This window comes from Halobacteriovorax sp. RT-1-1, from assembly GCF_047085455.1.
Lineage (GTDB): Bacteria > Bdellovibrionota > Bacteriovoracia > Bacteriovoracales > Bacteriovoracaceae > Halobacteriovorax_A.
The window spans coordinates 1-57,671 of record NZ_JBKIXZ010000002.1; the positions used below are offsets into that span (position 1 = coordinate 1).

Consider the following 57,671-nt stretch of genomic DNA (forward strand, 5'->3'; position numbering starts at 1 on the left):
CGCTTGCGCCGAAGGTAGTGCCAGGGTCACTTGGTGTGAGACTAGGAAGATGCACCTTCTATATAAAAAGCCAGATCTTAGGATCTGGCTTTTTTTATTTGTGGCCATAAAATTCTTAATTCACTAATTCATGCTTAAATAAGGCTTTTCGGCCTTTTCTTTTGCCTTTACTATCATTTCATATACAATAGTAATATGAAGAAAAATATCCTTAAAACTCAACTAGTTACCCTGTTTATCTTAACATTATTTTCATTTGTTTCTTTTTACTTTGGAAATGATCTACCGGATAACTACTTTACGATTACATCTAATAATTCAGGAAATATTCTTAGCTATTATTTTTTCTCATTGGTTAAGTTTGGCTCTTACTTTAGTGGGCCTTGGATTTTGATTCCTTTCTTCGTTTTTGCTCTATGCCATACATTTATATATGACAGAAGAGAGTATATGGTGGATATCCTCAATTTTTTCCCATTACTTTTCTTTGCTGGAAGTATTTCATTTTTTCTATTTCAAGATGCTCTTGGAATTGGACTACAGTATATTTTCAAAAATTCATTTACTTCGCTTTGGTTAGGTATTTATAGCGGTGTCGCTTTTGGATTATTTCTTTTGGGTACTTTTAGAGGTGGATTTAAAGAGAGTATCATTAAAGTATTTAATTTTACTAAGGCCGCTCCTAAGAAAGTGGTTCAGGCCAAACAATCTCTCATTGCTCCATTTGAGAAGAAGAAACCTGTTGCGCAAATTGAGCATGATAATAGTCTACGAAAAAGAATGGATAGCATTCTAAAAGACGATAATAAAGATAAGGATGAGACTAAGAAAGAGGGATCTTTATTTGCTTCTCTCAATAAAATTAAACCACAAAATATCTTAAAGTCTAAGACTGTTGTTGAAGATAAAACTGACAATATTGAACAAGATGATGAGGATATTGAAGAAGCAGTAATTAAGCCACAAATTATGAGACCTTCATTTGATGAATCAAATACAGTCGTTCGTACAGCTCCTGATGTTGAAGAAGAAGATCCTAGTGAGGATGTTGATAGTAATACTCCTAGAGAGCCGCAAGTTAAGAAGGTTCTTGTAACTGCTCCGCTTAATCGTATGGCAGATACTTCTAGTGATAACCAATATTTTAATATTGTTGATACTGCTACAGAGGCTACGATTGAGAAGGTTTCGAATGAGCCTGATAAGGCATATTTTGAGCAAATTATTACACTTCTTGAATCTAAGCTTACTGAGTTTAAGATTGAGGGTGAAATTGTTAACGTTTTAAAAGGTCCTGTTGTTGATACTTTTGAATTTAGACCAGGGGCCGGTGTTAAGGTTTCTAAGATTGCAGGACTAGCTGATGATTTATCCTTAGCACTCTATGGAGCACCTATTCGTGTTGTTCCTGCAATGATGGGGAAAGATACTGTCGGTGTTGAAGTCCCAAGAAATCCTCGTGATATCATATATTTAGATGAAGTTTTAAGTTCTAAAGAGTTCCAAAATGCTAAATATTCTCTGCCTATTGCGATGGGGAAGAATGCTTTTGGTGAATCTTTTGTTATCGATTTAGCTACTTGTCCACACATGCTTGTAGCAGGTGCTACAGGTGCAGGTAAGTCGGTATTTATTAATTCACTTCTTGTATCACTTCTTGTTAAGAAGTCTCCTAAGAAGATGAAATTAATTCTTATTGACCCTAAACAACTTGAAATGGCCCTGTATGCTAAACTTCCACACTTATTAATGCCTGTTGTAACTGATGCAAAAACTGCTTCAATTGCGCTTTTATGGGCATGTCAGGAAATGGATCGTCGTTACGGAATTCTTGCTGAATTTGGTGTTAGAAATATTTCTGGATTCAATGAAAAACTCAAGAGAGCAACTCCAGAAATGCTTGCTAAGATTCACCATCACTATGAAGATACAACGGCCGAAGATTACGAATTACCATATATCGTTATTATTGTAGACGAGTTTGCTGACCTGGTACTTACTAAGGCCGGTAAAGAAATTGAAAATAATATCGCACGTATTGCAGCTAAAGCACGTGCCGCAGGAATTCACTTAGTTCTAGCAACTCAAAGACCTTCTGTTGATGTTATTACTGGTGTTATCAAGTCTAACTTCCCAACTCGTGTTGCCTTTAGAGTATCTTCAAGAACTGACTCAAGTACTATTCTTGATAAAATTGGGGCTGAGAGACTTCTTGGGAAAGGGGATATGCTTTACAAACACGGTATTAATACTCAGCGTGTTCACTCTTCATATGTAGATGAAGTAGAAATCGAAGCCTTAACTCAAAAACTTGAAGCGCTTGAATCAGGATTCGATGAAAAAGCAATGGAATTTCTTGAGAATGGTGGTGAAGTTGAAACAGATGAATACTCTTATGGTTCACATATCACACCTGCATCTTCATCAAGTTCAGGTGATTCTCTTTATGATGAAGCTGTTAAAGTCGTAATGGAATCTCGCTCGGCGTCAGCTTCTATGCTGCAAAGAAGATTGAGAATTGGTTACAATAGAGCAGCAAATCTTATTGAAGAACTTGAAAAGCGAGGGGTAGTAGGACCTGCTCAGGGTGCTAAGCCGCGTCGCGTTCTTGTTGATGGAAGTTCACCAACTCTATAATTCAAAAGGCCCTTTCTTTCGGTAAGTTAGGGCCAATAATTCCTCTAAAAATATTACAAAAAAATATTGAATCCATAGTGTCATCGTGTTAAAAATGCACCATCGCAATATCGCGAAATAAACTACTGCTCGAAGGTTGGTCCGTTCGGTTCGAGTTAGTGTAATTAACCAACTTAGGAGTTCGTATGTCAGAATTAAACATTAATGATCTTTTAAAAGCAGGTGCACACTTTGGTCACCAGACTCACAAGTGGAACCCAAAAATGAAGCCATATGTATTTGGTGAGAGAAACGGTATCTACATTGTTGACCTTGCTAAAACAATTCCATTAGCAAAAAAAGCTTATGACTTCCTTAAGAAAACTTCTTCTGAAGGTAAGCCAATTCTTTTCGTAGCTACAAAAAGACAAGCTTCAGAAACTGTTAAGAATGCTGCTGCATCTTGTGGTGCATACTACGTAACTAACAGATGGCTAGGTGGGATGCTTACAAACTACAAAACAATCAACCTTTCAATCGATAAACTAAGAAAAGTTGAAAAGATGAAAGAAACAGGTGACTTCGAGTTACTAACTAAGAAAGAAAGAATCAAAGTTGGTAAAGAAGTTGAAAAGCTAGAGAAAAACCTTGGTGGTATCAAGGATATGAGAAAGCTTCCAGGTGCTCTTGTTGTTGTTGATCCAAACAATGAAAGAATTGCTGTAAAAGAAGCTAACAAGCTAGGTATTCCTGTTGTTGCAATCGTTGATACTAACTGTGATCCAGAAGGTGTTGACTACGTTGTTCCAGGTAACGACGATGCAATCAAATCGATCACTCTATTCTCTGATTACTTTGCAGGTGCAATTGCATCAAATGCAGGTAAATCTAAGTCTGCTGGTAACCAAGTTACTGATAAGGCACTAGAAGAAGAAATTCTTTCTAAGTATGAGAACGACATCGATTTAGCTGGTGAAGAAGAATAATTAATAAATAATTAGCGAGGTAAAAAATGGCTATTACGGCAAGTGCTGTTAAGGAATTAAGAGAAAAAACTGGTGCAGGAATGATGGACTGTAAAAAAGCTCTATCAGAGACTAACGGTGATGTGGAAGCGGCAATCGATTTCCTAAGAACTAAAGGTCTTGCAACTGCTGCTAAGAAAGCAAGCCGTGTTGCTGCTGAAGGTACTGTAGTATCTCTAGTAGAAGGGAACGCAGGTGTTATTCTTGAAGTTAACTGTGAAACTGACTTTGTTGCTAAAGGTGATGATTTCCAAGGTTTCGCTAATACAGTTGCTGCATGGACTCTTTCAAATAAGCCAGCTTCTATTGAAGAACTTAAAGAAGCTAAGAACTCTGAATCAACTGAACTTACTATGAAATGTGGTGAGAAAATCGACCTAAGAAGATTTGCTGCAGTTGAAACTACAGGTGTTCTTGGATCGTATAACCACGGTGGAAAAATCGGTGTTCTAGTTGATCTAGCTACTGATAAAGCTGATGCTCCAGAAGTTGCGGAACTTGCAAAAGATATCGCAATGCACGTTGCAGCTGCTGCACCTTCTTTCTTAACTGCTGATGATATCGATGAAGATTACAAAAAGCGTGAAGAAGAAGTTTACCGTGCTCAACTTAAAGAAGAAGGTAAACCTGAAAACATGATCGATCAGATCGTTAAAGGTAAACTTGGTAAGCTAGCAAAAGAAGTATGTCTTCTTGAGCAAGTTTTCATCAAGAACCCAGACTTTACTATCAAGAAGCTTGTTGCTGATGTAGCTGGTAAAGTTGGTGGTGACATTACTGTAACTGCTTTCCACAAAATCAATCTTGGAGAAGGGATTGAGAAGAAAGAAGACAACTTAGCGGAAGAAGTTGCTAAGATGACTCAACAGTAAAATTAATTACTAAATACGAGAAAGGGCTTTTTTAAGCCCTTTTTTTTTGCAATTACAGTGTAGTGTTATTGGGGATTTATGAAATATAAAAGAATTTTATTAAAACTTTCTGGTGAGGCCTTAGCTGGTGAAGCTGGTTATGGTGTAACTCACGATGTTCTTAACCAAATTTCAGAAGAGGTTAAAGAGCTAGTCGCAATGGGTGTTGAAGTTGCGATCGTTGTTGGTGGTGGTAATATTCACCGTGGTGTAGCAGGTGCTACAAGAGGTATGGACCGTACTTCTTCAGATCATATGGGTATGTTGGCGACTGTCATAAATGCGCTTGCTATGCAGGATTCTCTTGAGCAAAAAGGTGTATTTACGAGAGTAATGTCGGCTATTAATATGCAAGAAGTTTGTGAACCTTATATCAGACGTCGCGCAGAGAGACACCTTGAGAAGAAACGTGTTGTTATCTTTGCAGCAGGTACTGGTAATCCTTACTTCACAACAGATACAGCGGCAGCTTTAAGAGCAAATGAAATTGACGCACAGGTAATTTTTAAAGCAACAAAAGTTGACGGAATCTATGATAAAGATCCAATGAAATATGATGACGCAGTTAAGTTTGATCAATTAAAATATATCGACGTATTAAATAAAGGAATTAAAGTAATGGATTCTGCAGCTATCTCACTTTGTATGGATAATGAGATGGAAATTGTGGTATTTAATATGTTTGAAAAAGGTAATATTGCTAAGGCCGTAGCTGGTGAAAGCATTGGAACTAAAGTTATTAAATAATTTATAAGAGGTATATTATGATTAATGAAATTAAATCATCATTAGAAACTGGTATGTCAAAATCAATTGATTCTTTAAAGCATCAATTAACAAAAATCAGAACTGGTCGTGCATCAGCTTCTGTTTTAGATGGTATAACTGTTGATTACTATGGTTCTCCAACTCCTGTTAATCAAGTTGGACAAATTTCAACTCCAGAAGCAAGACTTCTTCAGATTCAACCATTTGATAAAACACTTATCAGTGAAATTGAAAAATCAATTATCAATGCTAACTTAGGTCTAAACCCATCAAACGATGGTAATCTAATTAGAATTGCTTTCCCTGCACTAACTGAGCAAACAAGAAAAGAGCAGGTAAAAGAAATTAAAAAAATTGGTGAAGATAGTAAGATTGCAATTCGTAACGTACGTCGTGATGGAAATGAACTTGTGAAAAAAGCTGAAAAAGCAAAAGAAATTTCTGAAGATGATTCTAAGAAATTTCAAACTGAAATTCAGACTGTAACTGATAAGTATACTAAACAAGTTGATGAAATCATTGCTGCTAAAGAGAAAGAGCTTCTTACTCTTTAATCTTTATTTGAATTAATGATGAACTTTCAAACTTCTAAATTAAAACATGTTGCAATTATAATGGATGGCAATGGGCGCTGGGCACAGAACCGCGCCCATCGTCGTGTATGGGGACATGTGCGTGGAAGTTCTGTTGTTAGTGATGTCGTAGAAAAAGCTGACGACATGGGGATTAAGGCCCTAACACTTTATGCATTCTCTACTGAGAATTGGGGCCGCCCACCTTCTGAAATTAGAACTCTTTTTCTTCTTTTAAAGAAGTTCCTTATTAAAGAAAGAACGAGAGTTTTAAAAAATAATATTAAATTTAATATTATTGGTGATATTTCAAAACTTCCTAAAGATACAATTGAAATTATTAATCGACTAAAAGAAGAGTCGAAAGATAATACAGGATTAAAATTAACTTTTGCTTTTGGCTATGGTGGACGTGCAGAAATTATAAGTGCGGTAAATAAGCTAATTGCTGAAGATATTGAAGTGACTGAGGAGAATATCTCTCAAGCTCTTCATGCCCCTGAGTTAGGTGATGTCGACCTAATGATTAGAACTGGGGGAGATCAAAGAATCTCAAACTTTCTATTATGGCAGATTGCATATGGTGAGCTGTATTTTACAGAAACAATGTGGCCAAATTTCACAAGTAAAGAATTTGAAAATATTATTTATGAAGTTGAAAAACGTGAAAGACGTTTTGGACAAGTTTCTGAGACTGAATCGCTTGCTGCTTCTAAAAATAAGATTAGAAAGAATATTAGATTAATAAATTAAATGGATTTAAAATGACAAATACTCAAAAAAGAGTCCTATCTGCCATTGTAATGATAGGTATCGTCGCATTAGCATATTCTATTGGAGTCATTGGTATTGAAGCATTACTTATCGTTGTAAGTGCTGCTTGCTTTTATGAATTTGCTAAAAACTTTCTGTCCCTTAAAGTTACAGGGATTTTCACACTGATTAATTTTGTTTTCTTACTTGGAATCCAATTCTGGGCGATGAACAATCCTCATGTTTTTGAAGGTTTTTTAATTCCTTCTATTGGCTGTCTTTTAAATCTTGTTCTAATTGGTTACTTGTTCGTTTCTCCTATGGAGTCGATGAATTTTGTTAATTTACTTAAACGAGTTACTATCTTGAGTATGGTGATGTTTTTGATCCCATTTCTTAATCTTCATTCACTTCTTAATCGAAGCAACTGGCAAGCTCTTGTAATTATTCTATTAGTTTTTAACTTTGGGATGGATACGGGCGCATGGTTCTTTGGTAAGAACTTTGGAAAAACGAAATTGTGGGCGGCCGTAAGCCCTAATAAAACAGTTGAGGGCCTAATTGGAGGTGCTGCAACATCAGGATTATTAGGAACTTTAGTTTGGTATTATTTAATAGGCGATTTTGCGGTAAAATATATACTGATCTTTTTTATTTTAGGTATTTTGAGTCAGGTCGGGGATTTGATTCAGTCTAAATTGAAAAGACAAATAGGTGTAAAGGATAGCTCGAATTTAATTCCTGGACACGGAGGAGTTTACGATCGAATCGATAGTCTTCTTTTTGTCATTCCGTTTTACACACTATTGTTGAGTTATAAAATTTTATAAGGGTTAGTATGTTAGAGAAAATAGTTATATTTATTTTATTTTTAGGGCCACTAGTATTTTTTCATGAATTAGGACACTTCTTATTTGCCAGACTTTTTGGAGTAAGAGTTGAAGTTTTTTCAATTGGCTTTGGTCCAAAATTATTTAGATGGAAAAAAGGTGATACAGAGTACGCAATCTCACTAATTCCACTTGGTGGTTACGTTAAGATGTTTGGGGATGACCCATTCAATAAAGATGGTATCTCTGAAGAAGAAAAGAAGTTCTCTTTTATTCATAAGAAGAAATGGCAAAGATTTTGGATCGTATTCGGTGGTCCACTTGCTAACTTCATCCTTGCTTTCTTTATTTTCTTTGCCCTTTTCCTGACAGGTGAAAAAGTTCCAGAAATTAAAATTGGAAATGTAGCGAAAGAAACTCGCTTTTATAAATTAGGTTTTAGAAGTGGTGATATTGTAAATAAAGTAAACGAGCATCTAGTTACTTCTCCTAGCGATATCGTTCTGGAGAGTGATGGGCATATTAGCTCACTAACAGTTGTTCGCCTTGGGAAGAAAGAAGTTGTGAAGGTTGATATGAAACCTGAGCAATTTTTTGAAGAGATGGTTAATTATCCACCTTTCTTACTACTTCCTATCGTCAAATCAGCAGATGGAAATCTGTTTATTGTTTCAAAAGGGAAGGGGCCAAATATTGATTACAGCCTAGAGGAATTAGCAGTTGAGGGTGGTCACTTAGATATTTATCCGATTAAGTCTATTGATAATGAAACTAGTCAGCCAATTTTCGATAAAGATGCTAAACCTGTTACTCACTTAGATGTAACAAATGGTCTTAAGCATGCCCTATTTACTAATAACTATTTCCCAATGGACTTAGTTGTTAAAAGTGTTCAAATGAAGTCTCCTGCAGATAAGGCAGGTCTTTTGGCCGGCGATATTATCACTACGGTCAATGGAAAAGAGGTTAATTCATTTGATGAACTTAGAGGTGAGATTCAGGAAAACGAAGGTCAAGCTTCACTGAAAGTTATCAGAAAAGGTGAGATTAAAGAATTTAATATCACACCTGATGTTAGAACTGAAAATGGAGTGACTGTTAAGCTAATCGGTGTTTACAGCAACGGTATTTATGCTGCCGGGAAGTATGTTACAACTGAACCGATGAATTTCTTTAAGGCAATTCCAAGAAGCTTTTATCGTACTTGGGATGGAGTTGTTAAAACATTTGAAGGCTTTAAAAAGCTAATCACGGCAGAGGTTTCTCTAAAGAATATTGGTGGGCCACTTACAATTGGAAAAGTTGCTTCTGATTCTTTTAATACTTCAATCTCTTATTTTTTCCAGTTGATGGCGCTGATCTCTATCAACCTTGGTGTTATTAATCTTTTCCCAATTCCAGTATTAGATGGTGGGCATATTGTTTTTCTTATTTTAGAAGCGATTAACGGTGGACCACTTTCAAGAAGAAAGTTAGAAATTGCTCAGCAATTTGGACTCTCGATCTTATTACTATTAATGATTGGTGCATTATTTAACGATTTTACGCGATTCTTCTAATGATTTACTTATTTATAGATACATCACATCTTCTGCACTTTGGAATTCTTGATGAGAACTTCTCTTGGATAGAAGATGTTGTTGTTGAAACTAAGAAGACCTCTGAGGTTCTTCATGAAAATATTCACGCTCTACTTTCAAAGAACGGTTTTGATATAAGTCATATTAAAGGTCTTATCTCAATTGCTGGCCCAGGATCTTATACTGGAATGAGGGTCGGGGAAGGCCTTGCTCAAATTTTTGAGTTAGATGATATTGAAGTTTACTCTTTTTACAGTTCAGATATTCCAAGTATTCTTGGAGAGAATTCAACTCATTGGATGTTCCCTGCTTTTAAAAAAGAGTATTATATTCGTACAAATGATAATGAAAAGCTTCTGACACAAGAAGAATTTGAAGCGTTTTGCTCGGGTATTGTGGATAAGTCGCTTTTATATACTCATGGAGAAAATGAGCTTTCTGATCGCTGCGAAGGGGATACAAGAGAAGTTCTTCGTAAGAATCCTGCCTCAATCTTTGCTAAAGTTGTAAGTGAGAAAATGAGACAGAGGCCATACTATTTTCGACCTCTTCACGTCGAATTTAAAAAGTCTTAGTATGACATGTCAGTTGAATATTGATAAATTATTAAAGTGAAAATATTTTATCTATCAAAGTCCACAATCAACTTTATTATAGTAGTAGCATTTCTATTATTACTATTATTCGGCTTTTATTTATTCTTATTTTTCTTTGTTATTGTAGGATTATTTCTTTTCTTATTTAGAAGAAAATTGAGCTCATTCAAAGAAGACCAAGTTACAACTCGTGGCTCTATCTATGCGCCTGTAACAGGAAAGGTTATTGGTATTGATAAAATTTCTAATGACGTTTCAGAGTTATCAATAAGAATGGGACTATTGAGTGGATATGGGATATATTTACCAATTTCAGCGAGAGTAAATAACGTGATCTTCAAAGATAAAGACTTTGGAACAAAAGTTACGTTAGAAGACTCTAATGAGAGAAAGATTAGATTGTATTTTATAAATTCATTTTTTAAACGTGACCCAGAGTTAATTGTACTACCGGGAGACCTAGGAAGAAGGCAAGTTGATATTGGCTTTTATCCATTTGGTGCTACCGTCAAGATGCAAGTTGAAAACTCTGAACTCCTCGTGGCCGTTAATGAAAAGGTTAGGGGTGGAGAAACGATAGTAGGTCGCTACTTAGAAGAATAAAAGGAATTCAAATGACTAGATATGACGGACAACCACATAAACTAACTTTTTTCTTACCTAATATATTTACTGCTTTAAATATGGGCTGCGGTTTCGCATCAATTATTATGGCCATGAAGGGAATGTTTTATCCTGCATGTATGATTCTACTATTAGGTGCAATTTTTGATAGTGTTGATGGGAGAGTTGCACGTTTGACTGGTACTCAGTCTCAATTTGGTGAACAATTTGATTCAATTAGTGATGTCATCTCTTTTGGGATGGCGCCGGCTTTAATTATCTATTTTAAGTTCTTTCAAAACTTAGGTCGTCCGGGAATGGTGATTTCATTCTTATATCTACTTTGTGGTGCTCTAAGACTTGCAAGATTTAATGCTAATATTAATAAGGTTCCATCTAATTATTTCCAAGGTCTTCCAATTCCAGGAGGAGCGCTTGCGATTATTGGATTTATAATGGTAACGCTGGAGTTTAACTTTGGTGAGTATCAAAGTTATTACGCTGCTGCATATGTAATTTTCTATTCCCTACTAATGATCTCAAATATTCCGTTTAATTCGTTTAAAAACTCGGATTACGTAAGAAAAAATCGCCGCAAGGTCCTTGCATTAATTCTTCTCATTCTAGTATTAATCCTTATTTACGAGCAACTAATGATTTTTGTGCTGATTACTGCCTATGTTGTTGGATGTTTAGTGTATAATATTTTTAATAAGGATACTAAAGTTGAACTATTCGACTGGGAAGAAAAAGATGAAGAAAGCGAGTCTTAAAAAACTCTTAATTTGTACATTATTAGTTGTTAGTGGGAAGAGTTTCTCTGTTGATTTTAATCAACCTCTACCTGGTGAGTTAGACTCATCAACTTCTCCTTATGAAAATGATAACGGTACAAGTGAAGAAGAAGATAAGAACTCATTTCCAAATGTATTTGGTTCAACACCTCAGCAGTATACTGAAGAAGAGCTAAAAAATGCAGTAATGAACTCGCAAGATAAAGAGTGGCTAAAAACAGCTACTGATGAAGGTTCAATTCTGATAGACCCAAGTCCGAATTCATATGTTGAGTATAAAACAGAAGACTTATTAAGAGATATGTATCAGAAAGCTGATACTCAAATTGGCTTTACGTATATCTACGATACTTTTGACTACGCTGATAGCACGGGAACTTTTGAGTCGACTTTCCAAAGTGATGACTCAGCGGCTGACTCTGTTCAAGCAGGTTACTTAACATTTAACTATAGAAAATATTTTCAACGAAATATTGTCTCTACTTTCTTTCAAGGAAATCTTGGAGTTTCATTCAACTCTGGAAAAGGAAAGTTTGGAGACGGCTCTCTTTCTCGTACAACGTTTAACCTATGGCTATTTCCAATTGATTTAAACCTTGGGGCAAAATTAAATTTTGGAAAGAAAGTATCAATAACAGCACAAGGTGGAGCTGTGGTTGCTCCAATATGGCAAAACAGAGATGACCGTGAGCAAGGCGATGATGATAAAGATATTCGCCAAGTAGGTTATGGTTATAATGCTTCTGCTTCAATTGATTTTTCAATTTATAATATCTTCCCAAACTTTGGAATGGATCTTAAAAAGTTCAGTGATGTTAGTGATATGAGCATTAGCCTCATGGCCAAAACCATGGATATTTCAGGATTTAAAAGAGAAGACTTTAGCGTAAGTGGAATGTCTTTTGGGATAGGTTTCAACTTTGAGTATCTATAAAGTTACTTTTTCATACGATGGAACTAATTACTTTGGTTGGCAAAAACAAATTGGCCAACAAAGTATTCAAGGTGAGATCGAAAGAGTTTTAAAGCAAATTTCAAAATCGGATGAGTTACAAGTTGTAGGTTGCGGAAGAACAGATACAGGTGTTCACGCTGTCTATCAAGTTACTCGTATAACTCTTGCTATTGATATTGATCCAAAAGCTTTAATGCGTGCATTAAATAGTCAGTTACCAGAGGAAATTAGAGTTATTGACTCCGAGTTTGCCCCTGAAGATTTTCAACCAGTATTCAATTCAAAGAGTAAGACATATCGCTATGTATTTTCTCTTAAAAGAGAATCAAATCCGTTTTTGAAAAACTATGTGACCTATCTAGGAAAGCAACTGAGCCTCGATAAGTTAAATGAAGCTTGCCAGCTTTTTATTGGTGAGCATAACTTCGAAGGCTTTTCCACAAAAGGTACTCCCGTAAAGTCGACAGTTAGAAGAGTGACTAGTTGCGCAATACGAGAGAGTCAAATGAGCTATGGTCCAGGCTTACAAGAAGATGTCTTGATCTTAGAAATCACAGGTAATGGGTTTCTAAAGCAGATGGTTCGTCTGATCGTTTCAAGTATTTGGTCGTACGCTCAAGGCAAGATTTCAAAAGAAGTTATTGTGAAACAATTGACTGAGCCAAGTACTGAAAAGGTCGCTCCGACCGCACCGCCACAGGGCCTATTTTTGGTTAAGGTTGAGTATTAGGCCAATTGAAACCCCTTATATTCATTGACTTTTTGCCATATTCTAGCTAATTTCGGCTATTCATAATGTTAATATTGTCGCATAGCGAAGTGAGGATTTATTCATGACTTATAAAGTAGAACAAGTTAATGACTGCACAAAAAAATTATCTTTTTCATTCGAAAACTTAGATCTAACTGAACAAATTACTGTTGCTCTTAAAGAGAAACAAAAATCAGTTTCAATCAAAGGTTTCAGAAAAGGTAAAGCGCCAATCGCTATGGTTGAGAAACTATACCGTCCACAGGTTGAAGGTGATGCTCTAAATCGTTTCGTTCAAAAGGAATTATTTGAAGCAATTAATAAAGAAGATCTTAAAGTAGTTGGATACCCTAACTTTGAAAATATGGATTACAAAGATGGAAAGTCTGTATCATTTGATGCAGTAGTTGAAATCTTCCCAACTGTTGAGCTTAAAGATTACTCAAAGCTTTCTTTCACAAAAGATGCTGTTGAAGTAACTGAAGAAGATGTTGAAAAAGTACGTAAGAACTACCTAGCTCCAAGAGCAGAAATGGTAGAAGCTGCTGAAGGTACAGCACTAGCTAATGGACTATTCGCAGTTATGAACTTCGAAGGTGAAAAAGCTGATGGTGAAAAACCAGAAAATATGAAAGGTGAAGAGTACCTTCTAGAGATCGGTTCTGGACAATTTATTCCAGGTTTCGAAGATCAAATGGTTGGTATGAAAGCAGGTGAAAAGAAAACTTTAGAAGTTACTTTTCCATCTGAGTACCACGTAGAAGAGCTTAAAGAAGCAAATGTTAAGTTCCACGTTGAACTTCTAGAAATTAAAGAAAGAAAACTTCCAGATTTTACTGACGAAGTAGCTAAAGAATTAGGATTTGAATCAGTTGAAGATTTCAAAGTAAAAACAAAAGAAAACCTAACTAAGCAAAATGAAAGACAAGCAGCTGAAAAGTTAAACCAAGAAATTCTTGAAAAACTAATCTCTGAAAATAGCTTTGATGTTCCAACTACTATGGTTGCTCAACAAAAAGAACACCTAAAGAACGACCTTGCTAACAACCTTAAGCAACAAGGTTTCACTGAAGATATGCTAGGTGAGTACTTTGAGAAGTGGGCAGGTGACTTAGATGAAAAAGCTCTTTTCCAAGTTAAGTCTGGTCTAATCCTTGATCACCTTGCAAGCAAGTTTGAAGTTGAATCAACAGATGCTGACTTTGATGCAAAAATCGAAGAAAGTGCAAGCCTTTCAGGTCTAACTGCTGACCAAGTAAAAGAATTCTACACAAGAGATGAGCGTATGAAAGCAAACCTTATGTATGCTATCCGTGAAGAAAAAACTTTTGCAAAACTTCACTCAGAATTAAAAATTAAATAATACCTTTGGGCCCGCTTTTAGCGGGCCTTTTAGTTCCGTCTTCAAATTTTTATAAATTCTAATATAATTAATCATATTTATTATAGGAGAGTTTATGAAATATCTTAGTTTCTTATTTGTTTTATCTACCTTAGTAAGTTGTGCTCAACTTGATTACAATATTCCAACTTCTCGTATGGATGGACCTGAGACAACAGGTGGACTAGGACAATTTGATGTCGCAATAGGGGTCGCTAGTGGTTATGATGTTGATCTAGCAGAAGGCTATGATTTTATAATTAGCGGAACAACAACTGATGAGTCTGTAAGTGGACCTGAGCCATTACTTACCTTCAAAGGGAATGTTGGACTCTTGCCAAGACTAGATATTGGCCTACAAACTTATCCTGATACTTCTGACCTATTAAAAGTAAAATATCAATTTATTGGTGGAGATAGAAAGACAGTTGGTTTAAAGATGTCTGTGCAAGGAGAGTTTGGTTTTGGTTATCATGAAGATGGATCTTTAAATACTGATTCAACGGTATATACAACAGATCTAAAGGCCAAGTCTCTAGGAGCTTCGTTAAATATTGGTTACCGTGTGAATCCATCGATGCTATTTTACTTAAATACAGTATTTATGGAATATAAAGTTGATGGAGTTCTTAAAGATGGTGCGACGGTTTCTTATGATGGACAACAGTCTCCAGAAGTTATCTTAGTTCTCCCTGGAATACGATTTGATTTCGATAGTGCGTATGTTCAAGTGGAGACAGGCTATTCATTTTTAAACTCTTCTTATGAAGATAGAAATTCTGATGATTTCACATATGGTCTAAGTTTAGGTTATACGTTTTAAATAAAGAAAAAGCCGCTGAGAGCGGCTTTTTTTATTCTTGAATTTCATTCATTTCATATATTAGGTCGTATTTCTTACCAGTAAAATCTGTCTTCACAATATTTTCACCTTCACAGAAAAAATTTGATGCAGATGCCTTGTATCTTTTCTTTGTATTTGCATCCATTGCATTTAAAGCTAGGTCTACTTTACGACATTCCTTATTTCCTACAATTACTTTTGATACACTTTCAATGTCCATATAGCTTGAACAATAGTAATCAAGGTGAGGAGCGTCTTTTTCAGAAGTTGTGCTGTTAAATCTAATACTATCTAAGTTAGATACTCCTCTCATAAGAGTGCGACCAAACTTACTAATATCTTCATTTTTATCGTGGAACTGTTTATAGTCACCTTCAATAACATTAGAATAGAATTTTCCAGTAGCATAACCAGCTTTAATAAACTTTTTACCACTTTTGATTTGCTCTTGTTTTGCAACTCTTAGCATTTCAAAACATTTGTTAAAACTATATCTTTCAGCTTCTTTTACAGAGCCACTCCCTCCACCGCTTAAGATAGACGCCAGTCCATTTCTTAAGTTATTTGACTGAGATGGTGATAGGTTTAAATTCGCAGTTAGGTTATCAAATAGATCTGCTTGGGCCGTAGCGCTTGTCAGTAAAATAGCTGTAAGTAGTAGTCGTTTCATAGGTATTCCTCTTCTCATTTAAAGTGTGATCACAGGAATATTAACGAAAAATGCTGCTCAAATGGTCAAATTTGGAAAATTTACTAGGGGTGTATAGATAATACTCAAGCCCCTAAGGGCTTGAAATTATTAATTATTTTTGAATTTGTGCCTTCATTAGGCGCTCGATTTGTACTCTGTGATCACAGACGATCCAGTCATTTCCAGCACCTCTACCCATTGGAGCATACTTGTCTTGGTCTATACGGCCTTGATCTAGAAGTTCGTCTTCAACATGAACTCTAACGACTTCACCTGTTACAAATGTTCCAGTTCCTGGCACATCACCGTAGCTTAAAGTATCTCTGAGTTTACATTCAAAATGGATTGGAGATTCTTTCATTCTCTTTGGTGTAACAACTTCAGAATCTAACTCTGTCAGCTTTGCGAAATCAAATTCAGATTCACCATGAGGTAGTTCAGTTGAACATAGATTTACTTTTTCATAATTATGTTGAGTTACAAAATTTACGACAAATTCTTTTTGACGAAGAATATTTTTAAGAGTGTCTTTTTGTTCCCCATCGCTTGAACGAATCATTGGAGTGAAGCCTATGATCATTGGATTTGCACTTACCACAGTAAAGAATGAGAAGGGTGCAATATTACTTGTACCATCTTCATTTACAGTTGAAACAACTGCAATCGGTCTTGGAACGACTGATCCTATTAGTAGTTTGTAGTTATCTTTAAAGTCTTGTTTTGTTGTATCAAAAATTGCCATAATTACATCCAGCTTTTCCAGTAGTCTTTGTTTTCATTTTCTTCAAACCATTTAGTTGGTTTTAAAGGATAGCGAGTATCAACCATGACAGCGTACTCATCCGTGTATAATTTGTCTTCACCTGCTTCAAAGGCTTTTGGGTGTGGCCCATGGTGAACACCTTGAGGGTGGAAAGTTAAAGCACCTGCATCGATATTATCGCGAGAGAAGAAGTTTCCTTGGTGATAGAAAAGTACTTCGTCAAAATCAATATTTGAATGATAGAAAGGAACTTTTAAAACTTTATGTTTCTTATCCTCAAGAGGTCTTTCAACAAATGAGCAAACAACAAAGTTCTTAGCTACGAACGTTGTGTGTCCCGATGGAGGAACATGGTAGCGATGACTCATAATAGGGCAGATATCATAAATAGAAATCTTCCATGGGTAGACAGATCCCTTCCATCCTTTTGCAGTAAGTGGGTTAAATGGATAGGTGATTGTTGTAATCTCTCCAAGCCTTTTTACTCTAACTTTATACTCCGGCCAATCTTGATCAGAGCCCAGAGCTGCTTCTGGAGTGAACTTTGCTGTTTGGTCATAGAGAGCGTTAGGGCCTAGAAGTCCACGAGATGGTTCTTCAAATTCAGATCGAGATTCAACTTGAAAGAACTTGGCAGCTTGAGAGATTTTAATTGTATATGTTGTTCCACGAGGGATGACAATATAGTCACCTTTAACAAATGGAACATAACCATAGATTGTTTCAAAAGTACCGCTACCTTCGTGAACAAAGTAGAGCTCATCAAAGTCGGCATTTCTTAAGAAATAATCAAGTGACTTTGTTAAATGGCCAAGACTTAGTTCACAATCATTATTTGTTAGGATTGCACGAAAATCATCTTGTAGGTCTTTATGACTAAAAAGTGAAGGAAGATTTTTTGGTTTTAAATCACCCGAAATATCAGTCCAGTTAACTGGAGGTTGAGTATGATAGAGTTGACTTACACGACCAAAGAAACCATTACGTCCGTGTTCTTCTTCGTATAAACCTTCTGGAATATCAACATGAGCTTGCTTTGTGTATACACCACTTGCTTTAAAGCTTTCCATTTTATTATCCGTTGCCATTACTTAGTACCTCTTTTTGGTCCTATTTTATTAGTTAGCTTTCCAATACCTTCAACTTCAAGAGTGATTTCATCACCTGGTTTTAGCCAGCGATCGATCTCTAGACCACAACCAGTACCAACTGTTCCTGAACCGAAAAGATCCCCTGATAATACCCATTCATCTTGAGAGACGTGAGCTATCATTTGTGCCCAAGTATAGTGAGAATCACCAGAAAAACCTTCTGACCATTTTTCACCATTTACAGTTGCAGTCATTTTAAGATTTGGTTCTTTAAAATCAAACTCATCAAATGTTGTAATAACTGGTCCAATTACTGAACAGAAGTCTTTTCCTTTTGCAGGGCCTAGACGTACGGCCATTTCCTTCTTTTGAATATCACGAGCTGAAATATCATTTAGAATTGTGAATCCAAAAATGTGATCTTTTGCATCTTCTTCGCGAATATTGATACCATCTTTAGCAATGACCATTCCTAGCTCTAATTCGTAATCAAGAATGTTAGTGTAATGTGGCCATAAGACTTCTTGGTTGTGTCCAATAAATCCATGAGTCGGTCCTTTATAGTATGCAGGAATTTCATACCATGCTTCAGGAATTGCCTCGTTTCTTTTTTTGAATCCAGCCGCTACATGTTTTTCATGTGCATAGAAGTCGCGATAGTTAGGGATTTTATCTATTGGTGTTTTTAAATTAATTTCATCAGACTTAAATGCAATTGGAGTCCCATCTTTAAGAGTTAGATCTCCAACTTTTTCTAAGAATAAATATAGTCCGTAACATTCACCAAGAAAGTCGATAGGATCATCTTTTGTTTGAAGAATTTGTAAAAGGGAAGGAGGGCAAGTGTGATTTGCTCTTTGCCAAAAGTTAAAATATCCTTCTCTTTCATAGTCACATGCCCAAACGTTATTTGGATCAATAACTAGTCCATTATCTAATAAAATACCTAGTCTTGGTTCTGGACGATGAGTTCCATGATTTACATATTGGCAGATTTTCATGCTAAATCCTTTCTGAATCTTTTATTATATGCAGGAAGAATACGATCGAAAGCTTCATAGAAGTGATACATTTCATCCTTTGTTCCTATACTAATACGTACATATTCAGGCATTTCATTTGCAACTAGCTTTCTAATGATAACGCCTTCGTTTAAAAGTTCCTCAAACATGAAGTCACTAGCTTCACTACTTCCTGTTTTAAATGTAACAAAGTTTGTTACAGATTTAATTGGATTGAAGTCTCTATTAGTTAAGTATTCCATTAGTTCGTCATAACGCTTTCGATTATTTCTAAGCGTACGTTCAAGATGTGGACGATCTTCGAGAGCTCCAACGGCACCAAGTTGTCCGATAAGATTTGGCTCAAATGGAAGTTTTACTTTTGTTAAGTATCCAATAAGTTCCGGATGTCCAAAGCCATATCCAACTCGAATACCAGATAGGCCATAAGCTTTAGAAAAAGTTCTAAGAGTTAGAACATTATCATAGCGATAGTTCATAGAATCTGGATAATCATCTTGTTCTTGGGCAAATTCAAAATATGCTTCATCTAGAATAACAAGAACGTGAGAAGGAACGTACTTCATAAGGTAGTCGAACTCTTCTTTTGTAATATATGTACCTGTTGGATTATTTGGATTTGCAATATAGATAACTTTTGTCTTCTCAGTAATGTTATCTGCAAGAGCTTTTACATCAAAGCGATAATCTTTAGTAAGAGGAACTTTGTTAAGCTTTGCTCCAACACTTCGAGCTAGAATATAGAAACCAATGAACGTGTTGTCACAAGTTAAGACCTCATCTTCAGGCTTAAGAAATGCACGAGCAATATATGCCATGATTCCTTCAGATCCATTTCCTAAGATAATATTCTCAAGTTTAAGATCATACATTTCAGCTAGCTTAGACTTTAGTGCATAAGCATGCATATCTGGATAGCGATGTAGGTCCCAAAGACCACGAGTCATTTCACGAATTGCAAAAGGTGATGGCCCTAGTGGGTTTTCATTTGAAGCTAGTTTTGAAACTTTTGTCAGTCCCTTTTCTCTAACTACTTCATCAATTGGTTTACCGGCCTGGTATACTTGTAGCTTTTTTAAGTACTCTGGTACGAGATCTTTATGATGCATCACTCTTCCTGTTTCATATTTTAGTTAAATTAAATTTGAGAAATTCTATCGTTTTTATGGCCGATTGAATAGTTTTGGTCGTTGCATCATGTATATAGGGCCGAGATGAATTAGACTTACTGTATTATGAGTAATTATCACTTTGGACAATTTACAACTGAACACCTCGAGCTTATTCAAGAGGGACTTAACTTATTTAATACTGGTCATTACTGGATGTGTCATGAGGTTGTCGAAGACCTGTGGATGGATGCAATGGGAGACAATGCGCGTTATGTGTATTGGGTTGTTATTCAACTGGCCACTGCACTATATCATCATGAGGATGACAATCTTAATGGAGCAAGTGGGATGGTCAATAAGGCCAAAGGTAAAATTGACTTCATTGAAAAAAATCATGTGGAGTCGGATATAATGGATAGATACTTAGACTGGCAAAATTTAAAAAGTATTGTGAAGGCCATTCCGCAAAAGCCTACTTTAAATGACTTTTCAAAGTTAAAAACTTTTAAATTTCCAGTTCAAAATTAAATGGAGTAGTAATGATTGGAAAGCTTCCATATTTCTTTTTTCGTTCAATGAATATCTTAAAGGCAGATAAGAAAATTATTTTAATTGCACTTTGTCCGGTTCTAATTGGTTTCATCCTTTATTACTCTTTGGGACATTATGCCTTTAGCGAAGTTTCCGCTTGGGGGCATGGATATATAAATGAAAAGTACCCTGAGCAGGGTTGGGTGAGCACTGTATTTTCAGGAGTTCTCATTATTCTTTTAGGAGTAATTATTAACTGGACGTTCTTTATCGTTGTCTCAGTCATTGCTTCACCTTTTAATGATATGCTCAGTTCAAGAGTTGAGATGATTTATAAGCTTCAAAAAGAGAGCACTGATACTTTTACGCAAACGATGAAACGACTACCAAGTATTCTTATGAATGAATTAAAGAAGATTGGTGTTATTGTCGTTTTATCAATTATCAACATTGGTATAGGCTTCTTTTTTCCTCCAATCACATTTGTATTAGGGGGATTAATTCTCGCTATTTCATTTATTGATTATTCATGGTCAAGAAATAACCTAACTTTTGCAGAATGTGTTGGTGATATTAAGTCAGGCTTTCTACCTTATTTACTAGGTGGAGTTGGTTTTATGATTCTTATATCAATACCTTTACTAAACTTATTCTTTCTTCCTTTAGCTGTTGTGTTCTTCACAGTTATCTATTGTGAACTAAGAGTTAAGGAGATAGCTTCAAGTGAAGAAGTTCCTACTAAGGGTTAAGGGAGATGAAGCAGAAATAGCTTCAATCCTTCCTGTTGTAAATGCCATTATTAATGAGCACGAGGACAATCAAGTTGCAATTGTTTACACAGATGCAACTCAGATTGATGACTTCTGGTTACCTGAAAGGTGTTGGGCTTACTCAATTTCAAAGAAAGAAACTGAATCAATGTTTGCAGCACATAAGTTTGCAGCAAATTTACATGAAGTTTTTAATACTGATTACTATATTGATTATGTGAATGATATGTACTCTGCTGTTCTTGGCTTGGCCTTTAGGGCCAATGTAAAGATTGGTTTACAAGGTGGACCAAAGAGCTTTTTTTATCAAGTATCACTACCTGAATATAGCGGTGAATATTTAGATGAAAAGAAAATGAGTGCATTAAGGGCGGTAGAAGGAAACTTTAAGAATGCTAATATCGACCACGCTTTCACACATCAGAGAATTTCAAATATATTTATCTGTTATCCACATAAGTATGATGTTGAATTTGTTGAAAGAATGAATTTTCTTGCTGAATGTTTACCAACTTTAAAGCTTCATGGTTATATTCCAAGTGAATCAGTGGAAGGTTATGATGGGGTTAAGGTAAGTAAAAGAATTAGTTTATTTAGTGAATCACCAAATATACTTCGTCGTCGCATTGATGAATTTGATGCAGTTATAACCAAATCACTAGCAACAGCGCAAATGAGCCGTAACCGAGGACAATTGGCCTTACTCGTTGGAGACGAAGAGCTTACAATACCTGAATGGAAGCACATGCCGGAGACAATTGGTCGCCTATGTTTTAGTGGTTCTACATTACTCTCTTATGGTATCAGTGAGTTAATTCAGCTTAAAACTTTTCCGGATTTAGAAGACTATATAGTTAATTATCAGTCACTTAGACTTGTTCCATAGACGTAAAAATGCCTTATTTGCGAGGCCGCTCGATTGTTGCTAAAATAAATCTATGGTGGCCGCAAAAGATCTTACATTTGCACCTTTTGAAATCGTTTCAGTAGAAGTGGAAGATATAAAGTCGTTGGCCCGAATCTATGTGGATTGTTTTTGGGAAAATTACAAAGGCATTCTGTCTAAAGACTATCTCTATTCATTAAAGTATTCTGATATACAACAAAATTGGGAAAGAAAAATTCCTCGTCGTCCAACAGAAGGGGGAACATTTGTTTTCCATGCTCCTGATGGAGATGTTGTTGGCTTTATTGATTACGGACCTGCTCGTGAGCATGAACATGGTATCCCTGGTGAAATCTATGATTTTTATATTTTAAAGAAATATCAAAAAGCAGGAATGGGGCAAAAGTTATTTGATGCTGTCTTAAAAGATTTTAAAAATCGTGGCTACGATTGTTTCTATTTGTGTACTTTTAAAAACAATCCCTCAAAAGGTTTCTTTATAAAAAATGGTGGCAAGGTTTTAAAGGAGTCTCCATTTGAGTTTAATGGAGAGATTTACCAAGAAGAATATTTTTACTTTGATCTATAAAAAAAGGCCCTCGTCGAGGGCCTTCTTATTATGCTTTGAATTGTTCGATTTGTTCTTTAAGTGAATTTAGCTTCTCTTCAAACTCACTTGCTTTTTGTCTTACCTCAACAACAACTTCTTCTGGTGCATTGGCCATGAATTTTTCGTTATTAAGTTTCTTACCAATTTTTTCAAATTCTTTTTGAGTCTTATCAAAGTCTTTTTCAAGACGTTTGATTTGAGCATCAAGATCAATGACTCCATCAAGTTTTAAAAAGATATCAGTGTGAGTCGTTGCCTTCATAATGCACTTTTTAGGATTATCACTAGACTTAGCTGCTATTGTTACATCTTTTGCACGAGCAAGATCTTGCATTCCTGCCATATTGTCGGCAAAGTACGAAGATGCTTCTTCATCATCAGTTAAAAGTGCAACTTCAACTTCATCTTTAGGTTTGATATTGACTGATTGTCTTAGGAAGCGAATTCCTGAAACAACTTCAATAAACTTATTCATCTTAACTTGTTCACTAGGGTAGTTAAGAGCTGCATCGTATTCAGGATATTCAGCTGAGATTAGTAGATCTTCGCTATCTTCTTTTAAATAACCCCAAAGCTCTTCTGTAATGAAAGGAGTAATTGGGTGTAGAAGAGCAGTAATTTTTCTAAAACAGTATTTAAGAACAGTCGCTCTTTGAACTTTGGCAGCTTCGTCTTCACCGTTAAGTGTGTTTTTTGAAAGTTCGATAAACCAAGAACAGAATTTGTCGTATACGAATGAGTACACTTCAGAACAAGCGTCATCGTAGCGGAAAGCATCGAGAGACTCATTAACAATTTTAGTCGTATCGTTAAGCTCTGATAGAATCCATTTTTCTTGATCATCAAGATTTGTAGGAAGATCTTTTTCAGCAAGCTCTAAGAATGGTGAGATGAAACGGAAAGCATTCCAAATCTTATTAATGAAGTTTCTGTAACCAGCGATTCTTTCAGGGTCTAGGTTGATAGCACGGTTATAACCTGAACCAGCAGCTAGAGTAAAACGGAATGCGTCTGCGCCATATTGCTCTACCATCTCTAGAGGATCAATACCGTTACCAAGAGACTTACTCATCTTACGACCGAGCTTATCTCTTACGATTGCGTGAATATAAACCTTATCGAATGGAACTTGGTTAGAGAATTTAGTTCCCATCATCATCATTCTAGCAACCCAGAAGAAGATAATATCGAAACCTGTAATTAGAACAGAAGTCGGGTAGAACTTATCAAATCCTCTCTGCTCCATTCTTTCCTTATTTGGCCAACCTAGTGTCGACATTGGCCATAGTCCCGATGAGAACCAAGTATCAAGAACGTCAGGGTCTTGAGTGTATTCTTTTGCACTACACTTTGGACATGATTCTGGCTCTAGAGCTTCATCGGCCCATTGGTGCTCACAAGTTGTACAAGTAAATACTGGAATTCTGTGTCCCCATAGAAGTTGACGAGATACACACCAGTTCTTTGGTTCACGTAACCACGAGAAGTAAGTATTCTCCCATCCCTTCGGATAGAAACGAGTTGTATCATCTTCTACTTTTGCAACGGCTTCTGCCGCCATATCTGTAACGTTTACGAACCATTGCTTAGAGATCATTGGCTCAATAACAACACCAGATCTTTCACCGTGACCAACTTGGTGCACATGTTTTTCTTCTTTTACAAATAGTTCTAGTTCTTTTAATTTTTCAATAACACCCTTACGAGCTTTCTTACAAGGAAGTCCTTGCCACTCAAGACCGTGCTCATTAAGAGTACCGTCTAGGTTTAGGATATTAATGATTTCAAGATTGTGTCTCTTTCCAATTTCAAAGTCATTGAAGTCGTGCCCTGGAGTAACTTTAAGACAACCTGTTCCTTTTTCAATATCAACGTGCTCGTCACCAACGATTGGTACTTCACGGTTACATAGTGGAACGATTGCTTTCTTACCTATAAGGTGAGCAAATCTTTCATCATTTGGATTAACAGCAACGGCCGTATCTCCAAGTAGTGTTTCAGGTCTTGTTGTTGCAACTTCTAATTTAATATCACTATCTTTAACAGAGTAGAGGATGTGATAGAAGGCACCGTTAACTTCTTTGTGATCAACTTCTGCATCAGAAATAGCTGATTGAAGTTTTGGGTCCCAGTTAACAATATAGTCTGATTGATAAATTAGACCTTCATTATAAAGAGTTACGAAAGCGCGTCTTACGGCTTCGTTCGCTTCTGGGTCCATTGTAAACATTGAGTAATCCCAGTCACAACTTGCACCCATTACTCTTTGTTGGTTAGCGATAACGCCACCGTATTGCTCTTTCCACTCCCAGATCTTCTTTAAGAAGTCTTCGCGAGAGTAGTCGTGCTTAGTTTTCTTTTCTTCATTCCAAATTAGCTCCTCAACTTTTGATTGAGTTGCAATACCGGCGTGATCCATACCTGGAAGGAAAAGAGTCTCATAACCTTTCATTCTTTTAAAACGAATTAGGGCGTCTTGAGTTGTGATATCAAGAGCGTGACCTGCGTGAAGAATTCCTGTGACGTTTGGAGGTGGCATGATGACGCAAAAAGACTCACCAGTCTTTCCTGCTTTAGGAGCAAAGTATTTCTCATTTTCCCATTTTTGGTACCACTTCTTCTCTACATCATTTGAGCTATATGTCTTAGGTAGCTCATCGAAATTTCTTGTCACAATTTCTTCCTTTTTTCGATTTAACTAATTGAAATTATATATCATAGGATACACGTTATTTCTTTTAAAAATAGATGGGTAAATAGTTGAAATCCCCAAAAAGTACACGTCAACTTTAAGCTTATTCCCAGTTTTCGACAGGCTCAGGAAGCTCTTGCGGAGCCTTGTAATCTGGGTCTTTGTCGGGCGCGTTATTGAAGAGAAGTTGATCAACTTGTCTTCTGGCCTTTATGAGATCAATGTCATTTATTGAAATATAAGAGATATCATTTTCTTTCTTATGTGAAGAGGCAGTTATGCTTAAGTTACGATTTAGTGAGTTTAAGATTTCTAGGTTTGTGTCTAGTAAAGTTGCGTTACGAAGTGAGCTAGGTTTTCTTAAAGTATCTATCCAGTATTGAAGATAACTAATACGATTCATAAACTCTTTTAGTTCAGGAGAGATCTTTACATCACGATTTTTTATATAGTTGTTGTATTCTCTTAAATTTCTATTTGTTAATAACTCACCAATATCTTTTAAAATTTTATTTGAAATATATTTTGAAAATGGAAGTGTTGTTTCTATCGACTTTATATTTTGATCGATTTCGTTATAAAGTTTTTGAGAAATATTGATATGCTCATACTTCTTGCTAAGTCTCGTATTCAATATTGAATTTAAAATGATTAATTCGATAAAATCATTATCAATAGGTGAAGTAAGATTTTTACTAAATTCGACAATATATTCTTGATTGATTTTGCTATTGATATAAAGCTCTACTACTAAGTCTTTAAGTACTGGGCTTAGACTAGGTGAAAACTTAAGTTCTTGCTCAGTAGGAGCAGTGGCAAAAATAGTAAATGTGAACAAAAGGATGATTAGGTATTTCATAGTTTCGACTTTATCTCTTTATCAATACTAAATTTACCTTCCTTATTTCTTAGAAGATAAATTTTGTCTTTGTATGGGACGAGGATCGATTTATTATGTAGAACGATATTTGAAACATAATTCAAGTCTGTTCTTTGTCTTAATTTTTTATCTTCTAAATTGTAAGAAACGATTTCTCTTTGGTTGAAGAGATTCGAATTTTCGCTTTTTAAAGTCAGGATAAAGAATAACTCATTTTGCTGAATATTGAGATTGTATCCTGGTCCACTTTGAAGATTGATAAGGGGAGAGCGTTTCGTAAAATCAACTCGACCTTTTTCAATCTCAACGAGATCAATATATGGATTTTCGCCAAGAGATGATTCTAGAATGAAGACTTTCGAATCAGAGCTTTCTAAGCTTATAATTTTATCTGTTTTATCATATTGATGAAGGAGGTATTTCTTTTTAGAGCGATTATTGTAAATATTTATATTACTCTTAAGTTCTCGGTCCTTATCTGTGTAATAAATAAGACTATCATCAAAAATTTCTACTTCACTTAGGTGTAGAATATCCTTTGTCACTAGGGGGATCGAAAAACGATCAAGATTATTCTTTAGATTTACAATTTCTATAAAGAGACTTCCTTCATCCTCTCTAGTGTACGAAATATAATTACTCTTAGAGTGAAATTTAGGAAAGCTCCCTTTTCCAACAAAGTCGAGCTGATTCTTTTTAATATTATAAAAATAAATTTCGGCTTCTGTAATATAAGAGAAATCTTTAAAGTGGTTTTCTTTAACACTTATAATATAAAGTTCTTCGTTTGCTTTGATAACATCAAACTCGCTATCAGTTTTTTTCTCCAAAACGGTATTTGCGCGATTCTTTGCGGAGTATGCGATAGCATTCTTTCCCTTTAGATAGAATGTAATACCGTTTAAGTCATCATACTTTAAGTTATGAACATTTTGTCTTGTTGTTAGCTCTAGTAGAGCTGTTTTAGAAAGAACACTCGTTGCTAATAAAGAAGAAATTATAAGCTTATTTATTTTAGTAAAGGCCATATAACTCCCAATTCTTTAAAGGACTTAAAGTAGAGTAGCGTGATAGTGCGGTAAAAGCATTTGCCCATAAAACAGATCGTGGTGAGCTAATGTCATCGAGTGCACTTCTAAAGCTTAGGTAGGTATTGTTATTAATTTCTTTATAACCATCAATAATAAATGGCATAGGTGTACAAATACCAATTTTTCTAAGTTGGTAATGAGAAGGATAGATATCTTCAGCACACCCTTGGCCGTGGATAATTCCATTCTTCTTATTATCTAAAAAGAATTTTAATGACGTTAGTGAATTAATCTCTTGTTCTTTAATATTTAGAACAGAGAGAATTCGTGAATGAATGTCAGCATCAGAAGAGTTGTACTTCGTTTTAAAGTAATCGAATGAGAGTGATCCTTCACTCCATATCTCTAGTGCTTTACGGTTATCAATCATTACATTGTACTTACAACTCTGAGAACGGCATGCTAATTCTTGAGGAACAACCCAGCAACCAGCTTTATATTTTAAGCGAAGAGGATTAAATTGTTTTTTCGACACTTGCTCGCACTTTATTCTACTCGTGACAATTTTCGTTTGAAAAAGAGCATTGGCAACAACCATGTTTAAAGCATTGTAATTCTCTTTTGAATTACCTGGAATGAAAGGTAAGCATTTCTTCCCATCGTTAGAATTGTAACAAATACTAAGTGGCCACTTTTCTTCTTCTCCTGACTCTAGATAAAGTCCATAGATCTTTTCATAAGATGGGAAAACACAGTCTTTACTCTTTAGGTCGTTGGTCGCGAAATGTTTGATAACTCGCGCACCATTGATGATGGCGTAGTTTCCAATATTCCTTGGGCAATCATTGTAATTATTTTTTAGACGCGAAATTTTTAAAGTTTCAGAAATTTCGTTACAACTAGGCATAGGGTAGAGAACACTTCCTGTCGCTGGTCCTTGTGTCATGCAACGATTAGGCTCATTTCTTAAAAGCGTAATACATTTCATGTAATCAAGTTCTTCCATTTTGTCTTCTGGTGTTGTTTTACCCAAAATATTGCGACATCGAACTTCAATATGATCTGGCGATTTTTGTTTATTAATAATTAAAGACCAAAAGTCTTGCTTGGAATAATTTTTACAAAATAGTTCTTCACGACTTAGATTACTGCAAAAGTTTTTGAAGTATAAAATATCACGATCATTAATTTCATCAGTATATGTCTTAGATTGACGCCTTAGAGAATTGATATAACTTCTCTCAGAAATACTCAGTGAATTATCTCTCAATCTTTCACCAAGTTTACCTGCTAGCTCTATGGTGTAAGGAGCACTACAGATATGATCAATATTAATATTACTCTTCAGGTCTTTGTATTGATCGAGGCATTGCGTTTGATTACGAGGAAATTTTGGAGTCAACTTTGTGAATGTATCTTTTAAGAGACCTTTTTCAAAGAGGCGAGACTGCTTGAAGGATAGGCGACAATTACTCTTGTAGTAATGAGCAAGAAAGGCATCAATAGGAACTAGGGCCGTTGATGTCGAACTATCTGATGTTACACTCGCTTCAACATTAAGAAGTGGTTGGTTGTTAATTCTAATAAGACGATTTTTTAGGAGTGTATATATTGAACACTTATTAACATGAAATAATTCTTTATAGTCTTGTTCACTATAGAGAAGGATTGCATTTAACTGTCTCTTAGATAACTCGATTTTTTCTTCATCTTTGAAATTTTGTCTAAACGAAACTTTATCGCTTGGCGGATTTAGAATCTTCTCGTTAATTTCACTCTGAAAAGTTTTTAACTTTTCTTCAAATGTTTCTAATAAACTAGTTTGATTTTCTTGAGTGTTTTGGGCGAGTATTTGATTTTGAAAAAAGCTAGGCCCAGCTAGAACTGAGCCTAGTATAATTGATTTAATCGATAGTTTTTGCAAGGATTGAAGCAACGTCTTCAATCTCAAGGTTTTCAGTACCTGTTTTTTCGCTAATTCCACCCTTAAAGTTTATCATACAGAAAGAGCAGGCCGTAGCTAATTTATCAACTTTCTTTTCACCTACATGCTCAAGGCGTCCAGCAGCTAAATCAGTACCAGCTTCAACTTCGTACCACATATTACCACCACCCATTCCGCAGCATAGGGCAGTATCTTCTTTCTTATCCATTTCTTTGATCTCAACACCTGCTGCCTTTAGGATTTCTCTTGGAGCATTGTATTCACCGTGGTGGCGACCAAGGTAACATGGATCATGGAAAGTAAGATTTTCTTCAACTTTCTTTTCTGGTTTTAGTTTCCCAGAACGTAGTAGGTCAGCAAGAAGTTCAGTGTGGTGAACTGTAGTAAAGTCACCATCATCAAATTTAGCGTATTCCTTACCAATCGTATGTAGACAGTGTGGACAGTGAGTTACAACTTTATCAAAGTCGTATTGTCTCATATTTGCAATATTTTCAATCGCAATTTCAAAGAATGAGTACTCATCACCAAAGCGTCTGATTGGGTCACCATTACATTTTTCAGTTTTCCCCATAACAGCAAATGAAACACCTGCTTTCTTTAGAAGCTTAACTGTATCTTGAACAACCTTTTGGTTAGAAGCATCGTATGAACCAGCACAACCAACATAGTAAAGGTAATCAACTTTTTTACCAGCTTCGATTACTGGAACATCAAGACCGTCTGCCCATTTGAAACGATCATCTTGAGAGATTCCCCAAGGGTTTCCGTTGATTTGTACTTTTTGAACTGCCGTTGCAGCGTCAGCTGGAATCTCTCCAAGTGTAAGAGTTTTGTATCTCTTTGCACCCATGATGATATCCACGTGCTCAATATTTGCTGGACACTCTTCCATACAAGCACCACAAGTAGTACATGAGTCTAGTTCAATTGATGAGTATATTGAGTTTTCCCAGAAGTCAGCGTCAGTTTCACCTTTTGCTGCCGTTTCAAAAGCAAGATCACGTGCTTTTGTAATAATCTTTTTAGGATCCAGAGGTCTTTCTGCAAGGTTAGCAGGACATACTTGCGTACAACGTCCACACTCAACACAAGCTAGAAGGTCTAGTTTATTTTTAAGACTAAGTTCTGAAATTTTCCCAAGTCCGAAAGTCTCAGCAGTTTCATCTTCAAAGTTCATTGGCTCAAGTACGGCACCACGTCTTGGCGGAGTAACTAGGGCAGCAAATGGAAGTACAAAGATGTGAGAGAATTTAGTTGTTCCACATGCAGCTACAAATAGCATTGTATTTGCCATGTGAACCATCCACATTGCACGATATGAATATGCCCAAACCTGTTCTGAAAGAGGAATCTTAGTAAAGATTGAAGCTAGCGCCCAACCAACTGGTGACCACGTTGCTTCTCCAACAGGCATACCTGTACCCATGATTCTTACACCTTCAATTAGGTATCCAAGAACAACAAGGCAGATAAGCATAGCGTACATAAATAATTCTTGCTTTGGTCTCGTTGCTTGAAGGTAAGAAGGTCTATCAATATATCTTCTTTTGTAAGCAAGGCCAATACCTGCAAGAACCATTAATCCGGCCATGTCGGCCAGGAAAGAGATTACGATATAAACAGGTCCTTTGTAGATTTTAAAAGGAGTGTCAGCGTGAATTGCAACAAGGTCTGTAGCAATCCATAGAATAACAAATCCCCAAAAGATTAGACCGTGGAAAAGAGCTACGTTTCTAAAACGTGGTACTTTACCAGTAAGAAGCATTGTTTTGAAGAATGATCCCCAGTTTAACTTCTCTGGTAAAAGGTCCTTTAGGCCCTTGATAGCATCAATACCTTTTTTTCCAGTGATAAATTGAATTTTTTGATACAGACCTTTGAACATAACAAAGACTGCTGCAAAAAATAGAATGTACATGACAACCTTAAACGAGAATGGAATATTCCAAAAAATTTCTCGCGTGGCGGCATCAAGAGTTTGATTCATTTCTTCCCTCGCTTACTTTTTAAACGTGAATATTAATTTTAATAATTTCAATCCTATATATATGATAATATATCATAAGAATCCCTATTTAATGAGTCGGAAATTATGATGTACGATAAAAAAAACTTAATATTTTTATTACTTCTCGGAATATTTTTTTCATGTTCAAGAGTTAATACTATTAACTTAAAAAAACATTCGTTTAATAACTATCCTCAAAACCTAATTTTTATTCAGATACCTGGCCTAAGTGAAGAGCATATGGGCTATTTGCACTTTAAGAACTTAAATTATACAGCAAAGACTGAGCTCGAAAATTATGCGTGTTTCGGTAAAATGTGGTCGTATAATATGATGACGATTACTCCAAGTGTTGAGGATCAATTACTAGCGCAGATTAACGGTTACGGTTTGGCTAACCAAACATGTGAAAAGTATCAAAGAAAGTCTCTTTGGGATGTATTTGTAAACTCGGGCTATAGTAACTCTGTTATCTATCGCGGTGAATCTCCTAACTTAGCTGCTATTAATAAGTGTAATGCTAATTTTTACCAAAATACTCGATTATTTATCTCAGGTGGAAAGGCCGTAAAAGAAAGCAAGGCATTTCACTTTCAAAAGTCGAGTGATTATAAAGTTGGTGAAATTTATAGTGATCAATCATGTCGTGGACAAAAGTGTTTTTCGAATACGATGAATCTATTTGAGCATGTCTTTGATTCAATGAATGATTCTAATCGTAGGTTTGTTAATATCGTAGACTACGACCTTTATAAAATTTTGAAAAAGCAGGATGCAAAAGAATTTGCAAAGTATATGTCTTACCTTAATAATTTTCTGACCCAAGTAAGAAAGAAAGTAAGCTCGACAAACGATTACTTAATCGTTGTAAGTTCTGTTTCACCTAAGGCCATCGATTGGCGTAAAGTTAATAGTAAGTGGAAATCAATTTCAATAGCTTCTAATAAAGATTCTCAACTGATGGCCCCAGTTTGGGCAGATGGTGCACTTGCGGAAAATTTTTGTGGAATTTACTTAGAGTCTGATTTGAACAGCCGCTTCTTCTGGAGATCAGAAGAAACGACTCTGCCATTTTAGTGAAGGCTAAGAATACTTGAAACTTCTTCTTTTGTGATTAGATAGGCTGTTTTGCAGTAATCACATTTTGTTTCAATTGAAGCATCGTTGTGGAATACATCTGCAAATCCACTTGAGCGAACGACGCCTGCTACACCTGTAACCATGCGGTCGCGAGAGCAGTTACATTTGAATTTAATTTCTGTCGACTTTAAGAAATCAAAATCAAGTCCTTCAAATGCTTTTTGAATTTCGCTTTCTTCATTTAGAGCTTGTTTGAAAATATTATGAAAGCTTGTTTCATTTTGTTTGATATAGTCTTTCAGGCTCAACGACTCGACAATCTCTTCTTTATCTACATTGACTTCAGGAAGCTTCGTTACAAGCATTACCTGGTCACTATCATCGCTAATGATAATTTTTGATTTCATTTGATATGATTTATCAAAAAAGTCATTCATAATTTCTTTAATTGAGCGGTTCTCAACATTGATAATACTCGAATAAGGAGTCTTGCTATATGGAAATTGCTTTACCGTTCTAAGCTTTCCTGTAATTTTTTCTGGTATTGTTGGGAGCTCTTCTGGGAAGATTAGTGTTCTAAAAAAACCAGACTGATTCATTTCTAACTTGTAGCGAAAGTAAGGAGAGTCTGAATCAATAAAGATTCCCATATTTTCTTGAGGCTTTAGAAAATTAATTAGAGGTAGTATTGAAAGTGTGCAATCTCTAAAAAATCCAAAACCTTGATTATTGACACTGTGAATAAGTGCAAGATCATGAATAACTTTTTGACCTTCTAAAAAAGAAATTGCGAAGGTTTTCTCTTTATTAATGAAGTTGAATAGACGGCTTTCTTTAATCACAGTAAAATTCTCCTTGTAGGCGCTTTATATATCGTTTTTTGCATAAAGTGTCATTTAAAAAGGGTAATGTTGCGTGTTAAATCTTTATTTATATAAAAATCATTTTGATGAGTTATTTGAAGAAAATGAAAATATAAAAAGCTGGCAGATAGTCTGTCCGTCTCCCCAGCGTTCAGATTTATATCGTGATTATATTATTCGCAAAGGCCATGCTAGAAATACTGAGACAATTACAGTTGCAAAGTTCCTATCTGATCACCTGAATTTAGATGATGAGCAAAAAAAGCTATCTAAGTCTGAACTTATGGTAGACCTTTGGACTTTTTGGAAGTCTTCGGTAAATGATGATTATGAAAAGTTTCATTTTTGTTTTGAGCTCTTTACTGAAGTACGTTCATTTGATCTAAGTGGTTCATTAATTGAAGAATTAAGTCAGCTGGCCACTCTTGAAAAAGACTGTATCGCTGGACTGATGAGATTTCACACTTATTTAGAAACATATAATATTGTTGATGAACAAAAGTCTTACCAATTAGTTAGTGAAAGTTTTAGACCACAAGAAGACGTTGGTTATATTTTTATTGGCTTTGATCACTTAAATGCAAATCAAATTGATATGCTTAAAGGGATGGGAGAGAAGGCCAGTGTTTATATTCCTTTTGAAAAATCTATTTTCAACCAATGTGATAATAAAATCTTTTGGCCTAACTGGGTAGAGTTAGAGCAGATAAAAGAAGCACATGAGATCGAAAGCATATCTTGTGATTATATTTCTATTCCTTCTGGAAGAAGTGCTGAGTATTTAAGTGATCTAATTTCTGGTGAAAAACAAATTTTAAGTTTTTCGAATGGACTTGACCTGACTCAAGTAAACTCGATTCTACTCGCACAAAAAAGGTTTAAGACAGACTTTGCACTATTCTTTACAAGTGTTGATCAGTTAATTTCTAAAGTACAAGAACAGTTAAACTTGAATAAAGGTCATTTAAGTGCAGATGAATTAGTTTTGTTCTTAGATAAGCTTGCTCTTACTAATATGAACGAGAAGAGCTTTATGCTTTTAAAAACTATTTTAGCATTTAAGAAAGAAGTCTTAAGCTTTAGTGAGAAAGCTACGGTAAATGAAAATATTTATAATTCTGATTTAAAGCTATTGAAGGAAGTCCTAGGTCTTAACCTCCCAAGAACATCAGTTGTTAACATTTCGATGAAAGATACTGGTGTGATTGGAACAAGAGATAACTTATTCACTAGTGAACGTGCAGATAATCAATATCTATATATTTCGAAGGACGATTTGGGAGCACTAAGCTCTTCTCAAAGGTTCTCAAATGATGTTCTCGTTATTTTTAGTGCATTTGGTCCATTACAAAGTAAAAACTTAGATATTATTATTTTAAGAAACCAACTTCGACGCTTTATTCAGGGAGGCGGAAACCTAATTTTAGAAGAAGGGCTAACGCATGGGAGTTCAATTGCTGAAAATCTTTTTGAAGGTGTTGAATTAAATCCAACCCATGCCCAAGCAAGTGAACGTAAAAGCTTCGGAACTATTTATAGTCAAAAAGCAGCTATACCTGAAAAATTATCACCATCATTTATTCAAACATATATTGATTGTCCGAAGAAGTGGCATTTAAAATACGCTCAAGGTGTCGACCTCGATGTTTCTTCTTCTGCCTTTATTGATCGACGTTATATTGGGACAATTAATCACAGTGTGATTGAATCTTATCTTGAGCTTCATAATCAGTATGATCGTGGAATTCTAAAAGAGCTTATTGCAAATACCTTTAAGCGATTTATCGATGAGAAGTCTCTACTACCTGAAAAGATCGATATTGAAAGCCTGAAACTTTCAGTAGAATCCTACTGTAGTGGCATTATTTATAAACTTCTTGAAATTAAGAATGAATCAAGTGTTGAATTCTTTTTCGAAAGAGATATTTCAAAAGTTAATGAAAAATATAAAGGGTCTATCGACTTAATTATCAAAGATGGTGATGATTATTATATTTACGATTTTAAAACATCTGGCGGGGCCGTTCCTACTAAAACTGATATAAATGATTTTCGAAAAATTCAACTTCTTGCTTATTATGAAGCATGGGGTGTCGAGCATAATCTAAAAGGTGGTGGCTATCTTTGCCTTGAAAACTTGAAAGATTCAATCTTTGTTGGTGAAGAAAAGTTTTTTAATGAATTTCACTCTAGAACAAATAAAATAGAAAGTTATAAAAAAGAAGAGTTTAATGAGTTTATGAATGAAACGATGGTTTCAATGAGAAGTGCACAGTCGTGGCCGGCAGCACCACTAAACTCAGGAATATGTACCTTCTGTGTTGCAAATCCAATTTGTGCAAAGGGTGGGGATAAGTAATGGCCATTCAACTTAATTCAGAACAAGAAAAAGCAGTAATGCATAATGGTGGAGTCCTACTAAATGCTGGAGCTGGTTCAGGTAAGACTAGAGTTATCATTGAGCACTTAGCTTACTTAATCGAAAAAAAGTACGATGCTCTTTTTGAGTCTGCACATCCTGATATTCTAGGGCAATTAAAGTCATATCTTTCTAAAATTGTAGTAATGACATTTACGAAGGAAGCTGCTGGAGAGTTACAATCTCGTATGTTTGATCGCTTTTCAAAAGTCGAAGATGTTACAAAGAAGAAAATTATTGATGAGGCCCTTGAATCACTTGGTATTTCTACGATTCACAGTTTTTGCCTTAAGTTGATTAAACGAGGTTATATTTTTGGTGCTCCAGCGAACCTCGATATTGTTGATCGTTTCAAAATTAATGTGAAAATTGAAGAGTTAACAAAGCAATGGTTCTCTCGAAATCTGAATAATCAGAAAATAGAAATATTTTTAAAGAATATTGACGCTCTAATTAGCTCGATGCAATTTGTGTTTGCAAGTCCTGAGCTTAGGTTTGAGTGGTCAAGTATTGATGTTAATGACGTCTCTTTTGATGAAGGCGAATACTTCGATAATATATTGAGCTTACTTGGCTGTAATGAAGTCTTTAATAATCATTACTCTAGTAATACTTACTCCGATGAACATAGTAAAAAAGCATGGTGGAAGCACTTAAGCGCATCAGAGTCTTTTTTCTTATCAAAGAATTATAGTTGGAATAATATAAAACGTTTTTGTGAGATTTATAAATCAAATAAACCGCGAAAGGCCAAAGGAATCCCTTTGGAAGTTGGAGAGCTAATTGATCAATGTAACTCTCTACTAAAGTTTTATGATAAAGAATCTGAAAACTATGATGCCTTTTTTGAGAATGAAGGGATATATCTAGAATGGTTAACTTTATACAAAGAACTGTTTAATTATATAGAAGAGTATTACTACAATTATCCAGGAATCGACTTCTCTGATATTGAATACCTAACTCTAAAGTCGTTAGAAGAAAGTGAAGAATCACGTAGGCTTTGTCAGGAGAATTTCGATTATATTATTGTCGATGAATATCAAGATACTTCTCCTGGGCAGTATCAAATTATTAAGCATGTTATCGGTGAGAATTTCAATCGATTAATGTGCGTAGGTGATCGCAAGCAAGCTATCTATGGATTTAGAGGTGGTGAAATTGCGGTATTTAATCAAACTGAAAAGGTAATTCCTCAAAACCTTTACATGTCCAATAATTATCGCTCAGAGGAAGCTGTTGTAAATTTTAACAACCAATTCTTTGAAACAATATTTGGATTAGGCGAAAAATATCAAGGGCACGATCAGTATAGTGTAAAAGTTGATTACCAAAACTTTCCAGATGTTAAAGAATCCGGTCTTGGTATCGTTAAAGGTCATAAAGTTAATCTCGAAATCGAGTTAGAGAAAAAATCTTCAACAACTTATGACAATATCGAAGCAGGTGCTATTTGTGATCTAATTAAAAAGAAGCAAGATACAAATCCCGATGAAGAGATTTGTATTCTTTATCGAACACTTGCCCCTTCAAAGCAATTAATTTCAAACTTGATGGCAAGTTCTATTCCATTTGTTGCCCAAGTAAAGATTCCTTACGGGGAAGATCCTCTCGTTATTATATTTAAGGCCTTTGTTAACTTCTTAATTGAGGGAGTTAAGGAAGGGGCCGACGAAAAGAGACTTCATGCAATTGCTCGATACTACAACTTTATAATTGAAGGAGTATGTAGTCATTACTATGAATCATATCAAAGTGTTGATGTAACAAGTCTTATAAAAATGAAAGATACTTATATTAATAGTAATATTGAGTATGCCTTCTGGTCGTTTGTATTTGATTTAGGCTTATCAAGTTCTGCCTATAAGAATAATTCTGAAAAAATAAATGGAATTATTGGTGGTGCTAAAGGTGATATTGATCAAATTTATAAAATCCTAAAATCTTTAGAGAAGGACTCGTATAGTGCTAGCTTCTCTTATCTTTCACAACCAAAAGTTAGAATTATGACGACTCACGCTTCAAAGGGGCTTGAATTTGATACGATAATTCTTGGTGGTATTCATACTAACGGCCGTACAGTTGTGGATAAGTCTAAGTTTGGTGCGCTTCCAGGAGCTTTATCTTGGAGTGCAGATATAAATAGTAAAAAATTAAACTCATCTCCAAATCTAATTCTAGAGAAGCTAATAAAAAAACAAAAAGAATTCTCTGAGTCAAAGAGACTTTTCTATGTGGCCTGTACAAGGGCCGTGGAAAACATTGAATACTTTGATATAAGTATCAATGGCGAAGATGTAAAACATTCTGACAATAGCTGGATTGTGCCACTTCGAAATTATCAAATGAAGTCAGTAGAGATTGAAAGTTTTGATCTTAAATACGAATTGGAAGAAGCAATACGTCCACCTATATATTTTCTCGATCCATTAGGAGTTAAGAATATTGATAACTCTGTAGACATTGGTCTCATCTCTGAACTTTCAGTTACAAAACTATCTGAGTTGGCTTTATGTTCAAGAAAATTCTATTTAAACCAAGTCTTAAAACTTGAGGATGATTTAAAAGAATTCTCAAAAGAAAAAGAAATCGCATTGCCTCACGTTCAAGGTGTTTCTGATGTTGATCGTGGTAACCGTCTTCACTTTTTAGTTGAAAATCTTATTAAAGGTAGAGATTTAAAATTTAATAATACAGAAGAGGTTGAAATTGTCGGATGGGTAGGGGATACAATTAAAAAGTCTTCACATGACAAAATTTTAAGTGAGCATCAAATAAAATTCTCTTTTTTTGGTCAAATGATTACAGGGATTATAGATGGATTGCTTTATCAAAATGGTCAGGTAGTAGAAATTTGGGACTTCAAGTCAGGACTCATTGATGATGATAAGCTGCGCTCATATTTCTTTCAATTAAAAACCTATGCTTATGGTCTACTATTAGTTGGCGAACAAGTTACTGAAAAAATTAAGTTAAAGGTACTAGCTCTTGATCAAAAACGTGTCATTGAAGAAGAAATTTCAATGGCCGAGCTTGAAGCAAACCTATTTGAAACGTGGAGAACTCTTACTGATTTAGTCGGGAAAAGAATAACTCACTGTTCATCATGTACGTATGGAAATTTATGCCACCAATAAGCGACTTAAATTGTAGTTAACATCTTATGTTAAAATAATCTCTGTAAATCCAACTATTTGAAAGGCAGGACGCTAAAATGATTAGGATGATCTTTGTATTATTTTTAACTTTTATGACGATTAAGACTTTCGCCGCAGAAAGTGATCTCTACAATTTTTCATGGCTTGATAAAGATAAAGAAATTTATGTACTTCAAAACCGTAAGTTTAAAAAACAACAACGCTTTTATGTAAGTGGTGGCTTTGGTAAAACACTATCTGGTGCGTTTGTTGATTCAACTTCTATGCAGTTAAGAGGTGGTTATTTCTTTACTGAAGAACTTGGTGCTGAATTTATCTATGCTTCTAATTCAGGTGAAGAGAATGATACAGCAGCTTCTGTTAGAAACAGTAATGGTGGTGGAAGTGGTTCAATTCCATTTAGAAGAATTGTAAACGACTATATTGGTGTAATGGCAACATGGGCGCCTTTTTATTCGAAAATTAATACATTCAATTCAATTCTCTATGTTGACTGGATCTTTGGTCTAGGTTTAGCAAAACTTAATGAAACAAATAATGGCCCTGAAGTTAGAGCAGGTTCTCCAAACCCTGGTTTAACAATAGATGAGTCACACACTGGTCTTATGTGGGATGTTTCAACTAAATTTTATATTAATCAATCTTGGAGTATTAGAGCAGATATTAACGGAATTCTTTATCAAGCTGCACCAGCAAGAGAGTCTGGTTCTGAGAGTGATCAATTATATTCAAATATTGATCTAACTTTCTCTGTTCAGTTTGACTTATAAAGGAAGCTATTGTGTTTAAGAAAGCGCTTATAACATTTCTAATATTGAGTCAGGCATACGCACTTGAGTCAATTTGGACTGATTTAACAAAATCAAAAAATCGCATATCTCGCTATCCGAATATTATTAAAGAGCTTATAGATAAAGAGATGTACCATACGGCCGTTCCTTATGTGAAAGAGTATTTAGTTACGTATAAGGGAAGGACGAATAAGAATTTTGAATATCTATTTGAACAAGTTGTTTCAAAGGTAGGAGATAGACAATTTATTCTGTTGCCTGAAAATTATCTTCAAAATATTGATTCTCCAACTCTTAAATATTTACTCGCTAAAAAGCAGTTAAAGAGAAGAAAGTATAAAGAAGCTCTTCAAACCTTAAATGGAACTATTCCGGCATCACATCCTGTAAAGCCATTTGCACTTCACTTAGAAGGTGTTGCATTTACTATGCTTAGAAGTTTTAAGGCCGCAGTTGGATCATTTGAGAACTGTGTTGATCAGTCGACTAGTAGTAGTGACGAAGTTCGTGCAAGACAATTACAAATTAATCAGGACTACTGTCTTGCTGGTATTGCAAGAGTGAAGTATGAACAAAAGAAATTAGATGAGTCTGAACTTGCTTTTATTGATGTAGATAAAAGATCTTATATTTGGCCTGAGCTACTAATCGAAGAGGCTTGGAATAGTTACTACAAAGGTGACTATAATAGAACACTTGGGAAACTTGTGACATATAAGGCTCCAGTTCTAAATTATATAGTTAATCCAGAAGTTAATGTTCTAAAAGCACTTAGTTATTTTAAGCTATGTTTATATGATGATATGTCTAATATCATTGATGATCACTATAAAGAATTCGATAAATCAAAACAAGTAATCGATCAAATGCTTGCTAAGAAGCATTCTTTAGAATGGTATTTTAAATTCATTAATAGCTATGTTGATGGAAAAAAATACTATGATCCACTAACAAATAAGCTACTTGAGAATGTAAGAAAAGACCCAGCGTTTTTACAACTGTATCAAAGTTATAAAGATGGCCTTCGTGAAATTAAGACAATAAAAACAGTTAGAAATAGAAGATTAAGAAAGATTTTAGCTATTAACTTAAAAGACTCTTTATTTCTTCAACAAAAACTAATTGGATCTTATGTTAAGAAGGTTTTTAAGCTTAATTCTGCACAATTAGAAAAGTCATTTATTGGTTTAAGTTATTTAAGACTTGAAGCACTGAATGCAAGAAAAGCACGTTTATATAGTGGTATTACAGATACCGGAGCAAGAGGTGATATTAAGTACCTGAAAAGAAACTCGAAGCAATACTTTTGGTCATTCAATGGTGAGTTTTGGGCCGATGAGTTAGGTGACTATGTATTCGCTCTTCGATCGGAGTGTCAAAAATGATTAAGGTTTTATTATTTGCAACTCTTATAAGTTTTAACTCTTTTGGTATTAAGCTTAATACTAAAAGAGATCGTATTGTTTCAGTAATCGATATGGAGCTTAAAGAGCTTGTGCGTATGAAACGATACACAAAGAACGATACAATGCTTGATTTGCGTATGGCCGAGCTTAATTTAGAGAAAGGGCGAATCATTCGTGAACAAGAAAATGAAAATTTCTTTAACTTAGATATAAAAGACAAGAAGCGTATTGATCGAAAGAAGTTTTTTGCTGAATCTAGCGCATACTATGATAGAGCTCAAAAAATTGGATTGTCGATACTTAATAAGAAACCAAACGCTAAGGCACGCTCTCATATCTATTATATCCTTGCTTATAATGAATTAGAAAATGTTCAAATGGATAGAGCAAAGTCTCTTTTCGTAAAATCTGTAAAATCAGCGCCAAAAAATGATTTAATCGGAGTTAAGTCTCGTCTTGCACTAGGTGATATCTATTATCGAGAAGGTGACTTCAGTAAATCTAAGAGGTATTACGATACTGTAATTTTTAAGATTAAAGATGATAAGTGGTACACTAAGTATCTTTACAATCTTGCTTGGTCTAACTTTAGAGTTGGAAATAAGAATACTGCAATTAAGCAAATGAAGGAAGTTCATAGTCTGTCGAAAAGTCCTAAATATATCGACAAGAAGGATATGGCCGGACGTGATGTTGGTTACTTCTATGCTGATAAAGGCGATACTAAGAAGGCCCTACAATTCTACCAAAATGAAAAGGGAACACCTGAAAAGAATTTTTTCGATATGGGAATGTTTCTTCTTGATAAACAGAAGTATTCTCAAGCTGCGGGAATGTTCAGATCTGCATTTAATGGAAAGAGTGAAGAGTACAAAGCTAAGGCACTTGTTCAACTATTACAAATCTATGATAAGTACAACAATAATAAGAATTTTCTTGTTTATGCGCGAACAATTACTAAAACAAAGCTTAATCCAGAGCAAAAGAAAGAGGCGCTGTTTTATGTAACAAAACGTGCTGCACATCTTCAAAAAGAATTAGGATTGTCTCATAATAAGAAGCGTCCAAAAATTATGAAGTTTAAAGGACGTATTGCTGCTGAATTATACTTTATTTCACAAGAAGTTGATCCTAGCTTAGGAGAGAGAGCTCTGTTCTATGCTGGTGAGTCTTACTATGCAGCTTCTGAATATGATCAAGCACTCTTTATGTACGATAAGGTTATCTCTTCTGATAAAACTGATAATGTATACTTTAAGAGATCATTAGCAGGTATGATTGTCGTACTAAATGACAAAAGAACTTCAGCTGGAATTAGAAAAAAATATTTTGAGAAAGTATTCTCAACGTATATCAAGCATGAAGATTCAAAGCCTAAGAAGAATAAAGCTGTTGAGAAGCTATTCTCTTACTATGTCGATGAAGAGAAAGATGCTAAAAAAGCACAAAATCTGTTTTTTGTTTATGCTAAAGAGAATCCAAGAGCAATTTCAAAAAATGAGGCAATGATTGGACGTATTGTCGATCTTCATAAATCACAGAAGAATAAGTCTGAGTTAATGGGTTTTGTTGGCGAACTTAAGTCTACTGGAATACCGCTAAGAAGAGGGTTTATCACTCATTTGAATAAAATTATTCTTGTCGCTCAATTTTCGGATATTCAAAAGGCAAATCAAAAAGGTGATAAGGTTACGGCCTTGAAGGGTTACCTGTTCATCTATAAAGATAAAGAAAGTACGCCTGAAGCTAAAAGGAATGCAGCATACAATATTGCTGTTCTTTTCTATGAGTCAGGTAATATTGATTTAATGACTAAGTGGCTTGATCGTGCAATTGAAGAAATGCTAATTTCTGAAATTACGAAATTTTATGAATCGTTCAATAGTATTATTAGTGAGTTGTTCCTAAGACAAAGAGTCGATCATGGAATGGCCCTTACTCAAAAGCTACTGTCAAAAACTTGTTCTTTAAATGATAAGAGTAAAGAAGGTTTATTAAAGAACTATATAGTAATGGGGCTTGCAACCAATAAAGATAGTGCTGCAGTGAGCTTTGTGGATTCACAATCTAAGTGTCGTTTTAAAAATACAACACTATTATCTTCTTACGAACAAATATTTGATTACTATATCGACACTAAACTGCTCGATAAGGCGGATGCCATTTATCGTCAACGTCTAAGTGCCTACACGACAAACCTATACAAGAAGTCTGAGTACGTAGGGAAGCTTTCAAAGTTATCAAGAACGCAAAAGAACACTTCACGTTATGCAGGTGAGTTATCTTATATTTATAATAAAGTTAAAAAGAAGAAAGATCTTGCAATCGAAACTATTGATGAAGTTGCACTTATGGAAGTTGATAAACTTGAGAATGACGTGAATAACTTCAATTCAATTGGACTAAGCTTTCCTGAAAATACATTTAATAATACGATGAAGCTCAAGTTTAATCGTCTAGATCGTATTCAGGGAAAAGTTGCTCGTATCGTAGCGATGGGCTCAGGAGAGGCAATGGTTAAGAGTTATTCACTTTTAATTAATTCGTTTGATCGCTTCTCTACAGATGTCGGTTCATTCTCTCCTGAGGGTAAGTCTCCAGAATATATAAAGTCGTTTAAGGCGAGTATGGCCAATGTTTCGGCCAATCTTGCAACTAAATCAAGACAGCTTAAAAGAGAGCTAGATAATTTAATCAATAAGAATGACGTCTTAACAGTTAACTTTGGAACACTATCTAGACAAGGCTTAGGGCTACCTTCGATGTCTGGAGCCGTTCTAATGGATAAGAGGGGGAATCGTTAATGAAGTACTTAGCTATTCTTTCAATGCTATTTATGGTGTCTTGTGCATCTTCTAAAAAAGGTTCAACCCAACAGTTAGAAGATGGTGAGCAAATTGAAAATCTTACGAATGCAGACTTTAAACCAAAGAGTCAGATTCGTTATAATGCAGAAGCTGATTATCATCTCATTAATGATCTGGTTGATGACGTTCTAGAAGATGAGTCACTTGATAAGGTTGACTTAAATAAACTTGAAGAAATCGATTCAAAGAAGACTGGGCTTGTTGGCCTGTGCTACATGGGGAATACGAAGGAAGGTCTATCTCAGCTGGATGCAATGTACGAAAAGTATAAAGCCAATCCTTCATATTGGAATCAGCAGGGGATTTGCTCATACAAGTCTGGAAATAAGAGGCTTGCAAAAGTTTACTTTAACAAGGCCGTAGCACTTGATGATAAATATATACCAGCGATCAATAATATCGGTGTTGTCTATATTGATGAAGATAAAGATGCAAAGGCAATTGCGGCATTTAAGCAAGTACTTATTCTGAAGAAGAATAATAAAACAGCAATGTTTAATCTTGCAAATATCTATATCAGATATGGCCTATACTCAAAATCAACTTCACTGTTGAAGCGACTTTATTCTGTTAATAAGAATGATCGTGATGTTATTAACTCATTAGTTTATTCATATCTTTTTGATGCTAAGCCAAAATATGCTTATACAATTCTTAAAGAAATGAATTCTGATTATATTGATATCCCAAGTCTAAAGATCGCTCTTTACTATTCTTTAAAACAACTAAAGAGTGATCACGCTGTGACAATACAAAGTGACTTAGACACTACCGATATGAATGCTAAAGACAAGGCCTTCTATCAGCAAGTTAGGAAGATGTAATGATGAAAGTTTTATTATCAACGATGTTACTTTTATTTACGACACAAACATTTGCACAAAAGTCTGTAAAAGAAAAAGTAGTTTATAAGTATAAGAAGTTTGAACAGTTTAATCTTGAAGAGATTAGCGTTGACGGTGAGCTTGGGGCACCGGGAGAGATTACGGTCTCAAATCGTTATCTGCGTCAGTTCAAAAATAAATTACCTTCAAAACCAAACTTTCATTTAGAAATGATGAAAGGTTTGGATCGTATACGCTAGGAGTAGAAGTGGATCAAGGAAGATCATTTTATTTAAAGGGTAAAAAAGATATTCGCCTACCTCAAAAGAATCGTATCATCTTAGGAGCAAGTGACTCTTGTGATGTTCGTATGAGAGGTGCCGGTATTGATGATATCCATTGTCTTATCGAATTTTCTGACAAAGTCTCGATCTATAGTATGTCTTCTTCTAAGCCGGTATTAGTTAATGGCCAGGAAGTTGTTACGATGGAACTAAAGGGTGGTGAATCAATTACAATTGGTAATTACTCATTTACTTTTGATTCGTCATCAAAACTTCCTCCTCAACAACTAATTCACCCACAGGAAGTTGTTAAGAACTTACCAAAGCAACCTAAGTTTAATGATGAGCGCATACGTAAGGATGAAGAGTATCAGGTAAATTACCCTTTAAGTATTGATGATAACGTAAAGTTTTCAGAATATATCTTTGAAGAGCCAGATGAAATTTATCCAATCTTTAAATATAGTATTGATAAGGAAGCGGCCGAAGTTATTATCTTATTTAATGGAAAGATTGTTTCTCTTGATTATATTCCACATAAAGATGGAAAGTTTTATTTAGTTGGTGCTAACGCTCGTGGAAATGATATAGAGTTTCCATATCTCGGTAAGAAAGACAAGGTCGAACTTTTAGATATTAGAAAGAATGATGTCGTAGTTGGGAAAATTCCTGGTTTTGAACATCGTACTTTTCTAAATAATAAAAACGCGAAGAGCTCATTACGTCGTGATGATATTCACATTTTCGAAAAAGATAACTTAAAGGTTTTTATTAGGGGTACTGAAGCTCCTCCAATTGTTAAAACGGCACCTATATTTAGGCGTGATAAAGAACTTAGAAAGTATCTCATCTTCTGTTTATTATTCTTCATTGTTTTTGCAGCAGGAATGATGAACTTTAAAGTCGATAAAGAAATTGAAAAAGAGAAAGTTCCAGAACGTATTGCCAAGATTCTTTACCGTCCAAAACAGCTTCGTGTAACAAAGAAGAAGAATGTTGTTAAGAATGAAGTAAAAAAAGAAGTTGAAAAGAAGGCGCCAATTAAGGAAGCGGTTTCAAACGTTGAAAAACCACAAAAAGTAACGAAGAGTAAAGGTGATCCTAAGCAAAAGTCGACATCAACTCCAAAGAAAGGAACTCCTCGAAAAGGAAAACCAAATAATAAGGCAGTTGTAAGAGAGACTAAGAAGAAAGCTTCTAAGCCAGCTCGTACAACGAATAAGCAAACAACTGTTAAAAAACTTGCTACAAATAGAAAGAGTCGTGGAAAAGTAGATGTATATAAGTCGACATCATTTACTTCTTCAATGAACTCCCTAATGGCCAAAGGTGGTGCGCTAAATTCATTTAAGGCCGGTACTGGTTCAAGTGAAAGTTTTGCAGATGATAATTCAGCACTATCAACTGGAGACTCTGCACAAATTCAAAAAGCTGATGTAAAGGCCGAGGTTGGATCTTTAAGTAGTAAGACGAGTGGTAAACTTTCATCTTCATTTGGTACAGATGGACTTGTTCAAAAGAAACAAGTTTATATAGCAGGTGTTCCTTACCGTGAAGTTATTTTAGGTTCAATGGATCGTAATGACATTATGAGAATTCTGATGGAGAACGTTCCTCAGTTTAGATACTGTTACCAAAAAGAGCTTGATGTTCAACAAAAAGGTATCTCAGGTGTACTTGGTATGGAGTTTGTCATCGGTGCATCTGGTAACGTAACAAAAGCAAGTGTCGCTAAAGCAGATAAAGGTGTTCCTATAAGTGTTAAAAATTGTGTTGTTAATCATTTGAAAACAATACAATTCCCACGCCCAAAAGGTGGGGCCGAAGTTGGTGTTCACGTACCACTTAATTTAAATTCAAGCGCTTACTAAATTCATCTCAAATCACTAACGCCCCTTGTTGTAAAATAAGGGGCATAATTTCAATAATTTAATGAATCCATTGTCATTATCACCAGTAAATGTTCAATCATTGTGTTGTGAATGCTACTATCTGATGGGAAAACATACCGAAAAAACACGAGGTTTCTAATGAAGATTGTTAAACTTTTATTAATGTTATTAACACTTTCTGTATTTGCTAATGATAAAGGCCTAGAGATTGCCAAAAAAATGGATCAGGCAAACAAAGGCTATATTGGTGATACATCAACGATGGAGCTTGTTTTAGTTGATTCAAGTGGTGTTGAAATTGTCCGCGAAATGCTTGGTGCTTCTGGCGAATTCAATGGTGTTGATAAGAGCTTAATGGAATTTAAAAAACCATTAGATGTTAAAGGAACGAAACTACTTACTTGGACTTGGAAAGATGAAAGAGATGATGACCAATGGTTATACCTTCCATCTTTAAAAAGAGTTAAGAAGATTAACTCTCGATCTAAAGGTAGCTCTTTTATGGGTTCTGAATTCTCATTTGAAGATATCGGTGGTCAAACAATTGAAAAATACAATTACAAGTATCTTAAAGACGAAAAAGTTGGTGGTCAAAAGGTATGGGTTGTTGAAAGAGTGGCAAAGGCCAAAAGTTCTTATTCAAAAGTCGTACTTTACGTCTCTCAAAAGTACCTAGCTCCTGTTAAGTCGGAATACTATAACAAAAGAAATGAACATATTAAGACTTCTTCTATGGAAGATTTTAAATCTTACACTGTTGGTAAGAGAAAGATGTGGCGTGCAAATAAAATTGTTATGTTAAATCTGAACAACAAAAAACAGTCGATATTCAAATGGAAGAATAGAGTTATTGGTAAGGCCGTTAATGAAGGCGATCTTACTAAGAGGAAGTTAAAGTAAATTGAAAACGCTAATATACGGATTAATTACAGGTGCACTAACTCTATCAAGCTTACACACATTAGCTGATGGAAGAGGTGAAGTTTCGTTAAACTTTAGAGGCTATGTCGAAGATGCTACAACTCTTTTAGGAGAAGACCAGCCTAATGAATTGGCTTTCGTTAAAGTTGCCCTTGAAGACAGGGGTGATTGGAGTGGCTGGGAATATAATCTATCTCTAATTGGCCGTGCAGACGAAAAGTATCAAGATAATAGCTACGTTGATTTTAATGAGTTTAATATTGGACGTAGTTTTGGAAACTGGCAGGCTTCTGTTGGGCAGCATATGTTTATGTGGTCGCGACTTGAGGCATACCATGTTGTTGATGTCATCAACTCTCGTATTAATGATGGAAATATTGAGCGTTTTGAAAAGTTAGGTGAAACTTCTGTTGTATTAAGTCATTATACTAGTATTGGAACAATGAAGTTTATCTATATGCCTTATTTTAAGGAAGCATTCTATCCAGATTCTAAAATGCGAATCTTTGACGGGCTTAGTCCGCAAAAGCAAAATATTGTAAAAGGTAATACGATTACAAATTCCGATGAAGACAATCAATTTGATCAATTTGCTGTTTACTATGCTCATCAGTTTGGTGATTTAGATTTAACAGTATTCGCTATTGATCATATTGATCGTACAAGACCTATCTTTGCAGCAGCTTCTGTACCTGATCTTCTTGCTGGTAATATTAACGCTTACTATCTTGATGTCGTTGACTATGGTACTGCTGCTACTTACTTTTGGGGTGAGCAGACTTTTAAATTTGAGTATCTCTACTCTGATTTTAACGTCGATGATTCGGTTTCTATTCTTGATTATACTGGTGGGCAAAGAGAAATCTTTAATTATCAATTAGCATCTATTGGCCATGAGTATACATATAATTACGATAACAATTGGAGTTCTGGTTTTTATACTGAATATCAACGTGTTCTAGGTGTAGGAAAAGATAAGAGAAGCCAAGCTCAAATTTTCCAGAATGATCTTTTCATTGGTCATCGTCTTGCTCTTAACGACGCATACTCTAATGAATTTATGTTGGGTCTTTATATTGATCTTGAAAGAGCAGGGGAGACACTTTACTACCTAAGCTATGAGCGCCGTCTAAATAATGCATGGAAGATGAAGTTGAACTTTCGTGGTGTAACTATTGGTGATGATGCAAAAGCTGACAATCGTGGACTCTATGTTCTTGATGGGGATGACGAGTTCGGAGTTACGTTAACAAGATTTTTCTAGTTTGAATAAAAAAAGGCTCCGAATGGAGCTTTTTTTATTCTACTCTTGTCCTAAAACAACGAATTTATACTGTTGAAACCCTGCCTCAGCAGCAGTGTGCATAAGCTTCTTAACATAATTATACTTAAGAGATTTATCGATTACTAAATTAACAATACCAGAGAATTTCTTAGCATTTGGAGTTGATTTAGCAATATTTTCAATCTCTGTTCTCTTCGCAACTAGCTCGTTATATAGAGGAAGAATAAGTCGTCCGCCTTGTGAGTAGAGTTGCCCTTTATATGTCTCTGTATTATGAACTTCTTTGTCATCAACCCAAATGATTTTAGGAGATACCTGAACCACAACACCTTGCTCATTAATTGACTTTGATACCGAGTTCGGAATAGTAATATCTTTTGGGATATTTAAGATCACGCCAGTAGTGTCATAACTTCTAATTAAGAAAACTAGCAGGATAACAAGAATATCAAGAAGGGAAGTGATATCAATATCAAATGGTTCCTTCTTTCTTCTGATTCCTCTATTTCTAATTGAACGATTTCTCATAATAAACCTGATTCTTTATTTCTACGATTGTGTATCGCCAAAAATAATATTGTTAAATAGCTCAAGAACTTTTACATCCTGACCATCTCTCTTTGTCCAAACCTCTGGATCTGTTTTCTTGATATCACGAACAGCATCCATAATCTTAATGAGCTCTTCATAAGAGATATTTGCATTTGGAATAAAGATAACTTCTTTCTCATCCACATATTGCTTCTTAAGATCAATTAACTTTTCTCTTAACTTAAATAGGTCGTATTCACCATCAGCTGTTTTTCCTGCTGAGAATATTCTCCTCTCATTTGGTCCAGAGTGAAGGCTGATATTACTCGCATTGATTTTAAGCGTAAGATCAAGTCTTTCTTTTTGTTGTTTTGGTGGAGTAGAGTTTGAGATAATTGGAACATCAGATCCAATTTCATAAATTCTAACGAAGTTTGCTGACATTAAAAGAAAGAAGATAAAGATGAAGACCGAATCTAAAATTGGAATTAGATTCAGTCTCTCAACTTTCTTATTCTTATATTTTCGACTCGGTTTTCTATACATAACTACTTACTTTCTTCTGTATTTAAAATATCCATTAACTTAACTGAATACTCATCAATCTCATTGATGATCTTCTCTGACTTAGAACTTAAGAATGCATGAATGATCATAATCGTGATGGCCACAAGTAGACCTAGGAAAGTCGTGTTCATCGCTTGTGAAATACCTTTTGCAAGTAGTTCTGCTTTTTGAGTTGGATCAGCAGCAGCAACGGCAGCAAATGAAGCGATTAGACCTTGGATCGTACCTAGTAGACCAAATAGTGTTGAGATATTTGCAATTAGTTGTAGGTAGTTAAGTCTTAGTTCTACTTTTGGAATAATTTCAAGAGCAGTTGCATCGATTGCATTTTGAATTTGCTCTGGCTTAGCAGAAGCTCTTTCGAGACCACTTCTTAAAACCTTAGGTAGAGCAGCACTTGATCCAGAACATACACGTGAAGCACCTTCAACATCATTTGCCATAATATAGCGACGAAGTTCATTCATAAATGAAGCTCCATCAACATCAAATTTAAAGCTTAACTTAAAGAATCTTTCTAATCCAATAGCTAGACCTACTGCCCAGATAAAGAGAATGATCCACATGAAGATCCCACCGTTTTGAAAAAAAGCAGCGATCGTGTTTACCGATGATACAGCTGTGCCTTCCATTTATAGCTCCTTAAAATTATGTACTAACTTAAGAATATTTTAACTCATATTCGCGTCAAGCACTTGATTTTAAAGACTTGGAATAAACTGCCGATTCTTATTCGTAATTCTTTAGTAATTTTGAGGGAAAACTTGTCGCTCAATTCCCTCTATGAACGTATGAATAATTTTAATATGCATTTCTTGAATACGATCAGAAAGATCAGCTTCAATAACGATAGGGAAGTCCACAAGCTCCTTCATCTTTCCACCGCCTTTTCCAAGAAGACCGACTACTTTCATCCCTTTTTCATGAGCTGATTTTACGGCCTCAAGACAATTTGGTGAATTACCTGAAGTTGAGATGGCAAGAAGGACATCTCCTTTGTGTCCATGGGCCTCAACATATTTTGAAAAGATATATTCAAAACCGTAGTCATTGGCCACACATGTGATATGAGAAGAATCTGCGATAGCAATAGCTGGCATTGCTGGGCGGTCTTTACGAAAGCGACCTGTTAGTTCTTCTGCGAAGTGCATAGCATCGCACATTGAACCACCATTTCCACAGCTAATAACACGCCCTCCATTTTTTATGGCCACAACCATTTCATTGATCGCTTTCTCCATAGTGGTGAAGTTTTCTTCGTTCGCGATAAATTTTGTTAGAGTTTCTTGTGCGTGATTAAATGCGTGGGAAATGTAATTAGACATAAATTCCTTCTCAAAAAAGAAAAGCCTCTATCGTAGAGGCTTTTATTACATAAGTTCTTCTAAAGACTTCTTAATTTCTTCTTTTGTTTGAACACCAACTAGAGTCTTAGTTGCTTGACCGTCTTTAAAGAAGATCATTGTTGGGATCCCTCTAATTCCGTATTGTTGAGCAAGCTCTCCGTTGTCATCAACGTTTACTTTTAAGATTGTTGCAGTTTCACCAATTTCTGATGCTACTTCGTCAAGTACTGGTCCAAGTGTTTTACAAGGTCCACACCATTCTGCCCAGAAATCAACTAGAACAGGCTTAGCGCTTTTTAGTACATCAGATTCAAAATTTGTTACGTCAGTTTTACCAACAGTACTCATATAATTATCCTCCAGAGCGTATGTGCTCTCTTTAGTCTCAGTATAAAGTTATATATTAAAATCCTATTTTTGGCTATTAATCAAAGTCTATTGACCGATAGACAAATTAACCATTTCTTTACTTAATATCCATTGTTTGGACTAGGTGCAAAAAATGCCTTGTTTTCTAATAAAATTCATAGGATAAGATAGTTGTATGGATAGAAAGTACCTCTTAAAATCGGCCATTAAAGTCGCTCGTTATTCACGCATCCTTGCTAAGGCAATTGACCTTTTTATTGTCGTCGTCTTATCACTATTTTTGTATCCGATTGGTATCCTTTTATCGATAGTCTATTTAACATTTGCTGATTCAATTCAAAATGGACAGTCAGTAGGGAAGAAATTTATTGGCTTTAGAGTTATCTCTTTAGTTGATGGAACGCCTTGCTCTCTAAAACAAAGTTTCATTAGAAATCTACCTTTTATTATTCCACTCGTTTTTGCCATCATTCCTGTGGCCGGTTGGTTTATGGCAGTTATCGTTGGTCTACCTATTGTTGGGATTGAATTATACCTTCTTTACAAGCTTGATTCTGGACATAGGCTAGGTGATGTTATGGCAGATACAACTGTCATGGCCAATGACGACACAATGCTTGCTATCAAAAAGCGCAAAACTAATTGGTTTGAAGATCAAGGCACGCAGGCTTAAGCAAAGACAGTATTGATAATTTCTTCTAAATTACTTTTATCAACTTCGTCAAAGCTTGCAAGTGAATCACTATCAACATCAAGAACTGCAATTAACTTTTCATTTTCGAAAACTGGTACAACTATTTCGGACTGACTCTTTGGGTCACAAGTAATGTGGTTTGCAATAGAGTGAACATCTTCAACAATTTGTGTTTCCAGTGTATGGGCGGCCGTTCCGCAAACACCTTTACCAAAAGGGATTCGAAGACAGCCAAGAGTTCCTTGATATGGACCGACAACAAGTTCTTTTTCTTTAACAGGGTCAACCATATAGAACCCGCACCAGTAATAATGAGGGAATGCTTGTTTTAAAACACAAGAAATGGTGGCCATTTTGGCAATAGTGCTGCTTTCTCCTTCACAAATAGCAAAGATATCTCTTTTTACTCTTTGATAAGTTTCAGTTTTTTGCGCATTGTCCATAACCAATTCTCCACATTAATCATTAACAGATTCAACATAATTGGCTAGATTTATAGCATAAATTGGAGATTATATGTCAAAGAAAAGATTAATCGTCGTCGACGTCAGTAACTTTATATTCCGTGCATTTTTTGCAATTCGCTCAATGAACGCCCCAGACGGTACACCTGTAAACGCAACATATGGTGTACTTTCAATGTTATTAAAAATTATGGCAAATTATAGGCCAACACATATGCTTCTTGCTCGTGATACATCGGGCGGATCTTTTAGAAATGAACTTTACGATCAGTACAAGGCCAATCGTTCAGAACCACCTGAAGAACTTGTTCCACAATTTGCTCTTATTAAAGAACTTATCGATAAGATGGGGCTTTTAAATGTTGCGAATGAAACATATGAAGCCGATGACATTATCGGCTCAACTGTTGTTCAATGGAAAAATGACTTTGATGAAATCTTAATTGCTTCAGGTGATAAGGACCTTATGCAATTTGTCGGCGACAATATCAAGATGCTCGATACGATGAAAGACGTTATCTACGATGAGAAGGGTGTCTTTGAAAAGATGGGCGTTCGTCCAGATCAAATCGTTGATTACTTATCAATGGTTGGAGATACATCGGATAATATTCCTGGAATGCGTGGGATTGGTGCAAAGGGAGCAGCAAAACTACTTGCAGAGCACGGAACACTTGAGAAGTGTTTTGAAGTGTCAGATACGTTTAAAGGTAAAAAATTAATTACAGCTTTTACTGAGCACGTTGAAGATGCAAAGCTTTCAAAAGAGTTAATTAAAATCGTTACTGATATAGATTTAGAATGTAAATCAGAAGATTCTGAAGTTAAATTTTATCCATCAGAAGAACTACTAACTTTCCTAAAAGATCTTGGTATGAATTCAATGATCAAGAGAATGGAAGACCTTAAGTATCAACTTTCAATTGCTGATGGCGAGGCAGGGGAAGAAGAAATCGCATCTCCTTTCGAACATAAAGTGGTTACTCTTGATGAGTTAAAAGTACTTATAAAGGATCAAACTGCACTTGCTGTACAAACAGAATTTGATAGCGATGATATTCATGCACGAAACTTAATCGCAATAAGTGTTTCTTTCGATGATAACAACTCATATTTCTTAGAAGTAAATGAAGCTAATGAAAAAGAAGTTATCGAACTCATTTGGGGTGATGATAAAAGAGAAGTTTATAGCGAACATTCAAAGAGAGATTATTCACATATTCTACGTCGCGGCCTAGTGTATAAGGCCCACAACTTTGATATTACTCAGGCCCACTATAACGTAAGTCCTAGTATGAGACATAATATTGAAGTGATCGCTTCAAATGTAAACGTTAAAGTATCTGAGCTAGATAAGAAAACGCCATTTATTACTTCACTTGAAAATAATGAAGCTAAGGCTTCTTATACAGGACTTCGCTCAATTGCTATTTTTAGATTAGCTTCTCAGTTAAAAGAAGAGCTTAAAGAAAAAGAATTAGTAAGCGTTTACGAAGATATTGATAATAAACTTATCCCAATCTTAGCTGAAATGGAATTTGAGGGCGTGCACTTAAATAAAGAATATCTTTATGAAATGGCCGAAGAACTTCAAGTGTCATTAGAGAAGATTCAAAAGAAAGTTGATTCTTATTCAATGAATGACACAATCAATTTAAATTCACCAAAACAAGTTGGAGAGTTTTTATTTAATGAATTATCGTTTCCTGTTGTTAAGAAAACAAAGACAGGATATTCAACAGACTCTTCAGTACTAGAAGAACTTGATGCTAAAAATATCAATGAAGTCCCTGGACTTATCCTTCAGTATCGTGAGTTAGGAAAAATTCTTTCTACATATGTGAAGGCCCTTCCTGAAATTGTTAATAAGAAAACTGGAAAAGTTCACACTAGCTTTAACCAGCACGTTGCTCAAACGGGACGTCTTTCAAGTGTGAATCCAAACCTACAAAATATTCCAATTCGTTCAGAAACGGGACGTCTTGTTAGAAAGGCATTCATTGCTACACCTGGTAATTTACTACTTGCAGCCGACTATTCTCAAGTAGAACTTAGAATTCTTGCTCACTATAGTGAAGATCCAACAATGATTAAGGCCTTTAACGAAGACAAGGATATTCACGCGCAAACAGCAAGTGAAATTAACGGCGTTGCACTTTCTGATGTAACAAGTGATGAACGCTCAAAAGCTAAGGCCGTTAACTTTGGTCTAATGTATGGGCAGTCTTCATTTGGTTTAGCGTCGGCCCTCAAGATTTCTAGAAAGGATGCAAAAGCATATATTGAAAAATATTTTGAAAGATTCTCAAAAATTAAAGGCTTCTTAGATGGCCTAAAAGAAGACGCAGAGAAAACTGGTTATTCAATCACAATGTATGGCAGAAAGAGATTCCTTCCTGATATTCATTCTAATAATCGTACGATAAAAGCAAATGCTGAGAGAATGGCGATTAACTCACCAATTCAAGGGACAGCTGCTGATATCATTAAATGTGCAATGATTAATATCGATGCGGAAATGAAAAAACGTGGCCTAAAGTCAAAGATGATTCTCCAGGTACACGATGAGCTTATTTTTGACGTACTTGAATCTGAGCTTGAAGAGATGAAGACACTCGTAAAAGAAGGGATGGAGAATGTTGTAGAACTTAAGGTTCCACTAAAAGTTGACCCAGCCTTTGGCGTAAACTGGTACGATCTAAAGTAAGTTAAAATAATTGTGCAGTATATATTTCCTCTCCACAGTAGATAAGCTCTGGGGAGGAAAATGTATCTGCATATCCTCTTTTAAAAAATATAATGGCATCATGCTTATTCGGGCATAAATCTTTGTAAAGTAATTTTTTGATTTCAGTAGAACGACTTGAGACTAGATCGTAGGGAGAGTTGTAGTCGATAGTAATATATTCTTCTGTATAAAGATAAGTAATAAATTCATCGAGAGGTAATTTCTTATCTGCATGAAGATAAGTTGTTATATTGTTAAAAATAAATGTAGAATTCACGGAGTCTGAAAAACACTCATCGCAAATCTCTTCTCGAAGAATATCAGAGTTTTGGCCATCTAGACATCCGATAGAATCACATTCTAAGTGTAACTCCTTTATAAAATCCGAAGTCCATACAATGTTAATGTTTAAGGCATAAGTACTTAGGGTTGATACTAGAACTGATAATATTAATATTATTTTTCGCATGATGAAAATAACCTCGCAAAATTTTGCTCAACCCTAACGGTTAATTCATTTTTACATTCTCTAACTTTAAACTTGTAACCATTAACGACACGCTTTGAAGCAGTAATTGTGAAATTTTGGTCTAATACTTTTTCAACTGCCATTTTTTCATCCTGGTTACTTAAGCAATGATTACCATTTAGTAGACTTGATCGGCAGCTCTTAGGTATCTCACCAAAACGTTGATATGTAGTCTTTAGCTTATCTAAATCAAGCTCCCATCTACGAGGGATATTATCAAAGTCGGTCAGACCCTTGTATAAACTATATATTGCTCTTGCAACATAGAAGAAAGGGCCAAGCTTTGAATTAAAATAAGTTAGTGTATTTGATATCCCTTCAAAATTGATTCGACAAGCAGCACATGCAGCTCGACGACTAGGATCTTTTGAAGAAATATCTGAACCACTGTTGGCGATAATATCTCCGCCACTTCGATCAAAACAGGCGCCTACAGATATTCCTCTGAAATGATATAGGTTAGTAGGACTCTTTGTACTACCTGTAATTGATATTGCACAAGGGACTCCGATAAGTGGGCCAAACTCAGTTATTAGTTCAACATTAACTTTTGTTTTTTCATAATCTTTATTAAATTCAATTTGCCCGTCTTTGATCATTTTATTAAATGAGGTTACATATCCTGGCGTTAAACTTACTCGCGTATACAGAACACCTGGAGTAAACCAACTCATAAGACCTTGGCCAATATCTGAAACAAATTGAGTCATAACTTGTTTCGTTTTAAAATATGGATCATATACCTTACACGAAACTCGATCAGCATAAGGGTTAAATAAATCTGCAGAAGCTTGAGAGAATTTTGCTTTCCAGAACAGATCTCCATAGTAACTAGCACGAGAAGTTTCAATAATATTGATAATTGATTTTCTTAAACAATGACTTATTGATCGACAGATAATATCGCCATTTTCATAAGTAATAAAATCTTGTGAAAGAGCATCACTTTCATAGTGCTTTTCAGGGAATGTCTCAAAAGTTTTTGCTGCACGTGTCTTGTCGATATACCACTGGTGAAAACCTTCATATTCTATATCAAATTCATTATTCCAAATATTTTTTTGATCAAGACTTTTGCAAAAGGCACGTGTTTCATCCATAAGGGACTTGTAATAATCGATAACTTCATCATAAGGTTTTTTTGAAAAGATAAGATCGAGATTGTCGATAAGATCTGTACCTTTAAGGCCTTCAATATGCTTCTTTGTGAAACTAAAGACATCATCTGAAATGACTGAGGCTTCTGCGCATAAGTAGTAAAGATCATTCTTGATCGTATTTCCATCGAGGTTACGAAAGTAAAATGCAAGTTGGTCTTGAACTTCTTCGGCCCTTAAACGATTCCTTACTAATGTGAAGAAAGTTAATGAGTCAATTAGTTTGTTTTTTACATAGTTCTTAGTTTGAGTTTGATTTTTAAATATATGCTCGATCCATTTGTCAGCATCGTCATATGATCCAATATCGAGAATATCTTTATTAACGCTAGCAAAAGGATCTTTGAGAAGATCGTTTTGTACTCCCTCTGAAATCGGGGCGAGGATATCGAGTTCAAGTGCATCTTTTTCAAAATTCTTACGAGAAAATTCTCTAAATGAGTTTTCTGCGAGTCTCTTATTATTACAAGCGGGAATCATAT

51 protein-coding genes (1 of these 51 running past the window's edge) are annotated in these 57,671 nt (G+C 35.2%); 32 read left to right on the plus strand and 19 right to left on the minus strand.

The genetic code is table 11. From position 1 onward, the window contains the following. Positions 1 to 195 precede the first annotated feature (195 nt). From ACMAWV_RS10325 to ACMAWV_RS10395, 15 genes are all read left to right on the plus strand, one after another. Complete coding sequence (locus ACMAWV_RS10325) at positions 196 to 2,637, plus strand: DNA translocase FtsK (RefSeq protein ID WP_412470412.1); 2,442 nt, start codon at positions 196 to 198, stop codon at positions 2,635 to 2,637. Positions 2,638 to 2,822: 185 nt separating this feature from the next. Further along, complete coding sequence (rpsB, locus tag ACMAWV_RS10330; RefSeq protein WP_103217579.1) at positions 2,823 to 3,602, plus strand: 30S ribosomal protein S2; 780 nt, start codon at positions 2,823 to 2,825, stop codon at positions 3,600 to 3,602. Positions 3,603 to 3,628: 26 nt separating this feature from the next. Then, complete coding sequence (tsf, locus tag ACMAWV_RS10335) at positions 3,629 to 4,513, plus strand: translation elongation factor Ts (protein WP_103217580.1); 885 nt, start codon at positions 3,629 to 3,631, stop codon at positions 4,511 to 4,513. 78 nt (positions 4,514 to 4,591) lie between these two features. Next, positions 4,592 to 5,299, plus strand: a complete 708-nt coding sequence (gene pyrH, locus ACMAWV_RS10340) for a UMP kinase (protein WP_021268728.1) — start codon at positions 4,592 to 4,594, stop codon at positions 5,297 to 5,299. A 17-nt stretch (positions 5,300 to 5,316) separates the two neighbouring features. Further along, entirely contained in the window at positions 5,317 to 5,874 is a 558-nt protein-coding gene (gene frr, locus ACMAWV_RS10345) for a ribosome recycling factor (RefSeq protein WP_103217581.1), read from the plus strand. An 18-nt stretch (positions 5,875 to 5,892) separates the two neighbouring features. Further along, positions 5,893 to 6,645 carry a polyprenyl diphosphate synthase gene (gene uppS / locus ACMAWV_RS10350; RefSeq protein WP_103217989.1) on the plus strand — a complete coding sequence of 251 codons (753 nt, stop codon included), beginning with the start codon at positions 5,893 to 5,895 and terminating at the stop codon, positions 6,643 to 6,645. Between the two features lie 11 nt (positions 6,646 to 6,656). Then, a complete protein-coding gene (locus ACMAWV_RS10355) occupies positions 6,657 to 7,475 on the plus strand; it encodes a phosphatidate cytidylyltransferase (protein ID WP_103217582.1) in 819 nt (272 codons plus the stop codon). Positions 7,476 to 7,483: 8 nt separating this feature from the next. Then, positions 7,484 to 9,034 (plus strand): RIP metalloprotease RseP, encoded by a 1,551-nt coding sequence (gene rseP / locus ACMAWV_RS10360; RefSeq protein ID WP_103217583.1) that lies wholly within the window; start codon positions 7,484 to 7,486, stop codon positions 9,032 to 9,034. Continuing rightward, entirely contained in the window at positions 9,034 to 9,630 is a 597-nt protein-coding gene (locus tag ACMAWV_RS10365; protein ID WP_412463467.1) for a hypothetical protein, read from the plus strand. Before rseP ends, ACMAWV_RS10365 begins: the two co-directional genes overlap by 1 nt. 177 nt (positions 9,631 to 9,807) lie before the next feature. After that, a complete protein-coding gene (locus ACMAWV_RS10370; RefSeq protein ID WP_412463466.1) occupies positions 9,808 to 10,254 on the plus strand; it encodes a hypothetical protein in 447 nt (148 codons plus the stop codon). 11 nt (positions 10,255 to 10,265) lie between these two features. Next, entirely contained in the window at positions 10,266 to 11,027 is a 762-nt protein-coding gene (pssA, locus tag ACMAWV_RS10375; protein WP_103217586.1) for a CDP-diacylglycerol--serine O-phosphatidyltransferase, read from the plus strand. Next, complete coding sequence (locus tag ACMAWV_RS10380) at positions 11,008 to 11,982, plus strand: hypothetical protein (protein WP_412463465.1); 975 nt, start codon at positions 11,008 to 11,010, stop codon at positions 11,980 to 11,982. Before pssA ends, ACMAWV_RS10380 begins: the two co-directional genes overlap by 20 nt. Next, on the plus strand, positions 11,969 to 12,733 hold the full coding sequence (truA, locus tag ACMAWV_RS10385; protein WP_412470411.1) for a tRNA pseudouridine(38-40) synthase TruA: 765 nt from the start codon (positions 11,969 to 11,971) through the stop codon (positions 12,731 to 12,733). Before ACMAWV_RS10380 ends, truA begins: the two co-directional genes overlap by 14 nt. Before the next feature lie 103 nt (positions 12,734 to 12,836). Then, positions 12,837 to 14,117, plus strand: coding sequence for a trigger factor (tig, locus tag ACMAWV_RS10390; RefSeq protein WP_103217589.1), 1,281 nt, complete (start codon positions 12,837 to 12,839; stop codon positions 14,115 to 14,117). Between the two features lie 94 nt (positions 14,118 to 14,211). Continuing rightward, complete coding sequence (locus ACMAWV_RS10395) at positions 14,212 to 14,958, plus strand: hypothetical protein (protein ID WP_412470410.1); 747 nt, start codon at positions 14,212 to 14,214, stop codon at positions 14,956 to 14,958. 31 nt (positions 14,959 to 14,989) lie between these two features. Here the strand turns inward: ACMAWV_RS10395 and ACMAWV_RS10400 are convergent, their stop codons facing one another. The 5 genes from ACMAWV_RS10400 to hisC all read right to left on the minus strand — a co-directional run bounded on the left by ACMAWV_RS10400 (position 14,990) and on the right by hisC (position 19,655). Beyond that, on the minus strand, positions 14,990 to 15,649 hold the full coding sequence (locus tag ACMAWV_RS10400) for a hypothetical protein (RefSeq protein ID WP_412470409.1): 660 nt from the start codon (positions 15,647 to 15,649) through the stop codon (positions 14,990 to 14,992). A 133-nt stretch (positions 15,650 to 15,782) separates the two neighbouring features. Next, entirely contained in the window at positions 15,783 to 16,412 is a 630-nt protein-coding gene (locus ACMAWV_RS10405) for a flavin reductase family protein (RefSeq protein ID WP_103217592.1), read from the minus strand. Between the two features lie 2 nt (positions 16,413 to 16,414). Further along, positions 16,415 to 17,521 (minus strand): homogentisate 1,2-dioxygenase, encoded by a 1,107-nt coding sequence (locus tag ACMAWV_RS10410; protein WP_412470408.1) that lies wholly within the window; start codon positions 17,519 to 17,521, stop codon positions 16,415 to 16,417. Beyond that, the gene (locus ACMAWV_RS10415; protein ID WP_103217593.1) at positions 17,521 to 18,525 is read right to left on the minus strand and encodes a fumarylacetoacetate hydrolase family protein; all 1,005 of its coding nucleotides are present in this window, start codon (positions 18,523 to 18,525) and stop codon (positions 17,521 to 17,523) included. Before ACMAWV_RS10415 ends, ACMAWV_RS10410 begins: the two co-directional genes overlap by 1 nt. Further along, the gene (hisC, locus tag ACMAWV_RS10420; RefSeq protein ID WP_103217594.1) at positions 18,522 to 19,655 is read right to left on the minus strand and encodes a histidinol-phosphate transaminase; all 1,134 of its coding nucleotides are present in this window, start codon (positions 19,653 to 19,655) and stop codon (positions 18,522 to 18,524) included. Before hisC ends, ACMAWV_RS10415 begins: the two co-directional genes overlap by 4 nt. A gap of 126 nt (positions 19,656 to 19,781) precedes the next feature. Here hisC and ACMAWV_RS10425 point away from each other — a divergent pair, with 126 nt between their 5' ends. From ACMAWV_RS10425 to ACMAWV_RS10440, 4 genes are read left to right on the plus strand one after another with little or no spacing between them, the layout of a single operon-like run. Next, the gene (locus ACMAWV_RS10425; RefSeq protein WP_103217595.1) at positions 19,782 to 20,186 is read left to right on the plus strand and encodes a DUF309 domain-containing protein; all 405 of its coding nucleotides are present in this window, start codon (positions 19,782 to 19,784) and stop codon (positions 20,184 to 20,186) included. A gap of 11 nt (positions 20,187 to 20,197) precedes the next feature. Further along, positions 20,198 to 20,938: an EI24 domain-containing protein gene (locus ACMAWV_RS10430; protein WP_103217596.1), complete on the plus strand. Its 741-nt coding sequence runs from the start codon at positions 20,198 to 20,200 to the stop codon at positions 20,936 to 20,938. Beyond that, complete coding sequence (locus ACMAWV_RS10435; RefSeq protein ID WP_412463463.1) at positions 20,913 to 21,845, plus strand: hypothetical protein; 933 nt, start codon at positions 20,913 to 20,915, stop codon at positions 21,843 to 21,845. The genes ACMAWV_RS10430 and ACMAWV_RS10435 overlap by 26 nt, the downstream gene beginning before the upstream one ends. Before the next feature lie 52 nt (positions 21,846 to 21,897). Beyond that, positions 21,898 to 22,434 (plus strand): GNAT family N-acetyltransferase, encoded by a 537-nt coding sequence (locus ACMAWV_RS10440; protein WP_103217598.1) that lies wholly within the window; start codon positions 21,898 to 21,900, stop codon positions 22,432 to 22,434. Between the two features lie 28 nt (positions 22,435 to 22,462). Here ACMAWV_RS10440 and ACMAWV_RS10445 read toward each other — a convergent pair whose 3' ends face one another. From ACMAWV_RS10445 to ACMAWV_RS10465, 5 genes are all read right to left on the minus strand, one after another. Next, complete coding sequence (locus ACMAWV_RS10445) at positions 22,463 to 25,129, minus strand: valine--tRNA ligase (protein WP_412470407.1); 2,667 nt, start codon at positions 25,127 to 25,129, stop codon at positions 22,463 to 22,465. A 121-nt stretch (positions 25,130 to 25,250) separates the two neighbouring features. Next, positions 25,251 to 26,006 carry a hypothetical protein gene (locus ACMAWV_RS10450; protein ID WP_103217600.1) on the minus strand — a complete coding sequence of 252 codons (756 nt, stop codon included), beginning with the start codon at positions 26,004 to 26,006 and terminating at the stop codon, positions 25,251 to 25,253. Beyond that, on the minus strand, positions 26,003 to 27,055 hold the full coding sequence (locus ACMAWV_RS10455; protein WP_103217601.1) for a hypothetical protein: 1,053 nt from the start codon (positions 27,053 to 27,055) through the stop codon (positions 26,003 to 26,005). Before ACMAWV_RS10455 ends, ACMAWV_RS10450 begins: the two co-directional genes overlap by 4 nt. Beyond that, on the minus strand, positions 27,042 to 29,003 hold the full coding sequence (locus tag ACMAWV_RS10460) for a hypothetical protein (protein ID WP_412470406.1): 1,962 nt from the start codon (positions 29,001 to 29,003) through the stop codon (positions 27,042 to 27,044). The genes ACMAWV_RS10455 and ACMAWV_RS10460 overlap by 14 nt, the downstream gene beginning before the upstream one ends. Then, the gene (locus ACMAWV_RS10465; RefSeq protein ID WP_392993610.1) at positions 28,963 to 30,993 is read right to left on the minus strand and encodes a heterodisulfide reductase-related iron-sulfur binding cluster; all 2,031 of its coding nucleotides are present in this window, start codon (positions 30,991 to 30,993) and stop codon (positions 28,963 to 28,965) included. The genes ACMAWV_RS10460 and ACMAWV_RS10465 overlap by 41 nt, the downstream gene beginning before the upstream one ends. A gap of 261 nt (positions 30,994 to 31,254) precedes the next feature. Here ACMAWV_RS10465 and ACMAWV_RS10470 point away from each other — a divergent pair, with 261 nt between their 5' ends. Continuing rightward, positions 31,255 to 32,091: a hypothetical protein gene (locus ACMAWV_RS10470; protein WP_146037826.1), complete on the plus strand. Its 837-nt coding sequence runs from the start codon at positions 31,255 to 31,257 to the stop codon at positions 32,089 to 32,091. On the opposite strand, the gene ACMAWV_RS10475 is transcribed toward ACMAWV_RS10470, so the two are convergent. Continuing rightward, positions 32,088 to 32,936, minus strand: coding sequence for an Hsp33 family molecular chaperone HslO (locus tag ACMAWV_RS10475; protein WP_392993608.1), 849 nt, complete (start codon positions 32,934 to 32,936; stop codon positions 32,088 to 32,090). The genes ACMAWV_RS10470 and ACMAWV_RS10475 overlap by 4 nt on opposite strands. A 73-nt stretch (positions 32,937 to 33,009) precedes the next feature. Here ACMAWV_RS10475 and ACMAWV_RS10480 point away from each other — a divergent pair, with 73 nt between their 5' ends. From ACMAWV_RS10480 to ACMAWV_RS10525, 10 genes are all read left to right on the plus strand, one after another. Then, the gene (locus ACMAWV_RS10480; protein WP_412470405.1) at positions 33,010 to 35,316 is read left to right on the plus strand and encodes a PD-(D/E)XK nuclease family protein; all 2,307 of its coding nucleotides are present in this window, start codon (positions 33,010 to 33,012) and stop codon (positions 35,314 to 35,316) included. Further along, positions 35,316 to 38,513 (plus strand): UvrD-helicase domain-containing protein, encoded by a 3,198-nt coding sequence (locus ACMAWV_RS10485; protein WP_412470404.1) that lies wholly within the window; start codon positions 35,316 to 35,318, stop codon positions 38,511 to 38,513. The genes ACMAWV_RS10480 and ACMAWV_RS10485 overlap by 1 nt, the downstream gene beginning before the upstream one ends. Before the next feature lie 77 nt (positions 38,514 to 38,590). Beyond that, positions 38,591 to 39,304: an outer membrane beta-barrel domain-containing protein gene (locus ACMAWV_RS10490; RefSeq protein ID WP_392993602.1), complete on the plus strand. Its 714-nt coding sequence runs from the start codon at positions 38,591 to 38,593 to the stop codon at positions 39,302 to 39,304. Positions 39,305 to 39,315: 11 nt separating this feature from the next. Next, on the plus strand, positions 39,316 to 40,710 hold the full coding sequence (locus tag ACMAWV_RS10495; RefSeq protein WP_103217609.1) for a hypothetical protein: 1,395 nt from the start codon (positions 39,316 to 39,318) through the stop codon (positions 40,708 to 40,710). Beyond that, on the plus strand, positions 40,707 to 43,535 hold the full coding sequence (locus tag ACMAWV_RS10500) for a tetratricopeptide repeat protein (RefSeq protein ID WP_412470403.1): 2,829 nt from the start codon (positions 40,707 to 40,709) through the stop codon (positions 43,533 to 43,535). Before ACMAWV_RS10495 ends, ACMAWV_RS10500 begins: the two co-directional genes overlap by 4 nt. Then, positions 43,535 to 44,422: a hypothetical protein gene (locus tag ACMAWV_RS10505; protein ID WP_392993596.1), complete on the plus strand. Its 888-nt coding sequence runs from the start codon at positions 43,535 to 43,537 to the stop codon at positions 44,420 to 44,422. Before ACMAWV_RS10500 ends, ACMAWV_RS10505 begins: the two co-directional genes overlap by 1 nt. Further along, positions 44,422 to 44,682 carry a hypothetical protein gene (locus ACMAWV_RS10510; protein WP_103217612.1) on the plus strand — a complete coding sequence of 87 codons (261 nt, stop codon included), beginning with the start codon at positions 44,422 to 44,424 and terminating at the stop codon, positions 44,680 to 44,682. The genes ACMAWV_RS10505 and ACMAWV_RS10510 overlap by 1 nt, the downstream gene beginning before the upstream one ends. Before the next feature lie 8 nt (positions 44,683 to 44,690). Further along, complete coding sequence (locus ACMAWV_RS10515) at positions 44,691 to 46,577, plus strand: AgmX/PglI C-terminal domain-containing protein (RefSeq protein ID WP_412470402.1); 1,887 nt, start codon at positions 44,691 to 44,693, stop codon at positions 46,575 to 46,577. Between the two features lie 159 nt (positions 46,578 to 46,736). Continuing rightward, positions 46,737 to 47,498: an outer membrane lipoprotein-sorting protein gene (locus ACMAWV_RS10520; RefSeq protein ID WP_158246844.1), complete on the plus strand. Its 762-nt coding sequence runs from the start codon at positions 46,737 to 46,739 to the stop codon at positions 47,496 to 47,498. A 1-nt stretch (position 47,499) separates the two neighbouring features. After that, on the plus strand, positions 47,500 to 48,783 hold the full coding sequence (locus tag ACMAWV_RS10525; protein WP_392993591.1) for a hypothetical protein: 1,284 nt from the start codon (positions 47,500 to 47,502) through the stop codon (positions 48,781 to 48,783). A gap of 39 nt (positions 48,784 to 48,822) precedes the next feature. Here ACMAWV_RS10525 and ACMAWV_RS10530 read toward each other — a convergent pair whose 3' ends face one another. The 5 genes from ACMAWV_RS10530 to trxA form a co-directional block, all read right to left on the minus strand. Then, positions 48,823 to 49,332: a biopolymer transporter ExbD gene (locus ACMAWV_RS10530; RefSeq protein WP_103217616.1), complete on the minus strand. Its 510-nt coding sequence runs from the start codon at positions 49,330 to 49,332 to the stop codon at positions 48,823 to 48,825. 21 nt (positions 49,333 to 49,353) lie between these two features. Beyond that, entirely contained in the window at positions 49,354 to 49,881 is a 528-nt protein-coding gene (locus tag ACMAWV_RS10535; RefSeq protein WP_103217617.1) for an ExbD/TolR family protein, read from the minus strand. Between the two features lie 2 nt (positions 49,882 to 49,883). Next, complete coding sequence (locus ACMAWV_RS10540; protein WP_103217618.1) at positions 49,884 to 50,534, minus strand: MotA/TolQ/ExbB proton channel family protein; 651 nt, start codon at positions 50,532 to 50,534, stop codon at positions 49,884 to 49,886. A gap of 111 nt (positions 50,535 to 50,645) precedes the next feature. Next, entirely contained in the window at positions 50,646 to 51,227 is a 582-nt protein-coding gene (gene gmhA / locus ACMAWV_RS10545; protein WP_103217619.1) for a D-sedoheptulose 7-phosphate isomerase, read from the minus strand. 45 nt (positions 51,228 to 51,272) lie between these two features. After that, positions 51,273 to 51,596: a thioredoxin gene (trxA, locus tag ACMAWV_RS10550; protein ID WP_103217620.1), complete on the minus strand. Its 324-nt coding sequence runs from the start codon at positions 51,594 to 51,596 to the stop codon at positions 51,273 to 51,275. Positions 51,597 to 51,792: 196 nt separating this feature from the next. Here trxA and ACMAWV_RS10555 point away from each other — a divergent pair, with 196 nt between their 5' ends. Further along, positions 51,793 to 52,290 carry an RDD family protein gene (locus ACMAWV_RS10555; protein ID WP_103217621.1) on the plus strand — a complete coding sequence of 166 codons (498 nt, stop codon included), beginning with the start codon at positions 51,793 to 51,795 and terminating at the stop codon, positions 52,288 to 52,290. Here ACMAWV_RS10555 and ACMAWV_RS10560 read toward each other — a convergent pair. Next, positions 52,287 to 52,754, minus strand: coding sequence for a GAF domain-containing protein (locus ACMAWV_RS10560; RefSeq protein ID WP_392993586.1), 468 nt, complete (start codon positions 52,752 to 52,754; stop codon positions 52,287 to 52,289). The two genes, ACMAWV_RS10555 and ACMAWV_RS10560, sit on opposite strands and share 4 nt — an antisense overlap. A 73-nt stretch (positions 52,755 to 52,827) precedes the next feature. Here ACMAWV_RS10560 and polA point away from each other — a divergent pair, with 73 nt between their 5' ends. Then, on the plus strand, positions 52,828 to 55,482 hold the full coding sequence (gene polA / locus ACMAWV_RS10565) for a DNA polymerase I (protein ID WP_412470401.1): 2,655 nt from the start codon (positions 52,828 to 52,830) through the stop codon (positions 55,480 to 55,482). Position 55,483: 1 nt separating this feature from the next. On the opposite strand, the gene ACMAWV_RS10570 is transcribed toward polA, so the two are convergent. Further along, positions 55,484 to 55,972, minus strand: coding sequence for a hypothetical protein (locus ACMAWV_RS10570; protein ID WP_412470400.1), 489 nt, complete (start codon positions 55,970 to 55,972; stop codon positions 55,484 to 55,486). Next, positions 55,960 to 57,671, minus strand: the 3' portion of a protein-coding gene (locus ACMAWV_RS10575; RefSeq protein WP_412470399.1) for a hypothetical protein. 919 nt of this gene lie beyond the right edge of the window; 1,712 of the gene's 2,631 nt are visible here — the last part of the coding sequence; its start codon lies beyond the right edge, outside the window — the gene reads right to left on this strand; the stop codon is at positions 55,960 to 55,962. Before ACMAWV_RS10575 ends, ACMAWV_RS10570 begins: the two co-directional genes overlap by 13 nt.

Coding starts and splice junctions, on each gene's coding strand:
- ACMAWV_RS10500 (WP_412470403.1), top strand. CDS start 40,707: ATGATTAAGGTTTTATTATTTGCAACTCTTATAAGTTTTAACTCTTTT.
- ACMAWV_RS10365 (WP_412463467.1), top strand. CDS start 9,034: ATGATTTACTTATTTATAGATACATCACATCTTCTGCACTTTGGAATT.
- polA (WP_412470401.1), top strand. CDS start 52,828: ATGTCAAAGAAAAGATTAATCGTCGTCGACGTCAGTAACTTTATATTC.
- ACMAWV_RS10490 (WP_392993602.1), top strand. CDS start 38,591: ATGATTAGGATGATCTTTGTATTATTTTTAACTTTTATGACGATTAAG.
- ACMAWV_RS10395 (WP_412470410.1), top strand. CDS start 14,212: ATGAAATATCTTAGTTTCTTATTTGTTTTATCTACCTTAGTAAGTTGT.
- ACMAWV_RS10380 (WP_412463465.1), top strand. CDS start 11,008: ATGAAGAAAGCGAGTCTTAAAAAACTCTTAATTTGTACATTATTAGTT.
- tig (WP_103217589.1), top strand. CDS start 12,837: ATGACTTATAAAGTAGAACAAGTTAATGACTGCACAAAAAAATTATCT.
- ACMAWV_RS10530 (WP_103217616.1), bottom strand. CDS start 49,332: ATGAGAAATCGTTCAATTAGAAATAGAGGAATCAGAAGAAAGAAGGAA.
- ACMAWV_RS10425 (WP_103217595.1), top strand. CDS start 19,782: ATGAGTAATTATCACTTTGGACAATTTACAACTGAACACCTCGAGCTT.
- ACMAWV_RS10470 (WP_146037826.1), top strand. CDS start 31,255: ATGGGCTATTTGCACTTTAAGAACTTAAATTATACAGCAAAGACTGAG.
- ACMAWV_RS10535 (WP_103217617.1), bottom strand. CDS start 49,881: ATGTATAGAAAACCGAGTCGAAAATATAAGAATAAGAAAGTTGAGAGA.
- ACMAWV_RS10510 (WP_103217612.1), top strand. CDS start 44,422: ATGATGAAAGTTTTATTATCAACGATGTTACTTTTATTTACGACACAA.
- ACMAWV_RS10540 (WP_103217618.1), bottom strand. CDS start 50,534: ATGGAAGGCACAGCTGTATCATCGGTAAACACGATCGCTGCTTTTTTT.
- ACMAWV_RS10430 (WP_103217596.1), top strand. CDS start 20,198: ATGATTGGAAAGCTTCCATATTTCTTTTTTCGTTCAATGAATATCTTA.
- ACMAWV_RS10400 (WP_412470409.1), bottom strand. CDS start 15,649: ATGAAACGACTACTACTTACAGCTATTTTACTGACAAGCGCTACGGCC.
- trxA (WP_103217620.1), bottom strand. CDS start 51,596: ATGAGTACTGTTGGTAAAACTGACGTAACAAATTTTGAATCTGATGTA.
- ACMAWV_RS10450 (WP_103217600.1), bottom strand. CDS start 26,006: ATGAAATACCTAATCATCCTTTTGTTCACATTTACTATTTTTGCCACT.
- ACMAWV_RS10405 (WP_103217592.1), bottom strand. CDS start 16,412: ATGGCAATTTTTGATACAACAAAACAAGACTTTAAAGATAACTACAAA.
- hisC (WP_103217594.1), bottom strand. CDS start 19,655: ATGCATCATAAAGATCTCGTACCAGAGTACTTAAAAAAGCTACAAGTA.
- ACMAWV_RS10505 (WP_392993596.1), top strand. CDS start 43,535: ATGAAGTACTTAGCTATTCTTTCAATGCTATTTATGGTGTCTTGTGCA.
- pyrH (WP_021268728.1), top strand. CDS start 4,592: ATGAAATATAAAAGAATTTTATTAAAACTTTCTGGTGAGGCCTTAGCT.
- ACMAWV_RS10415 (WP_103217593.1), bottom strand. CDS start 18,525: ATGAAAATCTGCCAATATGTAAATCATGGAACTCATCGTCCAGAACCA.
- ACMAWV_RS10455 (WP_103217601.1), bottom strand. CDS start 27,055: ATGGCCTTTACTAAAATAAATAAGCTTATAATTTCTTCTTTATTAGCA.
- frr (WP_103217581.1), top strand. CDS start 5,317: ATGATTAATGAAATTAAATCATCATTAGAAACTGGTATGTCAAAATCA.
- ACMAWV_RS10485 (WP_412470404.1), top strand. CDS start 35,316: ATGGCCATTCAACTTAATTCAGAACAAGAAAAAGCAGTAATGCATAAT.
- ACMAWV_RS10410 (WP_412470408.1), bottom strand. CDS start 17,521: ATGGCAACGGATAATAAAATGGAAAGCTTTAAAGCAAGTGGTGTATAC.
- ACMAWV_RS10440 (WP_103217598.1), top strand. CDS start 21,898: ATGGTGGCCGCAAAAGATCTTACATTTGCACCTTTTGAAATCGTTTCA.
- ACMAWV_RS10570 (WP_412470400.1), bottom strand. CDS start 55,972: ATGCGAAAAATAATATTAATATTATCAGTTCTAGTATCAACCCTAAGT.
- ACMAWV_RS10355 (WP_103217582.1), top strand. CDS start 6,657: ATGACAAATACTCAAAAAAGAGTCCTATCTGCCATTGTAATGATAGGT.
- ACMAWV_RS10465 (WP_392993610.1), bottom strand. CDS start 30,993: ATGAATCAAACTCTTGATGCCGCCACGCGAGAAATTTTTTGGAATATT.
- rseP (WP_103217583.1), top strand. CDS start 7,484: ATGTTAGAGAAAATAGTTATATTTATTTTATTTTTAGGGCCACTAGTA.
- uppS (WP_103217989.1), top strand. CDS start 5,893: ATGAACTTTCAAACTTCTAAATTAAAACATGTTGCAATTATAATGGAT.
- ACMAWV_RS10560 (WP_392993586.1), bottom strand. CDS start 52,754: ATGGACAATGCGCAAAAAACTGAAACTTATCAAAGAGTAAAAAGAGAT.
- ACMAWV_RS10555 (WP_103217621.1), top strand. CDS start 51,793: ATGGATAGAAAGTACCTCTTAAAATCGGCCATTAAAGTCGCTCGTTAT.
- pssA (WP_103217586.1), top strand. CDS start 10,266: ATGACTAGATATGACGGACAACCACATAAACTAACTTTTTTCTTACCT.
- rpsB (WP_103217579.1), top strand. CDS start 2,823: ATGTCAGAATTAAACATTAATGATCTTTTAAAAGCAGGTGCACACTTT.
- ACMAWV_RS10520 (WP_158246844.1), top strand. CDS start 46,737: ATGAAGATTGTTAAACTTTTATTAATGTTATTAACACTTTCTGTATTT.
- gmhA (WP_103217619.1), bottom strand. CDS start 51,227: ATGTCTAATTACATTTCCCACGCATTTAATCACGCACAAGAAACTCTA.
- tsf (WP_103217580.1), top strand. CDS start 3,629: ATGGCTATTACGGCAAGTGCTGTTAAGGAATTAAGAGAAAAAACTGGT.
- ACMAWV_RS10325 (WP_412470412.1), top strand. CDS start 196: ATGAAGAAAAATATCCTTAAAACTCAACTAGTTACCCTGTTTATCTTA.